The following is a 57,671-nucleotide window of genomic DNA, read 5'->3' as shown; positions in this document are numbered from 1 at the left end:
CGGAAATCCGCGAACTCGTCGAAAGCGTGCGCATCCCGCGTGGCGCCGGCGGTGCCGTGGACCACTAAACAAGGCTCCGGACCGGCCTTCGGGTCGGTCCCTCTCCATATCGGGCGCGGGGGGAGTGACCTTCCGCGCCCTTTTTCAAACGCTTTTCGGGGATTGAGCGATGCATGACACCGCCAAAATCATGGAGTTTCTGCAAACCACGCATCCTTATGACGTGTTGCCGAAAGCCGATCTTGAAGACCTGACGGACGGATTTTCCCGCAAAACCTATCACGAAGGCGAGGTCATCTATGCCAACGGAGACTTGCTTGAGGGACTCTATCTCATCAAGTCGGGCTCGGTTGAAATCACCGATGCGAACGGGGCGCAAATGTCCCTGTTGCAAAAATCCAACCATTTCGGTGAGCGCGGATTGCTGCGTGACGGGCTTGCCGCAACCACCGCCAGAGCCGTCTCCGACTGCACGATTCTGCTACTCGACCCTGAAACTTTCAAAAACAAAGTGAGCACGAACCCCGAGTTCGCCCGTTATTTCAACCGCGGTCGGGCACGTCCCAAAGCGGCCTCCGGTCTGATGACCCAGCATGTCTCCGATCTCATGGCGACAGCGCCTGTTGCCTGTACGGCCTCCACCACGATCGCCGACTGTGCGCGGCTCATGCGGGAGGCAAAGGTCTCCTCTGTAGCTGTCACCGAGGACCAGCGGCTCGTGGCCCTCGTCACCGTGCGCGACATGACGAACAAGGTGCTTGCCGAAGGCCGTGATACCACCCTACCCGTCTCCACCATCATGGCGCGCGATCCGATCACTCTGGCTCCGGGTGCACTTGGCAGCGATGTGATCCACGTCATGCTGGAAAACCACACCGGGCATCTTCCCGTTGTCGAGGGGGGCAAGCTGGTCGGGATGGTCACACAGACTGACATCACCCGCTTTTTCGGCTCCTCGCAAACCCAGATGGTGTTTGACCTGAGCAATGCCCAAAGCATTGCCGAAATGGCCGCTGTGACCGCCCGCTTGCCCGATTTTCTGATGCAGCTTGTCGGCAGCCATCTGGCCCATGATGTCGTCACGCGCAAGATCACGGATATTGCCGACATCGTCACGCGACGGTTGCTCAAAATGGCCGAGGACGACATGGGCCCCGCACCCGTGCCCTACCTCTGGGCCGCCTGTGGCAGTCAAGGACGCCGTGAACAGACCGGCGTTTCCGATCAGGACAACTGTCTGATCATCGACAACGCCGCCACAGAGGCGGACATCGCGTATTTCCGCAAGCTCGCGCGTTTTGTCTGCGACGGGCTGGACGCCTGCGGCTATGTCTATTGCCCCGGTGACATGATGGCCATGACGGAGCGCTGGTGCCAACCCCTGTCCGTCTGGGAAGGGTATTTCAACAAATGGATCACAGCCCCTGACAACGAGGCGCAAATGCTGGCCTCTGTGATGTATGACCTGCGCCCGATTGCGGGGGATGAAACCCTGTTTCTTCCGCTCCAGAAAACCGCGCTGGAAGCGGCCGCACGGAATTCGATTTTTGTCGCCCATATGATTTCAAACTCTCTCAAACACACGCCGCCTCTGGGACTGCTCCGAGGGTTTGCGACCATCAAATCGGGCGAGTATCGCAACCATCTCGACATGAAACACAACGGAGTCGTGCCCGTCGTCGATCTGGGCCGTGTCTATGCGCTTCAGGGCAAGCTCACCGTGGTCAATACCCGCGCACGGATCGAAGCCGCGATTGAAGGCGGTCTGGTGTCGGACACGGGCGGCAAGGATTTGCTCGCCGCCTATGACATGATCGCCACGACACGGCTTGAACATCAGGCCGAACAGGTTCGCGCCGGTCAAAAGCCCGACAATTTCCTGAGCCCCTCGGCCCTGCCGGCCTTTGAACGCTCCCATCTGCGCGATGCCTTTGTTATCGTGCGCACCATGCAATCCGCGCTCGGCTCCTCCGCCGTGCGGACATAACAAAAAAGGGTTAACCCCATGCTTCTGGAATTTATCGCCACGATCTCCGCCGGTGTCGGTGCAGCCGGTCTCATCCTCGGAATGCAGAAACTTCTGCGGCTGCCCCTTCCCAACTGGCTGATGCCCGCCAGCGCGGGGATTGCCATGCTCGCCTTCACCATCTGGTCGGAATACTCGTGGGCCTCTCGCGCCGAAGCCGGTCTCGGTGAGGGCAAACTGGTGGCCATGACCGTCGACAAGAAACAGATCTGGCGCCCTTGGACCTTTGTCTTTCCTGTGACCACGCAGTTCATCGCCCTCGACAAGGACAGTGCCAAGGTCGATGGTGCAATGGTTCAAGTCGACATGTATCTTGTCGCGCGCCGTTCCGAGAGTGCCATTGTGCCGGTGGCCTTCGATTGCCTCCTGTCGCGCCGCGCCGACGCATTCGACCTGCCCGAGGGGGATCTGACGCAAGCGAGCTGGTTCGATATGGACAAGGACGACCCCGTCCTGCGCATGGCCTGCGATCAGTTGAGGTAGGGCGCTATCAAGGGAGGAGACATCATGGCAGAGAAACCGCGCATTCTTCTGGTCGAGGACGAAGACAATATCGCGATTGCCATCGAAGTTCTGCTGGGACGTGCGGGATATGATCTCGTGCGGGTCAGTCGTGGTGATCAGGCCTTGCCCAATATCCGCGCGCAACAGCCCGATCTGGTTGTGCTGGACGTCACGCTGCCGGGGTGCTCCGGCTACGAGGTCTGCCAACGCCTGCGCAGCGATCCGGCCCTTTCGCATATCCCTGTTCTGATGATGTCCGCCCGTGTCTCCCAAGCCGAACAGCGCAAGGGGCTTGCGATGGGGGCGGATGCTTTCCTGACCAAGCCCTTTGCCATGGACGATCTCAAGGGGCTCGTCGCCCGACTGATTGCGGGAGGCCCTCATGAAAATTGAGAACTGGTCCCTACGCCTGCGGGTCTTTCTGTTTTTCGCCTTTCTCGCCGCCGCCGCCATTGCAGCCGTCATAGCTGGACTTGCTCTCGGGTTTTCACGGCTGGACGTGCCGGAGGCCGCAGACGGGTTCATCTTTGCAGGAGTAATTTCGGGCTTTGTGATCCTTGGCGTCGTGGCGTGGATCTGGCTGATGTTCGACGAGAATGTTGCCAAACCGATCCAGCGACTGGCCGGTGGCTTACTCGCTAGCACACATGCCAATGTCGAAGATGCCATAGACGACAAAACCGCGCGCTATCTGGGCGACCTGGCCCCTGCGGCACGCGCGATCACGGAAAACCTCGCGGCGACACGCAACAAACTCGCCGAGACCGTGGCGCAGGAAACCACGCGACTCATTGAGGAAAAGGAAAAACTCACCGCGCTGTCGGCAGAGATGCCCTACGGGATGGTTCTGGTCTCCGGCCTGCACAAGATTGCCTTTTACAACGGGGCCGCCGCCGAGCTTCTGGCCTCCGATCAGGCGCCCGGTCTGGATCATTCGATCTTCGACTTCCTGCGCCCCCGCCCGATCCAGTCCGCCTACGCGCGGCTCTGTGCGGGCGAAGGTGGCGATGGTCATGTTCTGCCGCTCACGGTGGCAACGCGCCACGGAGGGCATGTGCTCTCGGCCCGTATGCGGTTGATGCATGCCCCCGACGAAGGCGATGTCGCGCCGCCCTATGTGCTGACACTGGACGATGTGACCTCCGATCTGACCATCCATGCCGAGCGCGAAAAACTCCTCTCACGGCTCTTTGCAACGCTGCGCCCCTCGATTGCCTCGCTGCAAACCACTCTGGCCGCTCGCGATGCCGATGACGACCTGCGCGCCGACCCGCGTCTGGACGCCGCTTTGGTGGGCGAGATGGCAAAGCTGACAAAGGTGATCGCCGCGCTTGATACCGAATATGAGACGGGCAAGGCCGAATGGTGGCCCATGGCACAGGTCCGCAGTTCCGAGCTCTGCGATGCCCTGACCGCTCAGTTGCAACAGGACGACATCAAACTCGTCGCCGAGGCCACAGATGCCATGGCGCTTACCTTGGACGCGGTGCAGATCATCTCGCTTCTGTCCCATCTCGCCCGCCACATCTCCCGCACGGGCGGACGCGCCCTGTCATTTCTGGTCAGCCGCGATGATGCGGGTGGCGCGATGCTTGCTCTCGGATGGTCCGGCGACCCGCTTTCCGTCGATGAACTGGAGAGCTGGCTCTCCGAGACTCTTGACGTGGGCCTCGTTGATATGAGCGGTCGCGACATTCTGGAAGCCCACGGCACGGAAGTCTGGCCGGAGTTCGGCCCCGCCTCACGCGCGGTTCTGAAACTTCCGATCCGGCAGGCACGGCGTCTGCGCCGCACGCCGGGCGACGGACGACGGGCCGTGACCTATGATTTCGACCTGCTGTCCCGAACCCCTGCAAAAGAGTTGATGGACACGCCGCTTGCCGACCTGTCCTATGTGGTGTTCGACACCGAAACCACGGGGCTTTTGCCCTCGCAAGGGGACGAGGTTTGCCAGATCGCCGCGCTGCGCGTGGTCAACGGCAAGGTCATCGAGAACGAAGCCATCGACCAGCTCGTCAATCCGGAGCGCAACATTCCGGCCTCATCCACAGAGGTGCATCACATCACCAACGCGATGGTGAAGGACGCGCCGACGATTGATCTGGCCGGACGGCAATTACACAGCTTTGCCCGCGGAGCCGTTCTGGTCGCGCATAACGCGCCATTCGATCTGGAGTTCTTTCGCAAACACGAAGCGCGGATCGGCGTGAAATTCACCAACCCCGTGCTCGACACCGTGCTTTTGTCCGCCATCGTCTTTGGCCAGTCCGAAGAACATACGCTGGATGCCATTGCAGACCGGCTGGGCGTCAAAATCCCGCCAGAGGCGCGCCACACCGCGATGGGCGACACGATGGCCACGGCGGAAGTGTTTATCAAACTTCTGCGCATGGCCGAGAAGAAAGGGATCACAACCTTTGGCGATGCACTCACCGAAATGCGCAAGCACAAGCGCCTATTGCAGGACGCAAACGCCTCTCATGCCGTGGACCTAGCGTAAGGCGCGGATCGCTCCGATGGGGCCGCGATGATCGTAAAAGGGCACCTGCTCCGGCGGCATACCCTTGTGCAGCGCGGCTTCCACCTCGGCCAGCACAACGCGGGTGACAAAGGGCAGATCAAAGGCCCGCGCCCCTTGCAAGGTCACCCATTGCAAAAAGGAGAGCTCGTCCTCGGCCTGCGAGAAATCATCCGGATCATTGGTGACATGCTCAGCATTCACCAAGAAGAACCGCGCATCAAACCGGCGCGGACGTCCCGGCGGTGTGATGGCGCGAAAGATGAAATGCGCCTCGCTCATCTGTCTCAGGATCAGGCCGGTCTCTTCTTGCAACTCCCGCACCGCCGTATGGACCAGCGCGGTGGCCAGATCGGGAGACGCATCTTCGACCAGACGCCGCCATGTGTTGGGCTCAAGAGTATCTGGCAAGGGCAGGTTGAAATCTGCCGGATCGACTGCACCCCCGGGGAACACAAATTTTCCGGGCATGAACACCGCAGACTGCCCGCGCTGCCCCATCAGAACACGCGGCCCGTCAGGACCGTCGCGCAAAAGGATCACCGTTGCGGCATCGCGAATGGGAATATCGTATTTCATAACCGCAGCCTAAAACGCATTTAAGGCTCGCGGAAGGCCTCTCGTGACTTGTAAAGCGGTTTCAGGAGATATTGCAGAAAGGTCTTCGATCCTGTGTGCAGCTCCACCTGTGCGCGCATACCGGGACGGATTTCGATCTTTTTCTGGCGATCCGTGAGGCTCGACAAATCAACCGAGGCCGTTACCCGATAATAGGGCTGCGCGTCCGGATCCCTCTCGTCCTTGAACGTATCCGCAGAAACCACCTGCACCTTGCCCTTGAGCGTGCCGTAGATGGTGTAATCATAAGCCGACAGTTTGATGGTCGCGTCCTGCCCCGGCTCGACATGGGCGATGTCTTCGGGGCGCACCTGTGCCTCGATGAAGAGTTCCTCGTCCACCGGAATGATCTGCACCAGTTCCTCACCCGGACGGATCACACCGCCAATGGTGGTCACGGTCAGGTTATTGACGATCCCGCGCATGGGGGCGGTGATGACCGTCCGGTTCAACTGGTCATTGGCCAGTGTCAGCGCCTGTTTTACCGAGGCAATTTCCTTGAGCGTATCGGAATAGTCCTCCGCCCGCTGCAACTCCGCCTGCGTGACGATCTCGTTATATTTGAGCTGCGCATCGGAATGGGTTTTGCGTGCGCGGGTCACTTCGATCAACGCCACGACGTTCTTTTTGAGCATGTCCTCCATCAAGGAGCGCTCGGTTTCTGCCTGTTTGAGAACCGCCAGAGCGCCATCCTTACGCGCCAGATAGTCCGCCACACGCGCCTTGAGCAACGCCTGCTCGGAGGCCAGGACATCCTGCGCACGAGCGGCCAGAGCCTCCGGCACCTCGAAACTCTCTTCCCCTGCCATTTCCGCCTCAAGGCGAAGCTGACGGACCTGCAAAGCATCGAGTTTTTCCTGAAGGTCATCGGCAGAGGTGCGGAATTCCGTGCCCTGCAACCGCGCAAGCACCTGCCCCTGTTCGACCTCTTCGCCCTCTTGGACCAGAAGCTCGGAAAGAATACCGCCTTCAAGGTTCTGAACGATCTGCGGGCGCGAGCTTGAAATCATCTGACCGTCGGCACGCACGATCTCGTCCACCCGCGCAATCGCCGCCCAGAGGATGAAAACCAAAAGGACCAGCCCGCCGATGCGAATGACCCAACCGGGCCGATCCATATCGCGATCCAGCATGTCATCCAGCGTGACCATCAGGCGCGCCCATCCGTTTTTTGCGGCTTCGCCAAATGCGCCATCACCTGATCACGCGGCCCGTCCACAACCATGCGGCCATCTTTGAACACCATCGTGCGGTCCGTCAGACCGACAATGGGCATCCGGTGCGTCGCGATGATGGCCGTGCGGCCTTTGAGCCAGACATTCAATCGCGCCACCAGCGCGGTTTCAAGCGCCTGATCCAGCGCAGCGGTCGGTTCGTCCAGAAGGCAGACCGAAGGATCTTGCAACCACATCCGCGCCCAGCCGATAGATTGCCGCTGCCCGACCGAGAGGCCTTCACCACCATCGCGAATTTCGAGATCAAGGCCACGGTGATGGCCTCGCACGAAAGCACCAAGACCCGCGAAATCCAGAGCGGCCAGAAGCCGGTCGTCATCACGTTCCATGCCGCCGAGGTTGAGGTTCTCCCGCAAGGTTCCGGCAAAGAGCCGCACATCCTGTCCCAGATAGCCAACGGCCCGCCGAATGTCGCGCGGGTCGATCTGGCTCATCTCCGCCCCGTCAAGCAAGAGCCGCCCTTGCGTCGGCGCATAGAGACCGGCGAGCAGTTTCAGAAATGTGCTTTTGCCTGATCCATTCGCGCCCAGAACCGCAATTTTCTGTCCGGGTTTGATGTCGAGCGCCGGCAGATCCAGCGTCGGAGCGCCCTCAGAATCGTAGCGGAACTGCATCTCGCGCAGGGCATAAGCCCCCGCAATCTCGGGACGGCGCAGGAAGTTCCGGTCCTCACCTGCATCCTGAGGGGCGGTGGCAATGGCATCCAACCCGTCCAACGCGGTTTTGACATTGCTCCAGCGTGCCATCGTGCCCGAAAGCTGCGTCAAAGGCGCAAGTGTGCGCGAGGTCAGAATACCCGTGGCGATGATCGTCCCCACGGTGAATTCACCCGCAAACACCAGATAGGTGCCCGCCACAACGGCCAGCACATAGGTGAGTTGCTGCACGCCTTGCGACCAAAAGGTCAACAGACCCGCGAGCTTCCGTTGTTCTGACGATTTCGCGGCAGACAACAGGTTCAACTCGTCCCAGATGCGCCGCACACGGGTCTCCCCGCGCTGGGTTTTGATCGTGTCCAGCTCGAACACAGCCTCATGCAGCAAGCGCGATGCCTTGGCCGAGGCCCCTTGGGTTTCCCGCGTCAGGCGCATCATACGCTTTTGCATAAAGTAGCCCGGCACCACCATGATGATGGCCCCCAGCAGCAAAATCCAGACAACCGGCCCCGCAATGGAGGCCACAAGCATGAAGAACAGGAAGATAAAGGGAATATCCGCCACGGAGCCGATGGTGGAGGCGGTGAAAAACTCGCGCACCGACCCGAATTCCCGCATCGCGGAAAACAGTCCCGTCGGCGTGGTTGGACGCGCATCCGAGCGCATTCCCAAAAGCCGCCCCATCAACATCGACTGCACCCGCAACTCGATCTGACGCCCTGCACCATCCATCAACCGCGAACGCGCGAGTTTCAGCACCGCCTCGAATCCGATCGCCAGAGAAGCCCCCAGCGCCAGCACCCAAAGCGTGGCTTGCGACTGGTGCGGGATCACGCGGTCATAGACCTGAAGCGAAAACATCGCGACCGCCACGGCCAGCATATTGGCCAGAAGCGACCCGAGCGCGATTTCTCCGATTTGCCGTTTGAACGCCCCGAACTGCCCCCAGAACCAGTGGTTGCGCGACATATCCGGCAGGTAACTGGCCGCAATCGAATCCAGCGTTTTGCCCGCCCGAATGGCCACTCCGGCAAAGAACGGCGCAAATTCCGCCAAGGGCACTTCAACCCGTTGATCCGGCACGTTCTGGTCGAACAGGGTCAGCATCTGCCCCTTTTGCTTGAGCACCAGAACCACATGGCCCGAAGACATATACGCCAGCGCCGGCCAGAGGCGGGGCGTCAATTCGCGGGGTTGTGCCACTTCGGCCTTGAGACCCGTCAATTCCAGAGCCCGCAGCATGGCCTCCGGCGCGATGTCGTCGTCGGGTTGAGCGGCGAAAATTTCGAGAATGTCGGACAGGATGGCGCGATGGCCGAACTGGCTCGCAAATTGGGCGACAAGCTCGGCACGATGCAAAGAGCGGGGAGAGAAGACAGGCTGCGGCGGTGTCGCGGGCAGGATGTCTGCGGCGGGCACAACCTCCGCGGGGGCCACCTCAACCGTCGCAGGCCCGGCGGGCGCAAAATCGGCCAGAGAGGCCTGCGCCACCTCTTCATACGTTGGCGCTTGCTGCTCTTGCGCTGGCAAGTCCTGAACGCTCGGCATCTGCGGTTCTTCGACCTGAGCGGTCGCGAGAGGCGCGGGGTCGGCCTGTGCCTTCTGCGCCTCAAGTTGCGTCTGTAACTTTTCTTCGCGCCGCGCTTTCGCCGCCGCTTTGACTTCTTCCGCATTGCGCTTGGGTCTGCGCGCCGTGTCTGCCACCTCGCGGGCACGCTCCCGACGCTGGGCCTTGGCCTCTTCCTGCGCCTTGCGTTCTGCCTCGCGGGCTTTCGCGCTGGCCTCTTCGCGGGCACGGGTCTCTGCCGCAGCAGCGGAAGCCTTGGCACGCAAAGCCTCCTTGGCCGCGCGTTTTTTCTCTTCAAGCGGATCAAGAGGTTCAGCAACAGGGGCTTTAGCAACAGGTTTCGCCTGTTTGGCCACCGGCTTGGACGCCTTTTTGCGCAGGGTTTGCGCTTTCCCGAGGTGCACAGTCAAAGGCGCTTTCGGGGGCTTGCGCTCGTTCGAGACGTCTGTCGGCACAACAGGTTTGGCCGAACTGAGTTTAAAGGCGAGTTTCGGTGCTTTGCTCAAATCGATGCCCCATCGGCAAGTGCCCCGGAAACCCGCGCGATCTCCAACTCGGTCAGGGCAATTTCATATTTAAGATCAATATGTTTCAATTCTTCACGGATCATCTGTTCGTAGACACTCAAAACATCCATGACGGACTTCTGGCCTGCTTCGAACTGATCCTGGAAAATCCGGTAATTGGCGCGGGTCTGCTGCACCAGATCGGCGGAATCGTGTTCCTGCCGTTTGAGCGCAGACAGGCGGTTGTCAAGCTGCGCCCGTTTGCGTGCAGCCGCTTCCCGCGCTTTGGCTACACCGGCCTGTGCCGCCGCCTCGCGGGCGCGACTGGCCTCCATTTCAGCGGCTGTGCCTAGCCCCAGACCGCCGCCTTTGTAATCCACCGACGAGTTATCGCCTTGGCCCAAGAACCCTGTCACACCCAGCGTCGGCAACATCGAAGCGCGCTCAAGGCTGCCTTCGGCCTGCGCACGCTTGGCCTCCGCCTCGGCGCGGACAACATCAAGCTGGGTCAGGCTCTCCGGCGGCAGGCTCAAACCCGTCGCCTGTGTCAATTCGGGCAGGTTCGCCCCACCCGTCAGCGTGGCAAGCTCTGCGGCTGCACTTTGCTGTGCTTCGCGATGGGTGCGCGCCTCGTGTTCCATTTCGGAGATGATCGAGCGCACAACCCGCTGATCCGACAGGGACGACGCGCCGCCGCTCACCCGTTCGCTGACAACGCGGTTGAATTCCCGCATACGCCCGAGACCACGCTCGGCCATGCTGGCCTTTTCCCGCGCTTCGGCGGTGGTAATGTAGAGCTTCAGCCCGTCGAACACACGGTCATTCATGTCCTGAGAGAGTGCCACAGCGGAGACTTCGACATCCGCCGCCGCAAAGGCCCGCTCGGCCTTGCGCTTGCCGTTGTCGTAAAGCGTCACCTCGACCAGAAGACCGGCGACCAGTTCGCCAAGAGAGTCGAGGGAGATATAGGGGCCAACCGTCGGCAGCCAGTTCTTCGACCGCGCAACCGCACGCATTTTGGATGCGCGCAGTTCGGCTTCGGCCACGCCGGAAGAGGTGGACAGAACCGCTTGGGCCACCTGATCATAGGCAGACCCCGAGGCCAGAACCGAGCGGCGGTTCAACAGGTCGGTGATTATGGGGGAGGCATCACCGCTATTGGCCACTGTCAGGCTGGGGGCCTCGCTGTCTTTCACCTCGGACAGGGTGCCGGACTCGCCTTTCAGAAACGCGACAGGTTTGACATCAGACAACCCTTGCGCGCCGACACAGCCACTCAGGCACATCGCCGCACTCATCGCGATGCAAAGTGGTGTCCGAAATCGCATAGCTTCCCCTTGGCCCAATGTTGCGAAAGGCGGGGTTTTCACCCCGCCGCTCTCATTGTTTTCGCCCTTACGGCAACACCTGCACGTCGATATCCTGATCGACGAGCACCTGATCATCGCCAAGCGTGTAGATGTCGTAGCTTTGACCATCAACCGCAGTGCTTTCACCCGTGGCCTCGGCGCCTTCGAGCACCACCTTGTCATCTTCGCCACCGTGGATCGTAAGACTTCCGTCTTCACCGACCAGACGATCAAGGTCATCTGCCGAGAGGGTCACCTGACCACCGTTCACGAATTGCAGGTCAATCGCACCGAGGTCGAACTGGTCCAGACCGGCATTGTCGAGGTCCACTTCGAAATAGGCCCCTTCCGGACGTTCGTTCGTGGTGTCGAGCACCAGAAGCGTATCCGATTGGTTGCCCGCTTCATCCTCGGAGGCAATCACGATCTGGTCGCCGTTGGACACATCGGTATCGAACTCAAGCTCCATACGCGCCCCAGACTGCTTCTCGTCCGCCTCAAATGCCACTTCCGTCACGGTTCCATCTTCGTCGAGCGCATAAACAGACACATCATCATCTGTCGCGCTAATGGTAACATCACTAATCCCGTCAAGAGAACGCCCGTAACCAGTCACGAGCGGCTCGCTGATCTCGGTATCCACCGTGATCGATGTGGTTTCGGAACGGGTGTTGCCCGCAGCATCCGTGGCTTCGATCAGGACATCGGCTTCATAGGTGCCTTCGCTGATCTCACCCGGCTCATAGGTGACCGTCCATGTGCCATCATCGGCCACAGTTGCCTCACGACGCACCCCGTCCAAAGTGACATAGACCGTCGATCCGGCCTCAACCGTGCCGGTCAAGCTTGCGCCTTCGTTCACTTCCTCAAGGTTCAGGAACAGGTCGCCACCGGCATCTGCCGTCAAATCCAGCTCATTAACATAGGTGTCATAGGTGATCGTTTCCGTGAGCGACGAGGTGTTCCCCGCCGGATCCGTTGCGGAAATGGTCACATCAGCCGTGCCTTCGCCGGAAGGCAAGGCCGTGGCCGGAATGGTCGCGCTCCAGTTGCCCGCGCCATCGACCGCCGCCGTGTAGCTCTGGTTCTGATACGTCACAGTGACAGTGGACCCGACCTCAACGGTGCCGGAGAGAGCCACGCCCGCTTGCGCTTCGGCAGCGTTTACCACACCGTCAGCCCCGCCCTGAACACCGGTCTCTGCGAAATTCGACACAAAGGTGTCGATCTCGACAGCGGACTGGACAGTGGTCGAGTTCCCCGCCGCATCGGTCAGGGTCGCGGTGACGGTGCTGTCATATTCGCCAGCTGTGATCTCGGAGGCCGCGAAGAACGCCGAATAGGTGCCCGAAGAGGTCGAAGTCACTGTGTGAGATACACCAGCCAGCGTCACGGTGACAGTTTCCCCTGCGGTCGCCGTGCCGGTGATCCAGACCCCGTCGGAAGCCTCGGCGGCGTTGATCACGTTGTCGCCTTCGATCGGCGTGGTCAGCGTGATATTGCCCGCAACCGTATCGACATGCACGGTGCTGGTGGTGGTGTCCGTGTTGCCCGCCGCATCGGTGGAAACTGCGGTCAGCGTGGTGTCATATTCCCCGCCGCTCAGCGTGCCCGCCGGATAGCTTGCCGTCCAGTTGCCGGAGGCATCCGCAACGGTGGTGACCGACACACCGGCCAAAGTCACCACAACCGTCGCGCCCGCCTCGGCGGTACCGGTGAAGTTCATGGCCTGCTGACTTTCGGACAGGTTGATGGTCTCGTCACCGCCCGAATGACCTGCATCAATGGCCACGCCGGTTTCTGTGTCGATCTCGAAAGCGCCTGTCGCGGAGGTGGTGTTCCCTGCCAGGTCGGTCGAAACCGCGCTGACGTCCGTGGTATAAGTGCCCTCAGGCAGGGTGCCGTTTTCATAGAGCACGGACCAAGTGCCATCCTCGCCCACGGTGGTCGTGCGCTCCACGCCTTCGACCGTCACGGTCACAGATGCGCCCGCTTCGCCCGTGCCGGTGAGGGTCACGCCCGCGTTCATTTCGGAGAGGTTCACCGTGCCGTCGCCACCCGCCGAGTCGCTGTCAACCGAGACCGAAGCCTCAAGGTCGATGGCGATATCATGGGTATAGGTCGCAGCATTGCCATAGGCATCGGTAACCGTCGCGGTGACCGTGCTGTCATATGTGCCATCGGGCAGAGCGTCGCCGTCAAAGGTCACGCTCCATGTGCCGTCTTCGGCCACGGTGGTTTCCACCACCTGACCTTCCAGTTCGACCACAACCGTCGCGCCAGCTTCGGACTGGCCGGACACGATCACATCATCACTGGCCTCGACAATATTGATAACATCGTCGCCCTCGACAGTGTCAAAGCTCAGGTCCTCGGCCTCGGTGTCCACAACCAGAGTGTCCGTCACCGTGGTGGAATTGCCTGCCTCGTCAATGGCGGTCACAGTCACATCGGTGGTGTATTCGCCGGTATCGATGGTCTCGCTATCGAACTCGGTCGTCCATGTGCCGTCTTCACCGACCACAACGGTTTGCGAACCGCTGCCAACTTCGACGGTTACCGAAGATCCAGCCTCGCCTTCGCCGGAGATCGTAAAGCTGCCGCTGTCGTAAATCTCGCCGTTCACATAGTCTTCGGTGCTTTCGACACCGGAGTTGATGCTGACCGTGGGCGGGGTCGTGTCTTTGGTTCCGCCATCGCTATCATCATCATCGTCGCCACCGCTCAGGATCACGCCGGCACCAGCCACAGCAGCCGCCGCAGCACCTGCGGCCCCGAGACCGGACAAAGCCGCACCTGCGACCAAAGGCGCGACAACCGGCTCGACACGTTCCAGATCAAGGAAGGCAAGCTGGTCGTATTCGCTCCACTTACCGGTCAGGTCGATGTCCTGATAGGTCGCGACGAGTTGCCCCTCGTCCTCGGCCATGAAATCGACCTTGGTCATCAGACCGCGTTCGGAAAGCAACAGGTCATGCTCGCCTTCGAAGAAACCGTCCAGAACAATGGCCTTGCCACCGATCAACTCGATGACGAGATCTCCCCCCTCGCGCGTATAGCCCGAGATTGCAGCGCTCGACATGTTGAGGGAGATGTCCTCGACTGCCTCGACTGCTATGGTTTCACTGTTGCCGGAAAGGGAGAGTGTGCCTGTGGTTACTGTGCCCGCGCCATCACGGACGGAATATTGAATGCCCAACATTATACCAATTCACTTCTGCTCGATAGGTAGCTGCATTCACACAATGCGATGCCGCTTTTGCTTTTCACGAGCGAATTTACACAAAAGTGATTCGCAGACTAGGGGAGAAATTCACGGTTGGTCACATTTTTGACGTTTTTGCCACAAAATCAACGGCAGGTTGTGGCCCGAACCCCGAAATCTGGTCCTATGACCCAAATATTGACGCATAAGTGCACAGCGCGCAGACCTACATTGCGGTGGGAATGCGGCGCAGGCGCAGGGCGTTGGACACCACGAAAACAGACGACAGCGCCATCGCACCCGCCCCAAGCATCGGCGAGAGCTGCACCCCGAAGGACGGGTAGAGCACCCCTGCCGCCACGGGGATAAGCGCGGCGTTATAGGCGAAGGCCCAGAAGAGGTTCTGGCGGATATTGCCCATCGTCTTGCGGCTCACATCCACAGCAGTCACCACCGCGCAGGGATCGCCGCGCATCAGCACCACATCCGCGGCCTCGATGGCCACATCCGTCCCCGTCCCCACCGCAATTCCCACATCCGCCGAGGCCAATGCGGGCGCGTCGTTGATGCCGTCACCGACAAACCCCACTGCACCATGCGCCTCTCTGAGCGCTGCGACAGCTTTGGCTTTGCCCTTCGGCAGCACCTCGGCCTCCACATGGTCAATCCCGAGATGACGCGCCACCGCTTCGGCGGCGCGGCGCGTATCGCCGGAGACCATCGCCACTTTGATGCCACGCGCATGAAGCGCCGCAATGGCTTGGCGCGATGTCGAGCGGACCGGATCGGAAATCCCCAACACCATCGCTGCCACCCCGTCACGCGCGACCAGAACCGGCGTGCGCCCCTGATCGGCCAGAGCCGCGAGCGGGGCCTCGAAGGCTGCGGTGTCAATTTTTTCGCGGGTCATCAGGCGCATATTGCCGACCAGAAGCGCGCTCTCCCCGACCTGCGCCTTGATCCCGTGCCCCGCAATCGCGCGCGCTTTCGCCACCTCGGGCAGGACCAGCCCCCGCGCTGCGGCGGCACGCTCAATAGCGCGAGCAATCGGATGTTCGGATTTGGCTTCGACAGCGGCCACTTCGGCCAGAAGTGCGGCCTCATCACCCGCAATCGTCACCAGATCGGTGACATCGGGGCGGCCTTCGGTCAGCGTGCCGGTCTTGTCAAAGGCGATCACCTTGACCTCTTGCAACCCTTGCAGCGCATCACCCTTGCGAAACAACACACCAAGCTCTGCGGCGCGGCCTGTGCCCACCATGATCGACGTCGGCGTTGCCAGCCCCATCGCGCAGGGGCAGGCAATAATCAGCACCGCCACCCCCGCGACCAACGCATGTGCCAGCGCAGGCTCCGGCCCGAACATCAACCAGATCACCACAGTGAGCGCCGCCAAGGCCATCACCGCAGGCACAAAATACATAGTCACCTTGTCCACCAGAGACTGGATCGGCAGTTTCGCCCCCTGTGCCTCTTCGACCATGCGGATGATCTGGGCCAGCATCGTATCCGCGCCGACTTTTTCGGCCAGATAGGTCATGGCTCCCTCGCCATTCACCGTGCCCGCGATCACCGGCTGGCCTGCGGTCTTGGCCACAGGGATCGGCTCACCGGAAATCATTGCCTCATCCACATGGCTCTCGCCCGTCAACACCTTGCCATCCACGGCGATTTTCTCACCGGGGCGCAGGTGAAGCACATCGCCCACCTTGATCTCTTCGATCGGCACTTCGACCACCGCACCATCCCGCTCGACCCGCGCGGTTTTGGCTCGCATTCCAGCCAAGGTGCGGATCGCCTCGCCCGTGCGCCCCTTGGCTCGCGCCTCCAGCCATCGACCCAGAAGGATCAAGGACACGATGACGGCGGCGGCCTCGAAATAGACGTTCTGCGCGCCCATCGGGATAGATTGCGGCCAGAAGGTCACCACCGAGGAATAGAGAAACGCCGCGCCCGCCCCCAAGGCGACCAGAGCGTTCATATCCGGCGCGCCTTTCATAAGTGACGGGAGGCCTTTGGCAAAGAACACACGCCCCGGTCCGGCCAGAACGACCGCCGTCAGGGCGAATTGCACCATACGCCAGAGCCATTCCGGCACGGCCATCATCCACCAGTGATGCAGCGCAGGAACCAGATGCCCGCCCATCTCGATCACGAACACCGGCAGGGTCAGCGCCACGGCCCAGATCAGCCGCTTGCGCAAGGCGCGGGCCTCGTCGGCCTTCCGGTTGACCGGTGCGGCCTCACGGTCGATGCGCGGCCTGGCCTTGTATCCTGCGCGCGCAATGGCTTTGGTCAGGCTGTCCGCGTCCTGAACCCCGCTCAAAACCTGCACGGTCGCAGTTTCCGAGGCCAGATTGACCGAAGCCGCGCTCACGCCTTCTTCCGCTTTCAAAGCCCGTTCGACACGACCCACACAGGAGGCGCAGGTCATGCCCTCAATATCGAAAACCAGTTCCTCGACACGCGCCGGATAACCCGCCTTGTCCAGCACCGCGACCAGATCGGGCAGCGTGACGGCATCACCGAACACCACCTCCGCCGTTTCCGTGGCAAGATTCACATTGGCCTCGGAAACACCCTCCACCCCTTTCAACGCACGTTCGACACGCCCCACACAGGAGGCGCAGGTCATACCTTCGACGGATAAACGGGTGCTGTGCATTTTGTCACTCTAGCCTATGAGTATAATTCGGTTACTTATGTAGAGCACAGACCAAGCAGAGGCGAGGAGCGCCCAGTAAATTTCCGAAGAGGTGACAAGATGTCCGTTTTTTCCGTTCCCGATATGAGCTGCGACCATTGCAAGGCCGCAATCACCGAAGCACTTGAGGCGGTGGATGACACTGTGGAGATCGACGTCGACATGGACGCGCGCGAGATCGACGTGTTCTCCGACGCGGGTGACGAGGCTATTCTGGCTGCGCTCAAGGCGGCGGGCTATCCGGCTGAATTGAAGTCCTGAGCGGGCTTTGCGACATACATGCGGCCATACGGTTGTCCGCCGTGCATCAGAAAACAGGAGATCGTCGTGAAAGCAGGGATTTGGAACGAGGAGACCTTGCGGCTCTGGTCTTTGGACACACAAGACACCGCGCCGCAGGACGTCTCCTGTCAGGCGGGGGTGGAAGCCGCCCTTAAAGCACATGCCCCCATGATCCTCGCGGGCATCCCCGCCACGGCGCGAGGGCTTCCCTGCAAACCTCTGCCCGACGTATTGCAAGGCAGCCCCGCACATATCCCGCCGCTGTCACAGGACAGTCCTCTGACCGTGACGAATGGTGAAGAAGTGGCCATCGCGGGGTTCATCGCGCTACATCCCAAGTTTGACGGCATCCTCTGTTTACCGGCGGACACCAGCACGCTTTGGGTGCATGTGAGCGCCGAAGAAGTGGTCTCCATGCGGCGTGTCCTGACAGGGGCCTTGGTGTCTGCGCTCTTTACCGAAGGGCTGTCACTGAAGGAGGTCGAGCCGTTCAGGGACGCGCTTTCCGACACCATGTCCCGCCCCGAAATGGCCGCCTTGAGACTCGGCTGCTTGCAGGCCGAAACCGTGCAACATCTTCTCGACACACCGGAAGCCGCCTCCCGCGCCACCGCCGCTTTGATCGGCGCGGAGCTTGCGGCGACGCGGGCTTATTGGTTGGGGCAGCCCGTGGCGCTGATCGGATCGCCCCGCCTCCGCGCACCCTATCGCGTTGCGTTGGAAAGCCAGTTCGTGCCTCTCACAGAGGCCGACGAAACAGCGATGTATCACGCCGGATTTGCCCAAGCCAAAGATCGGATCACCGCATGAAACGCCTTTTCGGCAAGCTCGAAGACGGGCGCAACGTCGAGGCGGTCACGCTGCGCGCGGGCGATCTCTCCGCGACGATCCTGACCTATGGCGCCATTCTCAATGATCTGCGCCTGCGCGGTGTGCCTTACGGGCTGACCTTGGGCAGCCCCGAGATAAGGGCCTATGACCACGGGCCGATGAATTACTTCGGCGCATTGGTCGGCCCCGTCGCCAACCGTATTGCCAAGGCCCGAACCGTGCTTGATGGCGAGACCCTGCATTTCGAACCGAACGAAGGCCCCACCCTGCTGCACAGCGGGGAACAGGGGCTGCATACAGAGCTTTGGCACATCGCTGCGCTGAGCGAGACCTCGGTCACACTCACGCTGGACCTGCCTGACGGCAAGGGCGGCTTTCCCGGCAACCGGAGCGTGACCGCGCAGTATAGCGTGACGGCTCTCAAGGATGCGCCTGCAACACTCGACCTTGTGATCACCGCCACCACAGATGCGCCAACGCTGATGAATATCGCCAACCATTCCTATTGGAACCTCGACGGCACACCCACCACGGACGGGCATTGGCTACAGGTTCATGCAGAGCACTACCTGCCGGTTGACGCGCACATGATTCCGACCGAAATCACGCCCGTCGCGGGAACCGGATTTGATCTGCGCGCGGGACGTGTGCTGCGCCCCACGGATGCGCAGCGCTATGACCATAACTTCTGCCTGTCGCAAGAAGACCGAAAGATGAAACCCGCCGCCGTTTTGCGCGGCACAAGCGGGATCGAGATGCGGATGGAGACGACCGCCCCGGGGCTACAGGTCTTTGACGCGGCCCCCATTGGCAGCGGCGACATGCCGGGTCATCGCGGTGTGCCCGAGGTGGGATTTTGTGGTGTGGCTCTGGAGGCGCAACACTGGCCGGATGCACCGAACCATGCCGCATTCCCCTCTATCCGATTGGGCGCAGAGGACACCTACCGGCAGGAAACGCGCTGGCAATTTTTGAAACCGTAGTGCACTCCAAGCCTCAGCCTTCGAGACCCGATTCATACCATTTGCGAATGGCTGTGCGGCTCTCGTCATCGAGATACATATAGCTGCCCGCAGGCGGCATGGCATGGGTCACACCGGCCTGAAGCCAGATCTCTTTGGCCAATGTGGCCACCTCTTGCGTGGTTTCGAGCCGGATCCCCTTGGGCGGAGAGGCCATCCCCTCCCAATAGGGTTCTTTGGCGTGGCACATGGAACAGTTGGTCACAACGATGTCATGCACATCCTCAAAGCCTTCTGCGGCGGCGAATTTCTGAGCCATCGGGCCAAGTGCGGCCTCTTCTTCGCTGTCGTCCTGCATGTAAATGCCCGCAGTCGAAAGCCACATCACCGCCAGAAACAAGGCCACCGTCGCGCCCCATGTCCACCAGAGCAGCCCCTTGCGTGCATGCATGGTGTTGAAGAAATGCCGGATCGTGACGCCCATCAGGAAGATCAGAGCAGCAATGATCCAGTTGTATTTCGACGCAAACGCCAGCGGATAGTGGTTCGACAGCATCATGAACAACACCGGCAGCGTCAGGTAGTTGTTGTGGGTCGAGCGCTGCTTGGCGATCTTGCCGTATTTCGGATCGGGTGTGCGTCCGGCCTTCAGATCGGCGACCACGATCTTCTGGTTCGGAATGATGATAAAGAACACATTCGCGCTCATCACCGTGGCCGTAAACGCGCCCAGATGCAGAAACGCCGCGCGACCGGAGAACACTTGGGTATAGCCCCACGCCATCGCCACGAGGATGATATAGAGCAGGATCATAAGCCGCGTATTGTCGTCTCCGAACTTGGACTTACACAGCAGATCATAGAGAATCCAGCCGATAGACAGCGACACGATCGACACAATCACCGCCACAGCGGGCGACATTTCCAGCACATTCGGGTCGATCAGGTAAAGCTCCGCCCCGAGGTAATACACCACGGCCATAAGCGCAAAACCCGACAGCCACGTTGCATAGCTTTCCCATTTGAACCAGATCAGGTCTTCAGGCATGCGCGACGGGGCGACGAGATATTTCTGGATGTTATAGAAGCCGCCACCGTGGACCTGCCACTCCTCGCCATCGGCCCCTGTATCAAGTTTGCGATCCCGATGCAGGCCAAGATCAAGCGCGATGAAATAGAAAGACGAGCCGATCCATGAGATCGCCGTAATAACATGGAGCCAACGCAGGGCGAACTCGGCCCATTCCCAGAAAATCGGTAGCAAACTCATTTTAGCTCCCCCGGTAAGTCGAATAGCTGAAAGGTGATAGCAAAAGCGGCACATGATAGTGGCTGTCGGCGTCACTGATCCCGAAGCGGAGCGGGATCAGGTCCAGAAACAGGGGCGCATCCCCCGCCTGTCCGGTCCTGCGCAGGTAGTCCCCCGCGTGAAAGACCAGTTCATAAGTGCCGGTTTCAAACTGCTCCGCCGGAAGGATCGGCGCATCGGTCCGGCCGTCTTCATTCGTCACCGCACGCGCGATTTTCTCGCGGCTGTCGCCTGTCACGCGATAAAGCACAATCTCGACACCCGCGGCGGGAAGCCCCTTGGCCGTGTCGAGAACATGGGTGGTCAAAAAACCGGAAGTCATGGAATAGCTGCCCAAATTGTTAGCGTTTCCCCTCAAGACTGTCGGAAAGCGTGGGCAGCGGCAACAATCATTCTCGTCAGATTGGATACAAAAGAGTATTCGATGTTCTGCTAGCCTAGCATTTAGTCAAAAAACACGAAGGCCAAAGGAAATGCCAAAAAATCCGCCGCGTTATGTTCGAAACATGTCTGGTTATGGTGCCAACGCCCCCGATCCCCAGTGGCCGGGCGGTGCGAAGGTCGCTGTGCAATTCGTGCTCAACTACGAGGAAGGCGGAGAAAACTGCATTCTCCACGGCGACGCGGCCTCAGAGGCGTTTCTGTCCGACATCGCCGGTGCCGCCATCTGGCAGGGCCAGCGTCACTGGAACATGGAATCGATCTATGAATACGGAGCGCGGGCCGGTTTCTGGCGGCTTCACCGCCTCTTCACCGGCGCGGATATTCCCGTGACAATCTATGGCGTCGCAACCGCCCTCTCGCGCAGCCCCGAACAGGTGGCCGCGATGCAGGATGCCGGCTGGGAGATCGCGTCGCACGGGTTCAAATGGGTCGAACACAAAGACATGCCCGAAGACGAGGAACGCGCCGCCATTCAGGACGCCATCCGTCTCCATGAGGAAGTCACAGGCGAACGGCCCTATGGCTGGTATACGGGGCGGTGCTCGGAAAACACCGTGCGTCTGATCGCTGAAGAAGGCGGGTTCGACTATATTTCCGACACCTATGATGACGACCTGCCCTATTGGCTCGAAGTCGGCGAACGCGACCAGCTCATCATCCCCTATACGCTCGAAGCCAATGACATGCGCTTTGCCACATCTCCGGGCTACATCACGGGCGAGCAGTTCTTCACCTACCTCAAAGACGCTTTCGATGTGCTTTACGCCGAAGGGACCGAGAGCACGCCGAAGATGATGAACATCGGGCTGCACTGTCGTCTGATCGGGCGTCCGGGCAAACTCGCGGGCCTCAAGAAATTCATCGACTATATCAAAACCTTCGACGACGTCTGGACGCCGCGCCGGATCGACATTGCGAAACACTGGGCCAAGACCCATCCCCATAGCCGCAAGGAAAAGCCCTCCCAGCTTTCGAAAGAAGAGTATGTCGCGCGGTTTGGGGGCATCTTCGAACATAGCCCGTGGATTGCGGAGCGTGCTTGGGGGCTGGAACTCGGGCCGGCGCATGACAGCTGGATCGGGACGCACTCGGCGCTGTGCCGCGCCTTCCGCTCGGCCTCCGAGGCGGAGAAAACCGGCGTGCTCACCGCGCACCCCGATCTCGCCGGAAAACTCGCGCAAGCCAAACGTCTGACAGCGGAAAGCACATCGGAGCAAGCCTCCGCAGGGCTTGATGCGCTGACCGACGACGAGCGGGCGACTTTCGAGAAATTGAACACCGAATATACCGAAAAATTCGGCTTTCCCTTTATCATCGCCGTAAAAGACAATACAAAAGCGTCAATCCTCGCGGCTTTCCACGCCCGACTGGAACATTCCAGAGACGAAGAATTCAAAACGGCCTGTCGTCAGGTCGAACGAATCGCGTGGCACCGTTTGAAGGACATGAACTTCTAAATCGAGATTTCAATGAGCTACGAATACTCCTATTGCGCGCCGACAGGCGGCTTGCCCGATCAAAACAATCACGCCCGAGAACGCGCCGTGTTCACCAACTCTTATGCGGTGATCCCGCACGGGGTGATGTCGGACATCGTTGTGAGCTACCTGCCCGGTTGGGACAAGACCCGCGCATGGACACTTGCCCGCCCGCTGTCAGGTTTTGCCGAAACCTTTGCGCAACTGATTGTCGAAGTCTCTCCCGGCGGCGGCTCTTCCGATCCCGAACCGGACCCGATGGCCGAATGCGTCCTGTTCATCCTTGCCGGTCATGTCCGCGTGACCATCGGAGCGCGGGCCTATGAGCTGGACCCCGGCGGCTATGTCTTTGTTGCCCCCGGTGACAAATACACGGTGCAAAACGACAATGACACGCCCGCGACATTTGTGTGGATTCGCAAACGCTACGAACCGGCGCCGGGCATCGACATGCCCGAAAGTTTCGTCACCGCCGACATGGAAAAACCGCCGATTGAGATGCCCAACACGTCGGGCTACTGGTCCACATCGCGTTTCGTCGACCCTCATGACCTGCGCTATGATTTCCACGTCAATATCGTGACCTTCCTGCCGGGCGGCACCATTCCCTTTGCCGAAACCCATGTGATGGAACACGGGCTTTATGTGCTGCAGGGCCGTGGCGTTTACCTGCTCAATCAGGACTGGGTCGAGGTCTCCGAAGGCGATTTCCTCTGGCTGCGCGCCTTCTGCCCGCAAGCCTGTTACGCCGCAGGTCGCCAGCCCTTCCGCTATCTGCTCTACAAAGACGTAAACCGTCACGCCAAACTGGAACTGGGATGAGCCGCACCATCACCACAGAACCTCTGACGCCGGACGCCTTTGCCCCATATGGCGATGTGCTCGACGCCAGAGGCGCACCGGACAAGATCATCAATCAGGGCAAATGTGGCCGCTATCACGACCGCGCCTTGGTGGATGTCAGCCCCGAGACCGGCGGGCGCGTCGGCCTGTCGATCTTCAAGGCGCAGCTGCGGGACTTTCCCTACACGCTGGATCTCATCGAACGCCATCCCGAAGGCTCGCAGGCCTTTGTGCCCATGTCCGCGGATCCGTTCCTTGTGATCGTCTCGGACGGACCCGACGCCACGCCCCGCGCCTTTGTCACCAACGGGGCTCAGGCGATCAATTTTCACAAGGGCACATGGCACGGGGTTTTGACCCCGATTGCGGGCAATGGCCTTTTTGCAGTGATGGACCGGATCGGCGACACGGCCAATCTCGAAGAGCACTGGTTCGACACGCCGTGGACCGTGACAAAAGACTGAAACACACAGAGATCACGGCATTGAGCGCAATCTGCAAATTTCGCTCAATTTCCCTCTTGACCCTCTGCGCCGGGCAGTCTACCTACGCGGCACTTCGGCGGAGTAGCTCAGTTGGTTAGAGCAGCGGAATCATAATCCGCGTGTCGGGGGTTCAAGTCCCTCCTCCGCTACCATATCCCCCCACATCGCAAAACAGACCAGATTCGCTCTTGAGCGCGCACCCGTATTTCTTGCACCCCTTTCATTGATACGGTCCAAAAGCCGCACTCTCCTGAACACGTAAACGGGCCTGAACACGCATACGGGTTTCCGTTTCGCGCCAGAGCAGGTAAGATCTCTATATGTCGACACCCGCGCCTCTCTCTTGTGACCTTGACCGGATGATCGCCTGTCCGGCCTGTGATGCCTTGCTTGCAGATATATCCGTGGAGACGGGCGAAACCGCGTCCTGCCCCCGCTGCCATACGGTGATCGAGGCCCCGCGCCCGCTGGCCATGACACGGATCATCATGCTGGCGCTGGCCGCTCTGATCCTGATGATTGCAGCGGTATTTTTCCCCTTTCTAGAACTCGGCGCGGCAGGCATGGTGCGGCGGAGTTCTTTGCTGGATACGGTGATGGCCTTTGCCACCGGATTAACCGCACCGCTGACCATCGCCATGGCGGCGCTGATCGTGATTCTGCCGGTCAGCCGGTTTCTGGCGCTTCTTTATGTGTTGGGGCCTATGGCCTTTGGCTGGCATCCGGCGCGCCATGCGGCAAAGGTCTTTCGTCTGGCCGAAGCCCTGCGTCCATGGGCTATGGCGGAGGTCTTCATCGTGGGGGTGGCCGTTGCGCTGGTCAAAGTGGCCGGTCTGGCCCATGTCTCGCTCGGCCCAGCCTTCTGGGCCTTCGTCGCCTTGGTCGTTGTGACCGTATTGAAAGACAATTTCATGAGTAGAGTGACCGTTTGGAAAACACTGGAAGCCCGCCGCACATCCTGACCGCGCGAGACGCGGGTCTGATCGGCTGCACCCAATGTGGCAAGGTGCATCTGCCCACCACAGCCACCTGCTCGCGCTGCGGAGCCACGCTACAGATGCGCGACAAGGCCAGTCTGCAAAAGGTCTGGGCATGGCTGATCGCCGGAATCATCGTCTATATCCCCGCCAATCTCTATCCGATGCTCGCCACGGCCAGCCTTGGACATACCACAGAGAACACCATTGTCGGCGGGGTGATCGAGTTGATGCATCACGGGTCTTACGGTGTGGCCGGAATTGTCTTTGTCGCCTCCATCGTGATACCGGTCGCCAAATTCATCGCCATCGCCTTTCTCGCCCTCACCGTCACCCGCCGCGTGCGCATGTCGGCGCACCATCGTCATACCCTGTTTGAAGTGGTGGAATTCATTGGACGCTGGTCGATGATTGATGTCTTTGTTGTCGCGATCCTGTCCTCTCTGGTAAGACTGGATTTCGCCGCCACAATCACTCCGGGGATTGCGGCCATAAGTTTTGCGCTTTCCGTGGCGTTTACCATGATAGCGGCGCTGGGTTTCGATGAACGCCTGATCTGGGATGCGAGTGAAGATGAGCCAAGAGAATAACCCCACCCCTCCGGTCCAGCCCGCAGACATGGTGATCGCACCGGCAAAGCGGAGCTTCTGGCGCAACCTGTCCTATGTCTGGCTTGTGCCTCTGGCCGCGCTTGTGGTCACCCTGTTCATCGCGTGGCAAAGCTGGGCGGAACGCGGGCAACGCATCGAAATCCTCTTCGAGAACGCGGCCGGTGTGACGGCGGATGAAACCACCCTGCGCTACCGCGACGTGAATATCGGCGTGGTGGAAGATATCACCTTCGCGCCGGATCTCTCTTCGGTCGTGGTCACCGCGCGGATTGATCGCACTGTCGCGGCCTCGCTCCCCGCAGATGCAAAGTTCTGGATCGTCCGCCCTGAAGTCTCCGCAAGCCGGATCAGCGGGCTGTCGACCGTGCTGTCAGGGGCCTATATTCAAGCGGCCTTCACCCCCTCGACAGAGAACCGCGCCACGACATTTACCGGGCTGGAGGACACCCCTCTCATTCTGCCGGGGATGGAAGGCACCAAAGTCACGCTGCGCACGGAAGCGGGCACACAGCTTGTCCCCGGCGCACCGATTTTCCACCAAGGCATCGAGGTCGGAAAAATCGAGACCCCGCGTTTGCAGGACAGTGGCGAGGGCGTCATGGTTGATGCCTTCATCAACGCGCCCTACGACCAACGCCTGACCAGCGCGACGCGCTTCTGGCAGGTCTCCGGCTTTTCGGTGAACTTCGGTCCCGGCGGGCTGAACCTCTCGGTCGGCTCCATCGCCAGCCTCGTGCGCGGCGGCATTGCCTTTGACACGGTGTTTTCCGGCGGCGAACCGGTCCGCACCGGACAGATTTTCGACCTTTACGATGGCGAGGACACCGCGCGGGCCAGCGTCTTCCGCGAGAGCATCGAGAATGCGGTCGATCTGACCGTGGAATTCGACGAATCCGTGAGCGGTCTGAGCGCGGGATCCTCGGTGGTTTATAAGGGCGTCAAGATCGGCTCGGTCTCCTTCCTCGGAGCTTTCATCGAAGAGAAAGACGGAGAGCAGGAGGTTGTCTTGCGCGCCGTGATCTCTATCGATCCGCAAAGGCTCGGCCTCGCCGCCGATGCCCCCGCCGCAGAGGTGATCGCCTTTTTCTCCAACGCCGTGCAAAACGGGTTGCGGGCGCGACTGGGCACGCAGAGCATGTTCAGCCGGTCGCTCATCGTCGAACTGGTCGAATTGCCCGACGCCGCCCCCGCAACGCTTGGCATTTTCGCGGAAACCGCACCGCTTCTGCCCTCCGTCCCCTCGGACCTGCCCGATGTGGGCGCGACGGCGCAAGGGTTGCTGCAACGGGTCAATGACCTGCCCGTCGAGGAGCTTCTGGACCAGACCATCGCCACGCTGGCCGCTGTTGAGAGCCTCGCGGGGGATGAAAACCTGCGTGCGGCACCGGATGCCTTTGTCGGGCTCATCGACGACGCACGCGGTCTCATCGGCAGTCCGGAGACCCAAGCCCTGCCCGCAGAGTTGAATACAGCCGTCTCGGAACTGCGCGCCGTGTCCGAGCAGTTGCGGCAGGCTGATGCGGTGAACCGGCTTGTAGCCGCCCTTGATGCCGCCGAAATCGCAGCCACCTCGGTGACAGATGTCGCGGCCAATATCGATGAGGCCACGCAGACCCTGCCCGCTCTGATCGAGGACTTGCAGGCCCTGACCGCAAAAGCCAATGCGCTTGAAGTCGAACAGTTCCTCGCGGCGGCGCAGGCCTTTCTCGAAGGTGCAGACCGGCTGATCGACACGCCGGACACCCGCGCCCTGCCCGCCAGCCTGACCGGCGCGCTGGACGAAGCACGCTCCGCGCTCTCCGAATTGCGCGAAGGCGGGTTGATCGAGAACACCAACGCCACGCTCGCTTCAGCACGCGATGCCTCTGCGGCGGTGGAACAGGCGACAGCAAACCTGCCGGAACTCTCCGCCCGTATCGAAGCACTGGTGGCCGAGGCTGAAAAAACGCTGTCCGAATATGGTGCGCAATCGAGCTTCAACCGCGAAACGCTTTCCTCGCTGCGCGAAGTCCGTGCCGCCGCCGAAGCGCTCAGCAAACTGGCCCGCGCCATAGAGCGCAACCCCAATTCCCTCTTGTTTGGACGGTGATCAATATGGTTCGTTTTCTCCCCCTCGCTCTTCTGGCCCTCACCGCATGCGGCAGCACGGAACCGCGCTACCTGATTGACAGCGCACCTGCCGAGACCTCCGCGCAAGTCCGGATGCAAGTGGCGACACTGGAAGTCCGCGATGTGTCCCTTCCGGCCTATGCCGAAGACTCGCAAATCCTGATCGAAGGCGCAGACGGAGCGTTGACTCCCTTGGACAATGCGCTCTGGGCCGACGAGCCAACCCGCGCCGTGACCATGCGCATTGCCGAAGCCATCGGACGCGGCGGCTCCGCGACAGTGGCGGTCGAGCCTTGGCCTCTTGAAACTCCGGCGCAGGCTGAGATACATGTGCTGGTGTCGGAGATGGTTGCGCGTGCCTCCGGTCAGTTCGACCTGAAAGGCCAGTTCGCAATTTCGTCATATGACCATGTTATCCGTGAACGCATAAAGCGTTTCGAAATCTCGGTGCCCCTGAGCGAAGCCACCCCTCGCGGGATCGCTCAAACTTCGGGACTGGCGCTGCAAAAACTGGCAGAGCAGATCACCCGAGAACTGGCGCGGTGAGTCGCGGCTGATTCATTCTCTGTCAAGCGCCAACTACATATTGACAGAACGCCCCCAAAAACATCTATATGATGTTGCTTCGGTTCTATCGGCGCGAGTCGATAACCCATAGGGCAGACCGGAAAAATCCGGCACTTCCCTTGCAACTGCAAGCGGTTAACACGGCTCACAACGCCACGGGGAACACCTCGGAAAGGCCGGACAAGCCATATCCGCGCAGTCAGGTGACCGGCCGCAGCGGACAAAAACACGAACGGAGGGTTCGGAGGTGCGGGAGATGCCGTTTCCCTCCGCGACACGACAAGAGGACGAAAGAGCAATGACCACGCAGAACACCACCGACACCATCATCGTCTATTCCAAACCGGCCTGCGTGCAATGCACTGCGACCACCCGCGCGCTTGACGCGAAGGGCCTCTCCTATGACGTTATCGACCTGACACAGGACGACGATGCGATGAGCCGTGTGACCGGCCTTGGCTACCGTCAGGCCCCTGTTGTCGTGGCAGGAGACGATCACTGGTCCGGTTTCCGTCCCGACATGATCGCGCGTCTGGTCTGATGCCCGCCCCGGTGCCCGGGGGGCTCTCACCAGATTGCATCCCGGATATCGTCTATTACTCGTCCTCATCGGAGAACACCGTGCGTTTTATCGACAGGCTGGGCCTGCCGGCAAAGCGCATTCCTATTTCTCCGAAGGATGAAAATCCGGTGATCGACCGACCTTTTGTCCTGATCTGCCCGACATATGCCGATGGCGAAGGGCGTGGGGCGGTTCCCAAACAGGTTATCCGCCTGTTGAACGATCCCGCCAACCGCGCCTTGATCAAAGGCGTTATTGGCACCGGAAACAGAAATTTTGGCACTTTGTTTGCCTCTTCGGGCGATGTGATCGCCCGCAAATGCAATGTCCCGCTGCTCTACAAATTCGAGTTGGCGGGATTCGACGATGACATTGCCCGGGTCCGCTCGGGATTGGAAAAAATGGGCCGGAAATTAGGGCTCGCAGAAACGGGGAATGCGCCATGCTCGACGATGGGTTGAACAGCACAACAGACTACCACGCGCTCAACGCCATGCTGAATCTCTATGACGAGAAGGGGCATATTCGTTTTGAGGCTGACCGCATGGCCGCGCGTCAGTATTTCTTGCAGCATGTGAACCAGAACACCGTGTTCTTTCACTCGCTCGACGAGAAACTCGGCTATCTGGTCGAAGAAGGCTATTACGAAGCCGCCGTTCTCGACCAGTATTCCAAGAACTTCATGCGCAAGATCTGGGACGAGGCCTATGCGAAGAAATTCCGCTTCCCGACCTTTCTGGGCGCGTTCAAATATTACACGTCCTACACGCTGAAGACCCGCGACGGTCAGCGCTACCTCGAACGCTATGAGGACCGTGTGGTAATGACCGCGCTGGCTCTGGCGCGCGGGGATGAAGACCTTGCCATGTCCTTTATGGAAGAAATCCTGTCGGGCCGATTCCAGCCCGCCACGCCGACCTTCCTCAACGCAGGCAAGAAATCCCGTGGCGAGTTGATCTCCTGCTTCCTGCTGCGTCTCGAAGACAACATGGAAAGCATCGGTCGCGGCATCAACTCTGCGCTGCAACTGTCCAAACGTGGCGGCGGCGTTGCGCTTCTGCTGACCAACATCCGCGAACATGGTGCGCCGATCAAAGGGATCGAGAACCAGTCCTCCGGCGTCATTCCAGTGATGAAACTTCTGGAAGACAGCTTCTCCTACGCCAACCAGCTTGGCGCACGCCAAGGGGCCGGCGCGGTCTATCTGCACGCCCACCACCCCGACATCATGCGTTTCCTCGACACCAAACGCGAAAACGCCGACGAAAAAATCCGCATCAAGACGCTCTCTCTGGGCGTGGTGATCCCTGACATCACCTTTGAACTCGCCAAGAAAAACGCCGATATGTATCTCTTCTCCCCGCATGATGTGGAAAAGGTTTACGGCGTGCCCTTCTCGGAAATCTCGGTCACCGAGAAATACGAGGAGATGGTGGACGACAAACGCATCCGCAAAACAAAGATCAATGCCCGCGAGTTCTTCCAGACCATTGCGGAAATCCAGTTCGAGTCCGGCTATCCCTATGTGATGTTCGAAGACACGGTGAACCGGATGAACCCGATTGCGGGCCGAATCAACATGTCGAACCTCTGCTCCGAGATTTTGCAGGTCAACGAAGCCTCCGAGTTCAACGACGATCTGAGCTATTCCCATCTGGGCACGGATATTTCCTGCAACCTCGGTTCGCTCAACATCGCGAAAACCATGGACGGCAAGAACCTCGGCCAGACCGTCGGCACCGCCGTGCGCGCCCTGACCGCTGTGTCGGAAATGTCCGCGATTGATAGTGTGCCTTCGATCCGTCGCGGCAATGACGAAAGCCATGCCATCGGTCTGGGCCAGATGAACCTCCACGGGTTCCTTGCCCGCGAACGCATCCATTACGGAAGCCCCGAAGGGATCGAGTTCACCTCCGTCTATTTTGCCGCCGTCGCCTATCACGCGATCCGCGAGAGCAACGCTCTGGCGCGCGAATATGGCGAGACCTTCAAAGGGTTCGAAGACTCCGATTACGCCAACGGCAGCTTCTTCGACAAATACACCGACCGCGACTGGCTCCCAGAAAACGAGGCTGTCAAATCGCTGTTTGACGGGATGGAGCTGCCGACCCGCGAGGACTGGGCCAAGCTCAAAGACGCGGTGATGAAAGACGGGCTGTATAACCGCAACCTGCAAGCGGTGCCGCCGACCGGTTCGATCTCCTACATCAACAACTCCACCTCTTCGATCCATCCGATCGTCTCGAAAGTCGAGATCCGCAAAGAGGGCAAGATCGGGCGCGTCTACTATCCGGCGGCCTATATGGACAACGACAATCTCGAATACTATCGCGATGCTTACGAGATCGGACCGGAGAAGCTGATCGACACCTATGCGGCGGCCACCGAGCACGTCGATCAGGGTCTGTCGCTCACCTTGTTCTTCCCCGCAGAAGCCACCACGCGCGACATCAACAAAGCCCAGATTTACGCGTGGAAAAAAGGCATCAAAACCATCTATTATATCCGCCTGCGTCAGGCTGCCCTTGAGGGCACCGAGGTGCAAGGCTGCGTGTCCTGCACGTTGTAAGGGCAGAAAAGAGTATGAAAGACATGACCGCAATTCGTATCCCGCGCGCGATCAACTGGAACCGCTTGGAAGATGATAAGGACCTTGAGGTCTGGAACCGTCTGACGGTGAACTTCTGGCTGCCGGAAAAAGTGCCGCTGTCCAATGACATCCAGAGCTGGGCCACGCTCAAGGATCACGAGAAACAGCTCACGATCCGCGTGTTTACTGGCCTGACGCTTCTAGACACGATCCAGAACACCGTTGGCGCGCCCTCCCTGATGCCCGACGCGGTGACGCCGCATGAAGAGGCGGTGTTGACCAACATCGCCTTTATGGAAGCGGTCCACGCGCGGTCCTATTCCTCCATCTTCTCGACCCTGTGTTCGACGAAAGAGGTGGACGAGGCTTTCCGCTGGTCCGAGGAAAACCCGCATTTGCAAGCCAAGGCCAAGGCCATTCTGGAGACCTACGCCCCCGGAAACGATCCGCTCAAGCGCAAGATCGCCTCGGTGTTTCTGGAAAGCTTCCTGTTCTATTCCGGCTTCTACCTGCCGATGTATTGGTCCTCGCGTGCGAAGCTGACCAACACAGCCGACCTTATCCGCCTCATCATTCGGGACGAAGCGGTGCATGGCTATTACATCGGCTACAAATTCCAGCGCGGCATGGAAAAGCTGCCCGAGAGCGAACAACAGGCGCTCAAGGACTATGCGTACAACCTCTTGCTGGAACTCTACGAGATCGAAAACCAGTATACCGAAGAGCTTTATGATGAAGTCGGCCTAACCGAGGATGTCAAAACCTTCCTGCATTACAACGCCAACAAAGCCCTGCAAAATCTGGGTTTTGAGGCTCTTTTCCCGCCGGAAGTATCCAATGTGAATGCCGCCATTCTGGCCGCGCTCAGCCCCGACAGCGAGAACCACGACTTCTTCTCCGGTTCGGGCTCAAGCTATGTGATCGGCAAGGCGGTCGCGACCGAGGACGAAGACTGGGACTTCTGATCCCGTCTCGTCTCCGCTCGCGGAACCGTTTCAGAACAATGTGTGAGGGCTGGGTTTATTGACCCAGCCCTTCGCGGTCCAGCCAGCTCATAGAGGGCATGATCCCCTCCACGCTGCGCAATTCCAGAATCAGATGCGGATCGGCCTCGATCTGTGACAGGGCGCGGAACACCTCGTGCCAGCGGATCGTGCCCTCCCCGATGGCCCAATGCCGGTCGGCAAACCCGTCGGCATCCTGCAAATGCACATGGCCCAGCATCTCTCCGGCAGAGCGGATAAACACATCCGCAGGGCGTGCTCCAGTGGAACCGTGCGCATAATGCGCGTGGCCTGTGTCGACAGACAGGCGGATCGCATCACTGTCAAAACTCCGCGCGAGGATTTTGCGGTCCTCGGGGTCGATGTCCTCGATATTTTCCAACATCAAGGTCAGGCCCATGTTTTCGGCGCGTTTGACCACATCCGACAGGCAGTCATGCACCAGATCAATCACCCGCCCGCGTGCGCCCATATACAGGTCAAGATTGTGCCAATCCCAAGTCGTATAGGGCGAATGGATGACCATGAACCGTGCGCCAAGAGCCTCGGCCACATCCAGCCCCTGCATCATGCGTTTGGTGACAATCGCCCGCATGTCAGGGTCAGGGTTGGACAGGGACAGGGACAGTCCCCAAAACGGCCCGTGAATCCCCATGCGACCTTTGTAGCCGTCCAGCGCGTTGCGAGCAGTCTCGACCAGCCCGTGCCAATCCCCCTTGGCCAGCATGTCTGGCGAGACAAAACTCTGAATTTCCAGATCGCGGTCTTTCTCGATCAGCCAGTCACGAAACTTCGGCAAGTCTTCTACACACAGGGCAGCACCAATCACGGGCAGGGTCATATCATCGCTCCATCTCTTTTGCCGGAGCGGTAAGATGCCAGCGTCACAGGCTTATGACGGGCGCGCAAAAGAAATGCGACAGGGCCACAGACCCCGCCGCATTTCGCATTCCTGTCCGTGTCTTAGCGGATCGCCAAACCCGCCTCGTCAAAGAGATGTGTGCGGCCCTCCCCGAATTTCAGGCCGACCTTTTCACCCGGCTGGTGCGGTGCATCGCCGAGGTCGCGAATGGTCATCTGTCCGGCACCATTTTCGGCATCGACGATAATATAGGTGTCGGCGCCCAGATACTCGACCACATCAACCACCCCATCGACATCCCCCTGACCGGCGGCTGTGATGGAAATATGTTCGGGCCGAATACCCAGATCCTTGCCCTTGTCGCCCAGCCCTACGGCTTTGGCGGGAATGACATTCATTTTCGGACTGCCGATGAACTGCGCCACGAAGAGGTTTCCGGGCCGTTCATAAAGCTCCTTGGGCGAACCGACCTGCGCGATCTTGCCGGCTTCCAGCACCACAATCCGGTCGGCCAATGTCATGGCCTCCACCTGATCGTGTGTCACATAGATCATTGTCGATTTCAAAGAGCGGTGCAGTTTCGCCAGCTCATAGCGCATCTCGACCCGAAGCGCCGCGTCGAGGTTCGACAAGGGCTCGTCAAAGAGAAACGCCGTAGGATCGCGCACGATAGACCGACCGATGGCAACACGCTGGCGCTGGCCACCCGAGAGGTCTTTGGGGCGACGGTCCATGTAGTCTTCGAGCTTGAGCACTCGCGCGGCCTCGTCGACCTTTTCCTTGATCACCTCTTTGGGCTCGCCTGCTGCCTTCAAGGCAAAGCCGACATTGTCGCGCACCGACATATGCGGATAGAGCGCGTAGCTCTGGAACACCATTGCAAGACCACGTTTCGAGGGCGGCTCTGCAGTGGCATCGCGGTCCCCCACAAAAATCTTGCCGCGAGAGGTCTCTTCCAACCCTGCAATCATCCGCAGCAAGGTGGATTTCCCGCAGCCCGAAGGTCCGACGAAAATGATGAACTCCCCTTCGTCAATCTTGAGGTCGACCCCCTTGATCACCTGGACTTCGCCGAACCATTTCTCGACGGCCTGTAGTTCAATGCTAGACATAGTTTACTCCTTCCCTGCCCGTTGCGCAGCGCGGCCCTGACCGCACCACGTCAGCCAGACGGCGGCCGTCCAGCCAAAAGATGCACCGCCACATGGCGTGCCATCCATCGGATCGTAATATTCCCAAAATCCGTTCTTCTCGATGAGCCTTGCGGTCTCGTCGCGCAGTCGCGCTTCGGCCTCTGTGCGGCCCATATCCTTGAGCCCCATAGCGATAAGCGAGTTGACCACCGGCCATGTCGGTCCGCGCCAATAGCGGCGGGGTTCGAACCTCTCGCTGTCGGGGTCCGCCGACGGGATGCCATAAGAGACCTTGTCCCAGATACGGGCGAAATGCGCGTCCTGCGCCGGACGGGACACGCCCGCAAAATAGGCCAGAAACGCGCCGGACCCCAAGACATTCGCAAACCGGCCCGTGCGCAGGTCATAGGCATCGAACCAACCCTTTTCCGCGTTCCACATCTTGTCGAGACCGGCACGCAGTCTGGCCTCTTGCGCCTGCAAGCCTGCGGTCTCTTCTCCAAGCAACTCGCCCAGAGCGATAAGGTCGGAAAATGCCCGCAAAAGCACAAAGCTGATCCCCGGATCGGCCATCAGGAACGGTCCGTTTTCAACCATCTCCCGATCATCCCAGTTCACAGAGCGGCCAAAGGCAAGGATCGCGAGATAGCGGTCATAGTCCCATTTTTGCGGACGTTCCGTTTCCTTCACATGCGTGGTATCGCGCCGCAGATAGGGGTCATCCTCGTTGACCGGAACGCCTTCCATTCCGAGATCCCAATCGGGACAGTTGTCCCGTCCGGATTCCCACGGATGGATGATGGCCACAGGCCCGTCCTTGCACCGCTCCCTGATCCACCAGTCATGCCATGCAACCAGTTTGGGGTAGAGCGTCTTGATATGGGGCAGGCTCGCCTCGGGGTCCATCTCATACATCTTGCGAATGAGCGTCGCGGCCACAGGCGGCTGCGAGATGCCAGAGGTCGGCGGCTCATGCGTCGCGCCCCAGACCTTCGGTCCCGGAAAGTAATCCGGATCCACCTTGTGAAAGATGATATGGGGCACCATGCCTGTGTCCCATTGCGAGGCAAAGAGCAGATGCACCTCCTGCCATGCGCGCTCCATATCAAAACTCGCATAGCCCCAAGCGGAGAACATGCTGTCCCAGTTCCACTGGTAGGGATAAAGCCGCGCTGTCGGGATCGTGTAGCCGCCACGGTCATTCCCCAAGAGGACATCACGCGCGGCTTGATCGAGCGGGTTTCCAGAAGTGTTATGAACTGTCATCTCAATGCTCACCCTTTGACGGAGCCTGCGGTCAGCCCCTTGGTCATGAATTTCTCCAATCCCAGAAACAACGCCATGATCGGAACAGTCGCAATCACAGAACCGGCCATGAGGTGTTGTCTCGGAATTTCGGACGAGTTGAGGCTGGCAATCCCCCGCGTCAGGGTGAATTTCGACGGATCATCCAACAGCATGAAAGCCAGCAGGAATTCGTTCCACGCGATCATGAAGACATAGAGCGACACAGAGGCCAGCGCCGGAAGGCTCAGCGGCAAGGTGATTTTCCAGATCACCTGAAGCCGTGACAGCCCGTCCATCAGCCCCGCTTCTTCCACCTCGGCGGGTAGTCCGCGAAAGTAGCCCTGCAACATATACAAAGCCACAGGGATCGTCGTCACCGGATAGATCATCACGATCCCCGTGATGGAATTGCGCAGCCCCATCATGGAAAAGGCAATGTAGATCGGCAGCGCCAGCACGATCATCGGCACCATGTAAATCAACAGGATCGATCGCGAGAACGCCGCCTGACCACGAAACCGCAACCGCGCCACGGCATAGGCTCCGGGGATGGCAAAGAGGAGCGTGATGAACACGGTCAGCACCGAGATGTAGAAAGAGGTCCACATATAGCTGCCGAAATTGAACTCCGTGATCAGCTCGACATAGGAGCGGAACAGCCCCCAGCCCTGCGAAAGATCAATCGAGAAATCCAGAGGGTTCTGCATCAACTGGGCCTGGTTCTTCAGGCTGGTCATGACCATCACATAGAAGGGGATGACGACAATTGCGGTAAAGAAGATATAGCCGAACCCTTTGAGTGTGCGGATCACCGCATCTTCGAACTCGTGACGGGTCAGCGCGCCCATGCCGAGTTCTTCCACAAACACCTTGAGCGGCCATCCTATGCCCACGCCAAGAAACAGAGCCGCCGCCACACGCGCGACAAGCGACGCGTTTTGGGTCAGAACCGGCCCGATCCCGAGGCTCAGGGCAACGAAATAGACCACGGACAGCACGGCAGAGGCCGTCCGCACCGTCCCACCCCAGACCAGCGCAAGCCCTGTAGGAATGCCGAAAACCACCGACCAGATGAGCGAGGGTTTGAAAGCCTCGCCTGTGGCAAAACTCATGGCCACGGCCACCGTAACTGCGAGAACAAACGTCCAGAGCACGCCCAGAGCGGGCCCTGTAAGATATCCGAAACGGAGGTGTTTCATAGCCCCTCCTCCTTCGACATGAATTTGAAGAAGAACACGGAGAACAACAGCAGACAGGCGAAAATAACCACCGCCACCGCAGCCCCCGCACCGATGTTCGACACGGCAAAAGCCTGTTCATAGACATTCACCGTCAACACCCGCGTGCCCGCGTTGCCGCCGGTCAAAAGGAAGATGTCGTCGAACTTGTTAAAGGTCCAGATGAAGCGCAAGAGGAACAACACCGACAGGATGCCCAGAAGCTGCGGCAGGCTGAGATACCAGAACTGCTGGAAGGGCGAGGCCCCGTCCATATCGGCGGCTTCATACATATCCGTCGGGATCGACTGCATCCGCGCAAGGATGAACAGGAAAGACAGCGGGAAGTATCGCCAGATTTCAAACAGCGTCACCATGATCAGCGCCAAGGGCCGCTCACCAAAGAAATTGATCGCCCCGTCCGTCACACCCATCTGTATCAAAAGCGCATTGGCCGAGCCGGAGAACGGATCAAAGAGCAAAATCCACGCGAAAGCCACCGCGATCACCGGCGCGACATAGGGGAACAGGTAAAGCCCGCGCAAAATCCCCTGCCCCTTGAACGAATGGTTGAGCAACATCGAGGCGAAAAGCCCCATGATCATCGCACCCAAAGTGCCGAAGATCGTGTAAAACAAGGTCACGCCAAGGACGGACCAGAACTCGCCCCCGTCAAACACGGAGACAAAGTTCTTGAAGGTAAATTCCCCGTTCGTCAGCACGAAAGAGACTTTGCCATCAATCTGCACAGGGTCGTCGTCCACATCGCGCCCGGCCTCGAAATAGGCCTGTTCCGTGACCACAGGAATGTTCAGCGTCTCGCGGTAGCCGCCCTCCCAATCGCCCAGATCGCAGGACAGCCGCCCCTGAGCAATCTCGCACCGCGGGTCCAGATCCCCCGCCAGCGTCAGACCGTCGGGCCATATGTCTTCCAGCTGCACGCCCGTGATCTCGGAAGACGGAGAGGAGTTGCGCAAACGGTATCTGAGAATAGCCTCATCCCCCGCTTCCGCCGGTCGGCCGCGCAAATCCTCCCGCACAACCATTTCCGGTGCCCGCAGGTCCGACAGGGAGACAGGCTTCACCGAGATCCAGAAGATCGCCAGAAGCGGCAGGATTACGACAAGTGAAACGGCGATAATAGTAGGGGTTAACAAGCCCCAAGCGAGTCGCGCCTCGCTGCGGGCCAGAGGCCCCGCTCCGCGCGGAGGTCCGATGTCCGACATGGAAAGCTCCCTGTCCGATGTAAGAATATACGAAGGGCGCGGATCATTCCGCGCCCTGAAGGTCCGAACGGTTTATTCGATGGCGCTCAGTTCGGCGTTCATTTCCGCCACAGCCGTCGCGGCATCAATGTCACCGTCGATATACTCGCGCACCACGCGGTTGATGACCTGAGAGTTGACCATCTTGGAGGCAAGCGCCAGTTGGCCTTCTTTCACGCCCCAACGCTGGGCCACATCAAGACCGGCGACAATCTCGTTGATCATCTCCTGCGCATAGAGATCGCCAAGCGGGGCCTTACGGTCCACACCGACGGGCAATTCAGCCCAGGCTTTTCCGAAGGCTTCCGGATCTTCCGCAGTGCCACGACGTGTCGGGAACATGCCTTCCGGTGCAATAGAGAGGGTTTGCAGATAGCCTTCATCCATCGAGAACGCGACGAAATCTTCGGCCTCATCAATCGAGGCATCGGTGGTGATGCCGAAGTAGTTGATGTTGGCATAGGCTGCGCCATCAGGATTCGACGGACCGGAGAAAGTGGTCACGATACCGGTTTTCGACGCCAGTTCGCCCGAGGTCGGATCGTCATTGATGGTGGGCGGAGCGCTGTCGCGCAGACCGGCCAGTTCGTCAAGGATGAAGGGCGACCAGATGATCATAGCCGCATTGCCGGAGAAATAGAGCGTCCGCGACTGGTCCCAGTAGAGATCACCCGGAGGCGACGCATTGGCAATGGCCTTATAGAAATCAAGAACTTCCGTGGTCTTTTTCTCATCCAGCGGAGCAAATCCGTTCTCGTCCACGGGGCTCACGCCATTGGCAAGGAACACATGCTCGAGCACCTGCGACATGAAGGCTTCGTCCACTTTCGTGGCGGCGACAAAGCCATACATCTCAGGCGGATTGTGCAGTTTTTCGAGAGCGGCCTCAACAGCGGCAAAGGAGGTCGGCGCTTCGAGACCGGCAGCATCGAAAAGGTCTTTGCGGTAGACAATCATCTGGGTCCAGCCGTTGGCCGGAACAGAAGCATAGCCGTCATCCATCGCCGCCATGCTCAGCGCACCCGATGCGAATGTCTCAGGACCGAGAACTTCGATCACGTCTGTCGCGGCATCCGTATCAAGAATCCCCGCCTCGGCCCAAGGCAGCGCATATTGCAACGGATGGTAGATCACATCCGGCAGATCACCAGCGGCATATGCTGCCGTGGCCCGCGTGCCCAGATCGGACTCCGTGACCGGAATCACCTCGACCGCAACGCCAGTTTTCTCCTCAAAGGCTTTGGCCATTTCTTCCTGTTTCGCCAAGCGATCCGGCTGTTCCTCGGTGGTCCAGAACCGCAGCGTCTCGGCGCTGGCGGCAAAGCTGGTCAAAGCCAGCGCTGTCGCCGCGCTTGTCAAAAGGATATGTTTTTTCAATGTCATCTCTCTCTCCCTGAGTTGATGAAGTTAATCAAAAGACATGTGATCGGCCAAAAGCCGGACCATATGTTGCGCCAATGCGTCTGGCGTCTTGTCGGGTGCCCCGACGGAGCCTCCCGGACAGAATTCCGCCGCGATCAGCTCTTGCTGAAGTGGCGCGTCCATGTTGCGCACGCGGGCGATAAACATCTCGCCCAGTGCGGCCCCCGCTTTGCGGTTGTCGACCGAAAAGGTCGCAAGTCGTGGCCACATGGCCCGCGCTTCCGGTGAGCCGTCATAACCCACCACCGACAGGTCCGAACCGATTTTCAGACCCATGGCATTCGCAAAATCATAAACCCCGCGCGCCAGCATATCGGTCGCGCACAAGATGGCTGTCGGCGGGTGTTTCATGCTCAGAAGCTGACGCACCGCCTTGGCCGCCTCTTCCGGACACAAAAGCTCCTCGATCATCAAAGCGGGATCGACGTCCAGCCCCGCGCTCTGCAATCCGGCGCGATAACCGTCACGTCGCAGATGGGAATAGGCATAGTGGCTGGCCGAACCGATATAGGCGATCCGTTCGTGGCCGAGACCGGCAAGCATTGCAACGGCCTCAGCCATGGAGCTTTCGCTGCACGCATCAAAATAGGATGTATTTTGATGGTTTTTGGCGCGGCCATAGCAAATATAAGGTGTATTTTCACGCTCCAGAAATGCAATACGCGGATCGTTCCAAAGCACGCGCGGCAGGATAAAACCATCGGCTTTGCGGTTGTGCACAAGGTCGCGCATGATCCCGAGCGTATCGCCTTCGCTTTCGGAGGTGGCAATAGTGAGCGTCCAGCCCTCTTTCGAAGCGGCCTGTGTCAGCCCTGCCAGAAACTCCGCAAGGAAAGGTCTGTGAGCGTCATGGGCGGACAGTTCAATCACCAGCCCCAAAGAACAGCTCCGGCCCGTTTTGATCGCCTGCGCCTGACTGAGCGGGCGATAGCCCATAGCCTGCGCAGCCCGAATGACGCGGACGCGGGTGGTTTCGGAGATGTCCGGATAGCCGTTCAGGGCACGAGACACAGTTCCCTTTGTCAGGTTGAGCGCCTGAGAAAGATCCGTGATCGTGACCCGCGCATTGTCGCGGGAGCGTCGGTCCGGTTTGACGTCTGTCTTCACCTGATTCGCCTCCTCTTCTTCACAAGAAACTCCGAAACCGGTTTCGGCAACGGGTTTTTGAGAATTTATACCATTCAAAGCTGCGACAAATTCGCCGCAATGCGGCATGGAAGCTCTTGAATGATCGGCAAAAACTCAGGCGATGCGGAAAACTTCAGCGGCTTCTTCCTTGGAAATACCGGATTTGTCATGGCGCGAGGTCACACGCCCGCGTTCCATGAAAACAAGGCTGTCCGCGAGGTCGTAGGCAAATTCGAAATACTGTTCGACCAGCACAATCGCCATGTCTCCGCGCTCCCGCAAAAGCGAGATCACGCGCCCGATTTGCTGGATGATATTGGGCTGGATCCCCTCGGTCGGCTCATCGAGCAACAGGAGTTTCGGCTTGATGATCAAGGCCCGCGCAATCGCCAGTTGTTGTTGCTGGCCACCGGACAAATCCCCGCCGCGGCGATGCATGAATTCCTTGAGGATCGGAAACAGTTCGAAAATCTCGTCGGGGATGAATTGCTCGGACTTCGGCAAACAGGCAAACCCGCTTTCAAGATTTTCCTTCACCGTCAGAAGCGGAAAAATCATTCGCCCCTGCGGCACAACGGCCAGTCCTTTTTGAGCAAGCTCATGGGCTGGTGCGCGTCCGACATCCTCGCCATCAAGCACCATCGTTCCGCCCGAACGCGGATGGGTGCCGGAAATTGCCTTGAGCAGAGAGGTCTTGCCGACCCCGTTGGTGCCCATGACACAGGTCACCTGCCCCGCCTGCGCGGTCAAATCGACATCATAGAGGATTTGGGAGCCACCATAGTGCAGCGTGAGGTTTTTCACATCGAGCATGGTCATTTTTCCTTACCGCCCCAAATAGACGTCAATGACGTCCTGATTTTGCGTCACATGATCCAGAGACCCTTCGGCGAGCACCGACCCCTCGTGCAGCACAGTCACCTTGCACTCAAGTCGCCGGACAAATTCCATGTCATGCTCCACCACCACCACAGCACGGGTTTTCGCGGCTTCTTTAAGAATGTCGGTGGTGTGTTCGCGCTCTCCCAGCGTCATGCCTGCAGCGGGTTCATCGACAAGGAGCAGCTTGGGGTCTTGGGCCAGAAGCATCCCGATTTCCAGCCATTGCTTTTGCCCGTGCGACAGTTCGCCGGATTTGCGCGACAGCTGATCGGACAGACCGATCTCACCGGCGAGCGCCTCGACCTTGGCGAAATCAGCCGGCTTGGGGCGAAAGAACAGTACCTTCAGAGGGTTGCGGTCATTCTTCACCGCCATCAGAAGGTTTTCAAACACGGTCTGGTCCTCGAACACCGTCGGGCGCTGGAATTTCCGGCCAATGCCCGCGCGCGCAATCCGTGCTTCGTTCATACCGACCAGATTGCGGGACAGATCGCCCCAGAGCACCTTGCCCTCATCGGGTTTCGTCTTGCCCGTCACAATATCCATAAAGGTGGTTTTGCCCGCGCCGTTCGGGCCGATGATCGCCCGCATTTCCGCAGGGCCAATAGAGAAGGACAGGTTGTTGATCGCCTTGAACCCGTCGAAAGATACGGAAATGCCGGAGACTTCGAGAAGCTGGCTCATTGTTCTGCCTCCTCTTCACGCAGGCTGCCCTTGTCCGGCCCCAAGGGCGCACCTTGGCGGTTGGGAGAGAGGCGTCCCGAGACAAGATCGAAAAACCCTCCGATGCCTTTCGGCGCGAACAGAGTGACAAGGACAAAAGACAGGCCAAGCAACACCAGCCACCAATCCACCCATTTGATCGTATAAAACCCGAGATTGATGTCTGGCGCCTGACCTCCGGTGAAATAGGTCGACACGAGCGACACAAACACGGCGCCGATCACGGCACCATAGAGACGCCCGCGCCCGCCGATAGCCACCCAAACCGCGAGGTAGATCGAGGCAATCGGAGCAATCTCGGCAGGGTTGATGATGCCCGCCTGCGGATAATACAGCGCACCACCGATAGCCGCGAGAACGGCCGTCAGGGTGAAGACAAACAGTTTGAAGCCTTCAACCGAATAGCCGAGAAACCGCACCCGCGCCTCGTCATCACGTATGCCGCGAATGACCGATCCGAACTTGCCGGAGACCACGAAGGCCGCGATCAGATAGGTGAGCAGCAAGGCCAAGGCCGAGGCCCAGAAGAACCAGATCGAGATATTGTCTTGTGAAATCGCATCCGCGCCGGGAAGGTTTTGCAACCCCGACAAACCGTTGTTGCCGCGCAGCCCGCTGTCGTTCTGGAACAGGTAAAGCGAAAGCGCCAGCGTCATCGCCTGTGTCAGGATGGAGAGGTAAACTCCCGTCACCCGCGAGCGGAAGGCCAGCCAGCCGAACAGCAACGCCAGAATGCCGGGAACCAGCACGACAAGCGCAATCTGCGCCCAGAAACTATGGGCAAAGGACCAGACGAGAGGAAAATCGCTCGACCCGACCACGCCGAAAATCTGTGATCCGATGGCATCGGAAATCTCGGAAGGCGTGGGCGGAATAGGCGCGTTCACCATGCTTTCGACCACAATGATCTTCGTGCGCGCATACATGAGCCACATGCCGATCATATAGCCACCCAGCCCGAAAAAGGCGAAATGCCCAAGGCTCAGGATGCCCGTATAGCCCCAGACGAGGTCCATCGCGATGGCGACCAGCGCCAGACAGAGCGTCTTGCCCAAGGTCTTGACGAAAGAGGTCGAAAGCGCGCCGGAGCCATAGGCTTCCGACAGGAAAGTGACTACGAGGGTAAAGATCACAAGCACCGCAATGAACACCGGAAGGGAGGGGTTTTTCTTGAGAAAGTCCATGAGTTAATCCCCCGCCGCGCGGCCCTTGAGGGCGATGATGCCCTTGGGTCGGAACTGGATGAAAATGATGATGAAAACGATCATGTAGGTCTGCGCCGCAAGCGTGTTGGACGGGTTGAACCATTCGATTCCTTTTTGCAGGAAGCCAATCATGGTCGCGCCCAGAAGCGTGCCCCAGATATTGCCGACGCCGCCCACAACCACGGTCATGAAGCTCTGCACGATGTAATCCGACCCCAGTTCCGAGGTGACTTTCGCATAGAGCCCGATGGCAACCCCAGCGACCCCCGCGATGCCGGAACCAAGCCCGAAGGTCAGCATATTCACCTTGTCCGGATTGATCCCCATAGAGGCCGCCATGCGCGGGTTTTGCGTCACCGCACGGGTTTCAAGGCCAAGCCGCGTCTTCTTCATGATGAAGAGGAAGACCCCGAGGAACACAAGCGCGAGCACGAAAATCGCGATGCGAATATATGAGATCGAGACCACATCGTTGAAGGACAGCGCCCCGTCGAGCCAGCCCGGAGAGGTGAGCGGGCGGGCCTGTGTGCCGAAGATATTCTTGGCAAGTTGTTGCAGCGCAATGGAGACACCGAAGGTCGCCAGAAGCGTCTCCAAGGGACGGTTATAGAGCCAGCGGATAATCAGCCGCTCCATCGCCACACCGGCAGCAAAAGTGACAGCAAAGGCCAACGGGATCGCAAGGATGATCGAGACGGTGTAATCGGGGACGATCTGTTGCACCACATAGCCGGTGTATGCGCCCATCATGATAAACTCGCCGTGGGCCATATTGATAACCCCCATCACGCCGAAGGTGATGGCAAGACCGATCGCCGCGAGGAAATAGATCGAGGCCAGAGACAGGCCATCGAGGGTCAGATCGAAAAACTGGTTTACCCCGACAGCGCGGTTGATAGAGGACAGCACCACCTCTGCCGCATCCGTAACGACTTTGGACGGCTCGGCATAGACTTCGGCAAAGCGCACACCTGTGACCGCGTCCTCAATGGAGAATGAGGGATCGAATGGCGGCACCACGCCTTCACGCGCCAAAGCGGCATAGGCCCGATCCCGCGCCTCTTGCGTGTTCAGCGCAGCCACAGGCACGCCGCCGACCATCCCGTCTTTGATATGGGCTTCCAGCGCCGATTTGCGCGCATCCGGAGACGGCTGCGGTTCCAAAGCTCCGGCAGCAATCATGAGCGCATAGCCTTCCGAAGCGGATAGATCCCGCGAGCCAGCACGCAATTCGCGCTTCACATTGGCCGTGTCAGGCAGATCTTCGGCATAGACCGTCTTGGTGGTCAAAACAGGGTTGAGTGCGGCACGCGCCTCCAGTGACAGCGCACCTTTAAAGCCCTTAATCGCCGTCACACGGGCGGCCTCATCCGTGTCGTAAGAAATGGTCAAAAGCCGTTCCGTGACCTCTTTGAGCGCCTTGATCTCCGGATCACGCTCCTGCGCGATAGACTCCCGCAAAGGCGCAAGGTGGGACGCTTCACCGTCACGCTGGATCGCCAGAATGGCTGCGCGGCGTCGATCAGGGTCCGGATCATTCAGTTGAAACTGCACCAAGGCCGCGCCGATCATCGCGCGGATCCCCGAATTCGGCTTGAGTTGCTTCAAATCGGATTTCTCCACAGAGCCGACACTCTGCCCCGTCGTAAAATCGAACAATTCATAGGTTTTGCTGTCGCGTTTTTCCGCTTTGAAAAACAGCCGGTCACTCTGACGTTGCCACATGTCCTTGGACTGCCACGCCTGCAACACATCTTGCGCGGCGGGAAGCCCCGAACCGGCGAGCGCCTCAATCGCCGGAGCGATGGTTTTGCGCGAAGATTTGACGATGACCTCGGCGTGTTCTTGCAACACGTCCTGAACGGTCCGGTCCTGAGCCTGAGCCATCAAGGCGCAGGTGAGAAAGAGCAGGCAGGCTGCAACAAGGCGACGAAGCATAAAATCTCTTTCCGAAATGAAGTGCGGAAGGGCGACGCTGGCCGCCCCTCCTGACGTTTCAAAGCACTCAGTAGTTGGATTTCAACTGAACACAGGTTTCGGTTTCGGTGTTATACATGCCACAGCCGAGGTCTTTCCAATCGGACTTGAGCACGGCAGATTCGGGCAGGAAGTCTGTCCACGCATCACCCGGAACTTCTTCGGTCTGGGAAATGATATCGAACTGGCCATCATCCAGAATTTCCCCGATGAGAACCGGTTTGGAGAGGTGGTGGTTCACATTCATGACCGCCGTGCCACCTGTAAGGTTCGGGAATTCCTGACCATACATCTCGGAACGCACCGCATCGACATCGGTGGTGCCTGCGGCTTCAGCCGCGTTCACCCACATATTGAAGCCGATATAATGCGCTTCCATCGGGTCATTGGTCACGCGGGCCTCGTCACCGATAAACGCGTGCCATGCTTCGATGAACGCCGCATTTTCCTCGGTATCAGCGGACATGAAGTAGTTCCATGCCGCGAGATGGCCAACAAGGTTCGAGGTGTCGAGACCGGAAAGCTCTTCTTCACCCACAGAGAAGGCGACAACCGGAATATCATCCGCGGAAACACCGGCGGCGGCCAGTTCCTTATAGAAACCAATATTGGCATCCCCGTTGATGGTCGAGATCACGCCGACCTTCTTGCCATCCGCGCCCAGCGCCACGACATCCGCCACGATCTTGGACCAGTCGGAATGACCGAAGGGGGTGTAGTTGACGAAAATATCTTCTTCCGCGATGCCCTTCGACTTGAGATAGCTTTCAAGGATATTGTTCGTCGTGCGTGGGTAGACATAGTCCGTGCCGAGCAGCGCGAATTTCTCGACGCCCAGTTCATCAAGGAAGTAATCCGTGGCCGGAATCGCCTGCTGGTTCGGTGCGGCGCCGGTGTAGAACACGTTTTTCGAGCTTTCCTCGCCCTCGTATTGCACCGGATAAAAGAGCAAACCATTGAGTTCTTCGATCACCGGCAGGACGGATTTACGCGACACCGAGGTCCAGTTGCCAAAAATCACATCGACATTCTGCACCGTCAAAAGCTCGCGTGCCTTTTCGGCAAAGAGCGGCCAGTCGGAGGCCGGATCGACCACCACAGCTTCGAGATCACAGCCCAGAAGACCGCCTTTCTCGTTTTGCTGCTCCACCAGCATCAGCATCGCATCTTTCAACGTGGTCTCGGAAATCGCCATTGATCCCGACAGGGAGTGCAAGACCCCGACCTTGATCGGACAATCGGCGGCGAATGCACCGGAGGCAATCGCAGTGCTCGCAAACAGCGCAGAGGCCAGCGTGGCTTTGAGTTGAATTTTCACTTCCATATTCCCTTGTTGGAAGCCGCAGAACTGTCGCGCGCTTTCATAAGAAAGCATCCATTATTCTGATTTTTATGGATAAAACGCCAACAGTCCCCTTATGCAGCGTTAAAGATTTATATCTTTTGCATCCAGATCATCAGACCCCGACACATGTCCCCACGGCGCGTCGTGACCTGTCTTTGCCTTTCGGTCTCCGTAAAGAGCACTCAAGGGGTCGACCACATGCCGCACAGAAAGTCTGGAGTTGTGCGAAACATGCACACAAGACTCTAAAGGAAATCACAGGCAACAAATGAACAGGGCGCCTGTGCCGCCCATCCCTTAGGCATTTGACCGCACCAGCGACGCATTGCTGTGCGCAAAAGGAACGGTCCTTACAGGAGACGTCTGCCGCGAATCCATCTGTCACAGGTGGCAGAGAGGGAAAAGCGGGCGGTGTCTCAACACAATATTAGGAGCTTGCTGCCATGCTGCGACCTGTTGGCCCGCCTCTGACGGGGAAAGGCCATGCTGAATTTGCGTATCAAGATGACTACGGAGCGTGGGATGAAAGATCGGCTTGGAAATATTTTTGGCTCTGTCGCGGCTAAAATTCTCGGTATTTTATGTGCACTTGTCGGCACAACACTCGCGGCCATTCTGGTGTCCGGCTCACTGATTTCCACAATCAACGAAGAAGCCGAATCGCTCGTTTCTTCCTCACTCCCCCCTTTGGAAACGGCCTCTGATATTTCCAATGCAGTCTCGGATTTGAAAGATGCCGTCAACAATTTGCTGGTGACCAACTCCCATCTGGCAATTGAAGACGCGGTTCATGGCATCCAAAAGGCCAATGAGACCCTGCATGCACATATGCTGGAGGCCGATCAGAACCGCTATCCGGACCTGTCCAAAGAGATGGCAACACTTACCACCAATCTCGAAACGCTGGAGCAGGCGCGTCAACAAGAGCTGACGGCACAAAACCTGAATATGAAAGCGCTTGCTCAACTTAGTCAGGATGCGCGCATTCTCAGTGAAACACTGCAAAGCCAGATTGACGGGGCTTCGTTCTCCCTTTTGCTGGCGGGAAACACCGCGACCGCGAAATCGACCTACAATATAAACCAACTGCTCAAACGCGAGGTTGAGGCGCTCAAGCTCGCGTTGCTTCTGAAGGCCGAACTGAACCTCTCCGTCGGCCTTACACAGGCTCTGCTGGAGACCAGCGATCTCGGCCAACGCAAAGAGATCCACGACAACGCTCTGGAGGGAATGGCCCGCATCGACGCGATTCTCGAAGACATGCAAAGCAACAAAACCGCCTCCGAATACGTAGAACAGCTTCGCGCGGCCCTATCCTTCCACAAAGAATTTCTGAGCCTTACGCCAACGGAAATGAAAATCCGTGCCGATCGCCTGCACAACGCCCAGAACGAGCTTGATGCAGAAATTTCAAATGTGGTGGAAACAACTCTGGCCGTGCTCGACAAGGAAAGCCGAATTACGTTCTCCACCAACGAAGCCGTGCTGAATGAACTCCTGAACACGGATGTCCGCGAGATCACAGACCTCGCACGTCTGGACGCCACAATCAAAACGGTCCTGATCAAGGCCATGCAGGGCGCCGCCTCGAATAACAGTGGGTATATTCAAGCCCTCCAATTCGAAATCGACGAGATCGTTCCCAAAATCAGTGCAAAGGCCTCCATCCTCCCCGAAAAGGTCCAATCCATCCTGTCTTCGGTTCTCGCGCAGGTGCATCCGGAAACCGGCCTTCTGGCAACCCGCCTCACTGCCCTGAACGCACGCAGCGACGGCTTCGTCGCGACCTCTGCCGTCTCCGAAAACCTCCTCAGCATCTCGAAGATCGCCGTCACTATTTCAAACGACTCCATTGTCGATATCTCGCACGCGAGTCAGGTCTTGATGTCAGATGCGCAAGACGCGTCCACAACAATGAACGGAATTACCGCCTTTGCCATCGCCATCGTGCTGGGCGCTCCGGTTTTGACCTACATCTTCATCATGCGACCACTTAGTGCCGTGACCGCCAGCACCGAACGCCTCGCCATTGGAGATATGGCTGAAATCCGTCGTGTCGGCGGACGCTACGGCGAGATCGCTAGACTTTTCTCTGCCTTGACCGTGTTCCGGAACAATCTAGTCGAAAAAGAACGTATGGAGGCGGAAGCAGCCGAACGGGCACAGAACGAAGCCGAGGCCAAAGCAAAGGCTACAGAAGAAAAGCGTGCCCGCGAAATTGCAGAACAGCAAAGAAAAGAGGAACAAGAACGCCGCGAACGCGAGCAGGAAGCCCGTGCCGAAGCAGAGCGTCGCAAACTCGAAGAAACCGCCGAAGCCGAGCGCAAAGCACGGCATGAAGAACAAACCGCAGTCGTCAATGCGCTGGCAGAAGGGCTCCGTCGTCTTTCCAATGGAGATGTGCGCATGACAATCGAGCAAGAGTTCCCCGAAAGCTATGAACAACTGCGCCAAGACTATAATGCCGCCGTCTTGTCTCTGCGTTCCGTCGTCGAACAGCTATCCGGCACATCGCAAACGATCCACGCAAATTCCAATGAAATCTCGAATGCCGCGAATGATCTGTCCCAGCGCACAGAACGGGCAGCCTCCATGTTGGGCGAAACCGCTTCCGCGCTGACCCAGTTGACTGCGGCCGTGAAATCTGCGGCCGATGGGGCCGCTTCAGCCAATGAAACAGTGAGCGGCGCAAAAACCAATGCGCAAAACGCAAGCACGGTCGTGGAACAGGCGATCTCGGCCATGGACGCAATTTCGGACTCTTCTGACAAGATTTCCAAAATTATTTCTGTCATTGACGACATTGCATTCCAGACCAACCTGCTCGCACTCAACGCCGGTGTAGAAGCCGCTCGTGCCGGAGACGCCGGTCGTGGTTTTGCCGTGGTTGCCTCGGAAGTTCGCGCCCTTGCCCAGCGCTCCTCGGAAGCCGCACGGGAAATCAATGCCCTGATTTCGGTCTCAGGACAGGAAGTCGGACGCGGCGTCGCTCTCGTTGATCAGACCGGTGAGGCGCTCCGCTCCATCGTGCAGGATGTCTCCGTCATCTCGACGCATATGTCCGAAATCGCTACATCCGCAGAACAGCAATCTGCCGGCATTTCCGAAATCAACACAGCAGTCGCCAATCTCGATCAGACAACCCAGCAAAACGCCGCCATGTTTGAAGAGACCACAGCGGCAAGCTTCTCTCTGGCAAATGAGGCCTCCACCCTCAATGAGATTGTGAAGCAATTCGTCTTGAATGAGGCTCCCGTAGGCGAGGAAGTGCATGATGCCCCTGTGATGCTTGCCTCATGATCAGGAACTCTACGAAAAATCGGAGAAACTCTTGATTTGCCTCAAGGCAGCCCGCACCAATCTAGCGGCATCTAATTCAATATAATGTCGCCATTCAGCAAGGATTGATCGTGACCATATTCCAGAACACCCCGTTCGACCAGCTTGAGGTCGGGATGGAGGCAGAAGTCCGTCGCCTCTGTGTCGCAGACGATCTGTATGTCTTTGCCCATGCGTCCGGCAACCTTAACCCCATGCACCTTCCGAAAGAGGATGGGGACAGGGACGGAAAGCCGGAATCCGTTGCACCTTCCAGTTGGGTCGGGTCGCTCATTTCCGCCGTGCTCGGGAACAAGCTTCCCGGGCCGGGCACCCTCTATAAATCTCAACATTTGAGATTTCATGCGCGCGCTCATGCCGGCGATGAGCTGATCGCCCGCGTCAAACTCATTCGCAAAGGCAGCAACCGGAGTGCAACATTCGAAACGACTGTGTCCCTTGCCGACGGAACAGTCCTCATCGATGGTGAAACCGAGGTCATTGCGCCAGCCACGAAAGAAAGTTTTGACATTCATGATGTGCCCGGACTGACCGTCGAAAGCCATCGGCACTTCGACAAATTGCTAGAAATGTCCGAAGACCTCCCTGCAACACGCATGGCGGTTGTGGCGCCGGAAGAAGAAAACGCACTCCGTGGTGCCATGATGGCAGCCGAGCACAAACTGATCCAACCAATCCTCCTCGGGGATCAGGACAAAATCTATAGCACCGCCAAGGTGCTTGGGATCACGCTCGACAAAATTGAGTTAATCCATTGCGCCACGCATCACGAAGCCGCCCAACTGGCCGTCACCATGGTCCGCGATGCGCGCGCGAATGCGATCATGAAAGGCCACATGCACACAGATGATTTGTTGCGGCCGATCCTGAGTTCCCGCAACGGCCTGAAAACCGGTCGCCGTCTCAGTCATATATTCGTCATGGATGTACCCGGTCTGGATCATCTCCTGATGGTCTCCGACGCAGCGATCAACATCGCGCCGGACCTCCCGGCCAAGGTCGACATCGTCCAGAATGCAATCGACTTGGCCATAAGCCTCGGGATCGAGACCCCGAAAGTGGGCGTCCTTTCCGCGGTCGAAACGGTAAACCCGAAAATCCCGTCAACGCTCGACGCGGCCGCGCTCTCGAAAATGGCCGACCGCGACCAGATCAAAGGTGGCATTGTGGACGGACCGCTGGCAATGGACAACGCCATCAGCCTTTCGGCCGCACGCACGAAAGGCATCAAAGGCGGCGTGGCCGGACATGCGGATATCCTGATCGTCCCCAATCTGGAAAGCGGCAACATGCTGGCGAAAGAGCTTACATTCATCGCCCACGCCGAAGCCGCCGGTGTCGTCATTGGCGCCCGATGTCCGATCGTACTGAACTCCCGCTCGGATAGTGACAAGTCGCGACTGGCCTCATGTGCCGTCGCAGCACTTCACGCAAAACGCGCACGGGAGATCACCTGATGGGCCAAAGAATCCTTACAGTGAATGCCGGGTCGTCGTCGGTCAAATTCGCCCTCTACAAATCTGCCACCTCGCCGGAGTGCCTCGCCCGTGGTCAGGTTCAAGGCATCGGCTCTTCCCCCAGTTTCAAGTTCAAAAAGGGCGGATCCGGCGCGGCCAAACCTGTCGACGCTAAAGATCAGGATCAAGCACTGGATGTCATCTTGAGCAAGATCACTCCACTACTCGACGGGCAGGAGGTCGCAGGAGTCGGTCACCGGATCGTGCATGGTGGACCGCTGCGCGCAGCGCCTGCGGAACTCACAGAGGATGTTCTGGCCGATCTCGCCACGTTCAATCCGCTGGCCCCATTGCATCAGCCTCACAACCTGTCGGCGGTCGAAGCGGCCAAACGCGCCTTCCCCCATGCGCTCCAGATCGGGTGTTTTGACACGGCGTTTCACCGCAACCATCCGTGGGAAAACGACATCTACGCCATTCCGCGCAAATATTACAAACAAGGGGTGAAGCGCTATGGCTTCCACGGGCTGAGCTATGACTATGTCTCGCATCAGCTTGTCCGAGAACATCCGGAGTTGCACGGCAAACGCATTATTATGTGCCACCTCGGCAGCGGCGCCTCGATCTGCGCGGTCAACAACGGGGTCTCGATTTCATCCTCTATGGGGTTTTCGCCGCTGGATGGCATCCCCATGTCCACCCGTTCCGGCCACCTTGATCCCGGTATTCTTTTGTATCTCATGGAGACGGAGGGCATGACGACCAAGGAGTTGACCCACATGCTCTACTACGACTCCGGGCTGCTGGGGCTGTCCGGCATAAGCCATGACATGCAGGTGCTGGAAAACTCGGATGAACAAGGGGCCAAGGAAGCTGTCGAATATTTCGTTTACCGTGTGCGGCGGGAAATCGGGGCTATGGCCGCGACACTTTCGGGGATTGATGCGCTCGTGTTCTGCGGTGGTATTGGAGAAAACTCCCCGAACATCCGCCTTCAAATCATCGAACGGCTCGGCTTTCTGGGCATTACCCCCGATGCGGATGCTAATGCACAAAACGCAACGCGGATATCCAAAGGCCCAACACCGGTCTTTGTCCTGCCAACCGACGAAGAACAGGTGATCGCCAATGCAGTGGCCAAGGCGCTTACCCCCGCGCATTGACGGTCAGCTTTCGGCGGTCCGCAAAACCCGCGCGGGACGCACGCGCATGGCCCGCCATGAAAACAGAAGTGAAGTCAGAGAGGTCACAAGCACACCGCCCGAAACGATCCAGAGGGCGACACCGGCGGACAGGGTAAAATCGGCCTCCATCACGAAATGGATCACCGCCCACGCCGCCGTCGCGCCGGTCACAAGGGCCACCAGCCCCGCGCCCAAGCCGAGTATCAAGGCCCGCAACGCGAAACTGGCCAGAATGTGCGCGCGACTGGCTCCGAGGGTTTTCAACACGGCAGCTTCATACCGCCGCCGCTCTTCACCCGCCGCAGCGGTGCCAATCAACACCACAGCACCGGTCACCAAAGTTGCTGCCGCTCCCAATGTCGTAGCCGCGGCAATGCTCTGCAACACAGAGACCACTCGATCAATCGCATCACGCACCCGTATCGTCGTGATATTGGGATAGGATTGCGCCAGATCGCGGATCAACGGGGCCTCGGCCTCCGGCGTGGCATAAATCGTCGCAATCCATGTATGCGGCGCACCGGCAAGGGCCGCCGGATTCATGGTCAGGACAAAGCCCATCCCCGCCCCCGAGAAATCCACCGTGCGAAAAGAAGTGATTGTCCCCGTGATGTCGCGGCCAAGAATATTGATCGTCATCTCGTCACCGAGTTCGAGGCCCATTTCTTCGGCCTCCTCGGCAGCAAAACTGATCTGGGGCGAGGTCTCCTCCGGCCCCCACCATGTCCCTTCGGTGATCTCCGTATTCTCCGGCGGAGTTGCCGCATAGGTGATGCCACGATCCCCGCGCAGCACCCAATGCGGTCCGGCCACCTCCTGCGCATCACGCCCGTTGATCTTGGTGATCAAGCCGCGCAGCATCGGGGCAGCTTCGAACCGGCTCACACCGGAATCACCTTCAACGCGCGTCGTCAGACCTTCAATCTGGTCCGGCTGGATGTCGACGACAAAATAGGACGGTGCGCGTTCGGGCAGGTCTTGCGCGATGGCGTTGCGCATATTGGCGTCAATCTGGCCAATCGCGGAGAGCACCGTGAGCCCCAGCCCGAGCGAGAGGACCACAGACACGGCCTCCCCTCCGGGGCCGCCAATAGAACCAAGCGCCAGACGCAGCGGCAGCGATCTCCGCCACATGAGCGACAACCGCGACAGGTGCCGAGCCAAAGCCGTCAGCCCCCGCCCCGCCAAAACGAGCAGGCCGAAAGTCACCGCGAGCCCCAAGAAAGCCCACAGCACAAGGCGGGCATTTTCGGAAAACAGGACCGCTGCGCCGACAAGCGCCGCGATCAAAAGCGCCTGCGCCACGAGATAGGGCCAACGCGGCCAGCCACGCAGACCGAACAACGCGTCACGATAGAGCGCCGCAGGGCGAATGTGCTCGGCGCGGGCCAAAGGCCACAACACGAAAATCGCGCTGGCGAGAAAGCCATAGATGGCGGCTTCAACCAGCGGTGCGATATGGGGTGTCGCCTCGACCGGAACCGGAAGCATGGTGCGGATGAACGGAAATGCCAGCACCGGCACAAGCGCGCCGATCACAAGCCCTGCCACAATCGCGATTCCCGACAAGGTTCCGATTTGAAACAGATAGGCCAGAAAAATTGTGCGACGGTCCGCTCCGAGTGTTTTGAGCGTGGCGATCACGGAGATCTTCCGGTCAAGATAGGCACGCACGGCGGAGGACACGCCGACCCCGCCGACCGTCAGACCCGCCAAACCGACCAACACGAGGAAAGAACCGAGACGTTCGACAAAACGGCTCACACCGGGGGCACCATTGCGCGCATCGCGCCAGCGGAACCCGCCGGATGCGACCTCCTCTTTGGCTTGCGATTTGAGCGCCTCCAAGTCGGTGCTGTCCGGCAGATCCAGCCGATAGGCGCTTTCAAACAATGTGCCGGGGGCGAGAAGGTCAGTGTCCCGCAACGCCGACAAGGACACGAGACTGCGCGGGCCAAGGGTAAACCCCTCCCCTGCCCCGTCCGGTTCGCGGGTTAGTTCGGCCATAACGACAAAGGGCACATCCGCCAATGTGACGCGGTCTCCGATGCCGAGGCCCAAGCGCTCGAACAACATGCGGTCAAGCACGATCCCCGCGACCCCGTCCTGTCCGGCCAGAGCTTCTGACAAAGGCATGTCAGGCGACAGACCGACCGAGCCGAGCAAGGGATAGGCGCTATCAACGGCCTTCACCTGCGTCAGGGCACGCTCTGCCCCATAGCCGAGCATGGAGCGGAAATCCGCGATCTCGGAGAGGGCGAGAGACTGCGCCTCCATCCATGCGCGTTCGTCTTCGGAGGCAAAGCGGTAGGTGAATTCCATTTCCGCATCACCGCCCAGCAGTGTCGCCCCTTCGCTGGCGAGACCTTTGGAAATCCCGTCACGCACCGATGTCACCGCCGCAATCGCGGCAACGCCCAATAACAGGCTCAGGATCAGAACCCGAAATCCCCGCACACCGGCACGCAATTCACGGCGGGCAATGGTCCATGCAAGACCTGCGCTGCTCACGCGGACACCTCTGCCGGATCGATCTTGCCATCACGTAAACGCACGACACGATCACAGCGCGCAGCCAGTTCGGGGGAGTGGGTCACCATCACCAAGGTCGCTCCGTGGCGGTCCCGAAGCTGCATCAAAAGATCCATGATCGCCTCACCCGTGCTGCCATCGAGATTACCGGTCGGCTCGTCCGCCAGTAAAATTTCAGGACGCGGCGCCGATGCCCGTGCCAGCGCCACGCGTTGCTGTTCGCCCCCCGACATCTGCGCCGGATAGTGATCGCAACGATCTCCCAGGCCCACAGCCTCCAATTCCGCGCGTGCGCGGTCGAAAGCCTCCGCAACACCTGCCAATTCAAGCGGGATGGCGACATTTTCCAAGGCTGTCATTGTCGGGATAAGGTGGAAGGACTGGAACACAATCCCCATATGATCTCTACGAAAGCGGGCCAGACGATCTTCGTTCATTGCGCTCAGATCATGCCCGAGCACCGAAACCCGACCGGCGCTGGCCCGTTCCAGCCCGCCCAGAACCATAAGGAGCGACGATTTGCCAGAGCCGGACGGCCCCACAAGCCCGAGCGTTTCCCCGCGTTTGACCTCAAGTGAAATGCCGCGCAAAATATCGACCCGCCCCGCATTGCCATCAAGAGACAGCTTGATGTCTTGTGTTGCGATGATCGGTTCTGACATGGGAGTATCCTTTTGACCTCTGACACATATGGGGCATTGGCCCGCCTCGGCAACCGCTTCTCACGCATACTCGGTCATATTCTCTTGATCGCCCTGCCCGCCTTTGCATCGGCGGAGCCTGTGCGGATTGCGGCTTTGGGCGACAGTCTGACCCAAGGCTACGGGCTGGTCCAGCAGGAGGGCTTCACCGCACAGCTGCAAAACTGGCTGGATGCACATGATGTCGAGGCCACAATTGTGAATGCGGGCGTGTCAGGAGACACCACCGCAGGAGGGCTGAGCCGCGTTGCGTGGACGTTGACCCCCGACATTGATGCGATGATCGTCGCACTTGGTGGCAATGATCTGCTACGCGGATTGTCGCCGGACTTGTCCCGCGCCAATCTCGCCGGCATCCTTGATGTCGCGAAGGAGAAAAACATCCCCGTTTTGCTCATCGGGATGCAGGCTCCGGGCAATTTTGGCGCAGAATACAAGGCGCAGTTTGATGCGATCTATCCGGAACTGGCCCAGGACTATGGCACGCTTTATGTCGAAGGATTTCTCAAGCCCCTCACGGATATTGGCCCGTGGGAACAGGTCTTGAAAACCCATATGCAGCCGGACGGGATACATCCGAATGCCGCGGGCGTGGCGGTGATTGTCGATGCGATAGGGCCGAAGGTCGCGGAACTGGCCGAGCGCGCGCAGGAGTAGGCGCTCAGGGCTTTGGATGGTCGTCATACTCGCCGGTCAGGATGCGGTTGGCGTCCCCTTCCGGATCGTCATACTGCCGCGAGCGGATCGACCAGAAGAACCCCACGAGGCCCAGCCCGCCGAGAAAGATCGAAATCGGGATGAGATAGACCAATACGTTCATAATTTCCCTCTCAAACGCGCCCCGAAGGTGCGTATCTCAGCGTTTCGTAAATCGCGTCAGGCGCAGCGCATTGAGCGACACCGTAATCGAACTGGCCGACATGGCAAGAGCCGCCGCCAGTGGTGTGGCAAAGCCCGCCAAGGCAATCGGCACAGCGATCAGGTTGTAAAGCGTTGCAATGTTGAAGTTTTCCTTGATCCGCTTCGTCGCGGAAACGGCAACCTGCGTGGCCTCCCCCAAGGGAGCAAGGCTTTTGCCCAGCAGCACCATGTCGGAGACGACCCGCGTTGCTTCCAGCGCGGAGGCGGGCGAGATCGACACATGCGCCGCCGCCAAGGCCGCCGTGTCATTAAGCCCGTCACCAACCATCAAAACCTTGCGACCGGATCGGGTCAGTTCGGCCACGCGCAGGGCCTTGGCCTCCGGCAGACATTCCGCATCCCACGCATCAATCCCGATCCGTCGGGCAATATCCGCAACGGCAGCGGGGGCGTCACCGGAGAGCAACACCACGTCCTTGCCCTGACGCTTGAGCGCGGTCACGGCCTCGGACACGCCCTCGCGCAAATGGTCCACAAAGGCAAAAGCCACGGGGGCCTCATCGCCAATTTTCAGATAGGTTGCCGTCTGTGCGAGCGCCTGCGTTTCAAGCCATGCAGCACGTCCCAAGCGCACGGGCATGCCGTCAAGCCGCCCTTCAACGCCCTGTCCGGGCACTTCGCGAATATCGCTGACGGGAGCAGGTTCTACACCAGCGGCCCGCGCCGCCTCAAAGAGGGCTGCGGAAAGCGGATGGGCCGAACCCGCCGCCAAGGCCATCGCCACGCTACGCGCATGGGGCGGGATGTCGGCCAGATTGGAAAGCTCCGGCCTGCCCTCGGTCAGCGTGCCCGTCTTGTCAAACACAACCGTGTCCACTTCGGCCAGACGCTCCAGAGCCGTGGCGGATTTAATCAGCATCCCCGAACGGAACAGCCGCCCCGAAGCCGCCGTGGTCACGGCTGGCACGGCCAGCCCCAGAGCACAGGGGCAGGTGATGATCAGAACCGCCACCGCGATATTCAGCGAATGACGCACATCTCCCGTGGCGATCATCCAGCCGATAAAGGCCGCGAGCGACAAAAGGTGCACGGCAGGGGCATAGACTTGCGCCGCACGATCCGCCAAGGAGGTGTATTTGTTGCGCGAGGTTTCCGCCATAGCCACCAGATCGGCCATGCGGTGCAGGGAGCTGTCCTCGCCCGCGGCGG

General features: G+C 59.3%; 47 protein-coding genes, 1 tRNA gene and 1 riboswitch (2 of these 49 running past the window's edge). Of the genes, 24 read left to right on the top strand and 24 right to left on the bottom strand.

Annotated features, from left to right (window positions below):
* The 5 genes from KO492_RS17930 to KO492_RS17910 form a co-directional block, all read left to right on the top strand.
* On the top strand, positions 1-68 hold the 3' portion of the coding sequence (locus tag KO492_RS17930; protein ID WP_216046227.1) for a sodium:solute symporter family protein. 1,675 nt of this gene lie to the left of the window's left edge; the window shows 68 of its 1,743 coding nt (coding positions 1,676-1,743); the start codon falls outside the window, past its left edge; the stop codon is at positions 66-68.
* A gap of 101 nt (positions 69-169) precedes the next feature.
* The gene (locus tag KO492_RS17925) at positions 170-1,987 is read left to right on the top strand and encodes a DUF294 nucleotidyltransferase-like domain-containing protein (RefSeq protein ID WP_216046226.1); all 1,818 of its coding nucleotides are present in this window, start codon (positions 170-172) and stop codon (positions 1,985-1,987) included.
* Between the two features lie 18 nt (positions 1,988-2,005).
* A complete protein-coding gene (locus tag KO492_RS17920; protein ID WP_216046225.1) occupies positions 2,006-2,509 on the top strand; it encodes a hypothetical protein in 504 nt (167 codons plus the stop codon).
* Positions 2,510-2,533: 24 nt separating this feature from the next.
* The gene (locus tag KO492_RS17915) at positions 2,534-2,923 is read left to right on the top strand and encodes a response regulator transcription factor (protein WP_216046224.1); all 390 of its coding nucleotides are present in this window, start codon (positions 2,534-2,536) and stop codon (positions 2,921-2,923) included.
* Positions 2,913-5,030: a 3'-5' exonuclease gene (locus tag KO492_RS17910; RefSeq protein WP_216046223.1), complete on the top strand. Its 2,118-nt coding sequence runs from the start codon at positions 2,913-2,915 to the stop codon at positions 5,028-5,030. The genes KO492_RS17915 and KO492_RS17910 overlap by 11 nt, the downstream gene beginning before the upstream one ends.
* Here the strand turns inward: KO492_RS17910 and KO492_RS17905 are convergent.
* The 6 genes from KO492_RS17905 to KO492_RS17880 all read right to left on the bottom strand — a co-directional run bounded on the left by KO492_RS17905 (position 5,022) and on the right by KO492_RS17880 (position 16,849).
* On the bottom strand, positions 5,022-5,627 hold the full coding sequence (locus KO492_RS17905) for an NUDIX hydrolase (RefSeq protein WP_216046222.1): 606 nt from the start codon (positions 5,625-5,627) through the stop codon (positions 5,022-5,024). The two genes, KO492_RS17910 and KO492_RS17905, sit on opposite strands and share 9 nt — an antisense overlap.
* A 20-nt stretch (positions 5,628-5,647) precedes the next feature.
* Positions 5,648-6,817, bottom strand: a complete 1,170-nt coding sequence (locus KO492_RS17900) for an HlyD family type I secretion periplasmic adaptor subunit (protein WP_216046221.1) — start codon at positions 6,815-6,817, stop codon at positions 5,648-5,650.
* A complete protein-coding gene (locus KO492_RS17895) occupies positions 6,817-9,105 on the bottom strand; it encodes an ATP-binding cassette domain-containing protein (protein ID WP_216046329.1) in 2,289 nt (762 codons plus the stop codon). The genes KO492_RS17900 and KO492_RS17895 overlap by 1 nt, the downstream gene beginning before the upstream one ends.
* A 521-nt stretch (positions 9,106-9,626) precedes the next feature.
* On the bottom strand, positions 9,627-10,958 hold the full coding sequence (locus tag KO492_RS17890) for a TolC family protein (RefSeq protein ID WP_216046220.1): 1,332 nt from the start codon (positions 10,956-10,958) through the stop codon (positions 9,627-9,629).
* Positions 10,959-11,025: 67 nt separating this feature from the next.
* Complete coding sequence (locus tag KO492_RS17885; RefSeq protein ID WP_216046219.1) at positions 11,026-14,181, bottom strand: Ig-like domain-containing protein; 3,156 nt, start codon at positions 14,179-14,181, stop codon at positions 11,026-11,028.
* 229 nt (positions 14,182-14,410) lie between these two features.
* Positions 14,411-16,849 (bottom strand): heavy metal translocating P-type ATPase, encoded by a 2,439-nt coding sequence (locus KO492_RS17880; RefSeq protein WP_216046218.1) that lies wholly within the window; start codon positions 16,847-16,849, stop codon positions 14,411-14,413.
* A 99-nt stretch (positions 16,850-16,948) separates the two neighbouring features.
* On the opposite strand from KO492_RS17880, the gene KO492_RS17875 reads away from it, so the two are divergent.
* The 3 genes from KO492_RS17875 to KO492_RS17865 all read left to right on the top strand — a co-directional run bounded on the left by KO492_RS17875 (position 16,949) and on the right by KO492_RS17865 (position 18,984).
* Positions 16,949-17,149: a heavy-metal-associated domain-containing protein gene (locus KO492_RS17875; RefSeq protein WP_216046217.1), complete on the top strand. Its 201-nt coding sequence runs from the start codon at positions 16,949-16,951 to the stop codon at positions 17,147-17,149.
* 66 nt (positions 17,150-17,215) lie between these two features.
* On the top strand, positions 17,216-17,980 hold the full coding sequence (locus KO492_RS17870; protein WP_216046216.1) for a 2-dehydro-3-deoxygalactonokinase: 765 nt from the start codon (positions 17,216-17,218) through the stop codon (positions 17,978-17,980).
* A complete protein-coding gene (locus KO492_RS17865) occupies positions 17,977-18,984 on the top strand; it encodes an aldose epimerase family protein (RefSeq protein WP_216046215.1) in 1,008 nt (335 codons plus the stop codon). The genes KO492_RS17870 and KO492_RS17865 overlap by 4 nt, the downstream gene beginning before the upstream one ends.
* Before the next feature lie 13 nt (positions 18,985-18,997).
* Here the strand turns inward: KO492_RS17865 and KO492_RS17860 are convergent, their stop codons facing one another.
* On the bottom strand, positions 18,998-20,233 hold the full coding sequence (locus KO492_RS17860; RefSeq protein WP_216046214.1) for a urate hydroxylase PuuD: 1,236 nt from the start codon (positions 20,231-20,233) through the stop codon (positions 18,998-19,000).
* Between the two features lies 1 nt (position 20,234).
* Positions 20,235-20,594, bottom strand: coding sequence for a hydroxyisourate hydrolase (gene uraH, locus KO492_RS17855; protein WP_066602654.1), 360 nt, complete (start codon positions 20,592-20,594; stop codon positions 20,235-20,237).
* 151 nt (positions 20,595-20,745) lie between these two features.
* Here uraH and puuE point away from each other — a divergent pair, with 151 nt between their 5' ends.
* From puuE to nrdF, 12 genes are all read left to right on the top strand, one after another.
* Complete coding sequence (gene puuE, locus KO492_RS17850; protein WP_216046213.1) at positions 20,746-22,173, top strand: allantoinase PuuE; 1,428 nt, start codon at positions 20,746-20,748, stop codon at positions 22,171-22,173.
* Positions 22,174-22,185: 12 nt separating this feature from the next.
* Entirely contained in the window at positions 22,186-23,016 is an 831-nt protein-coding gene (locus KO492_RS17845; RefSeq protein WP_216046212.1) for a bifunctional allantoicase/(S)-ureidoglycine aminohydrolase, read from the top strand.
* On the top strand, positions 23,013-23,501 hold the full coding sequence (locus tag KO492_RS17840) for an ureidoglycolate lyase (protein WP_216046211.1): 489 nt from the start codon (positions 23,013-23,015) through the stop codon (positions 23,499-23,501). Before KO492_RS17845 ends, KO492_RS17840 begins: the two co-directional genes overlap by 4 nt.
* A 96-nt stretch (positions 23,502-23,597) precedes the next feature.
* A tRNA-Met gene (locus KO492_RS17835) sits at positions 23,598-23,674 on the top strand.
* Between the two features lie 168 nt (positions 23,675-23,842).
* Positions 23,843-24,484: a paraquat-inducible protein A gene (locus tag KO492_RS17830; protein ID WP_066602638.1), complete on the top strand. Its 642-nt coding sequence runs from the start codon at positions 23,843-23,845 to the stop codon at positions 24,482-24,484.
* Complete coding sequence (locus KO492_RS17825; protein WP_216046210.1) at positions 24,451-25,089, top strand: paraquat-inducible protein A; 639 nt, start codon at positions 24,451-24,453, stop codon at positions 25,087-25,089. Before KO492_RS17830 ends, KO492_RS17825 begins: the two co-directional genes overlap by 34 nt.
* On the top strand, positions 25,073-27,199 hold the full coding sequence (locus KO492_RS17820) for an MlaD family protein (protein WP_216046209.1): 2,127 nt from the start codon (positions 25,073-25,075) through the stop codon (positions 27,197-27,199). The genes KO492_RS17825 and KO492_RS17820 overlap by 17 nt, the downstream gene beginning before the upstream one ends.
* Before the next feature lie 5 nt (positions 27,200-27,204).
* Positions 27,205-27,765 (top strand): PqiC family protein, encoded by a 561-nt coding sequence (locus KO492_RS17815; protein ID WP_216046208.1) that lies wholly within the window; start codon positions 27,205-27,207, stop codon positions 27,763-27,765.
* A gap of 63 nt (positions 27,766-27,828) precedes the next feature.
* Positions 27,829-28,016, top strand: a riboswitch (cobalamin riboswitch).
* A 68-nt stretch (positions 28,017-28,084) separates the two neighbouring features.
* Positions 28,085-28,327, top strand: a complete 243-nt coding sequence (nrdH, locus tag KO492_RS17810) for a glutaredoxin-like protein NrdH (RefSeq protein WP_216046207.1) — start codon at positions 28,085-28,087, stop codon at positions 28,325-28,327.
* On the top strand, positions 28,327-28,809 hold the full coding sequence (gene nrdI, locus KO492_RS17805) for a class Ib ribonucleoside-diphosphate reductase assembly flavoprotein NrdI (protein ID WP_252735603.1): 483 nt from the start codon (positions 28,327-28,329) through the stop codon (positions 28,807-28,809). The genes nrdH and nrdI overlap by 1 nt, the downstream gene beginning before the upstream one ends.
* Positions 28,791-30,917, top strand: a complete 2,127-nt coding sequence (gene nrdE, locus KO492_RS17800; protein ID WP_216046206.1) for a class 1b ribonucleoside-diphosphate reductase subunit alpha — start codon at positions 28,791-28,793, stop codon at positions 30,915-30,917. The genes nrdI and nrdE overlap by 19 nt, the downstream gene beginning before the upstream one ends.
* A gap of 14 nt (positions 30,918-30,931) precedes the next feature.
* Entirely contained in the window at positions 30,932-31,903 is a 972-nt protein-coding gene (gene nrdF / locus KO492_RS17795) for a class 1b ribonucleoside-diphosphate reductase subunit beta (protein WP_216046205.1), read from the top strand.
* A 55-nt stretch (positions 31,904-31,958) separates the two neighbouring features.
* Here the strand turns inward: nrdF and KO492_RS17790 are convergent, their stop codons facing one another.
* From KO492_RS17790 to urtA, 12 genes are all read right to left on the bottom strand, one after another.
* Positions 31,959-32,783: a sugar phosphate isomerase/epimerase family protein gene (locus KO492_RS17790; protein ID WP_216046204.1), complete on the bottom strand. Its 825-nt coding sequence runs from the start codon at positions 32,781-32,783 to the stop codon at positions 31,959-31,961.
* A 122-nt stretch (positions 32,784-32,905) separates the two neighbouring features.
* On the bottom strand, positions 32,906-33,916 hold the full coding sequence (locus tag KO492_RS17785) for an ABC transporter ATP-binding protein (protein WP_216046203.1): 1,011 nt from the start codon (positions 33,914-33,916) through the stop codon (positions 32,906-32,908).
* Between the two features lie 3 nt (positions 33,917-33,919).
* Positions 33,920-35,203: an MGH1-like glycoside hydrolase domain-containing protein gene (locus KO492_RS17780; RefSeq protein ID WP_216046202.1), complete on the bottom strand. Its 1,284-nt coding sequence runs from the start codon at positions 35,201-35,203 to the stop codon at positions 33,920-33,922.
* A gap of 8 nt (positions 35,204-35,211) precedes the next feature.
* Positions 35,212-36,423 carry a carbohydrate ABC transporter permease gene (locus tag KO492_RS17775; protein ID WP_216046201.1) on the bottom strand — a complete coding sequence of 404 codons (1,212 nt, stop codon included), beginning with the start codon at positions 36,421-36,423 and terminating at the stop codon, positions 35,212-35,214.
* Entirely contained in the window at positions 36,420-37,667 is a 1,248-nt protein-coding gene (locus tag KO492_RS17770) for a carbohydrate ABC transporter permease (RefSeq protein ID WP_216046200.1), read from the bottom strand. Before KO492_RS17770 ends, KO492_RS17775 begins: the two co-directional genes overlap by 4 nt.
* A 72-nt stretch (positions 37,668-37,739) precedes the next feature.
* A complete protein-coding gene (locus KO492_RS17765; protein WP_216046199.1) occupies positions 37,740-39,089 on the bottom strand; it encodes an ABC transporter substrate-binding protein in 1,350 nt (449 codons plus the stop codon).
* Positions 39,090-39,113: 24 nt separating this feature from the next.
* On the bottom strand, positions 39,114-40,235 hold the full coding sequence (locus tag KO492_RS17760; RefSeq protein WP_216046198.1) for a LacI family DNA-binding transcriptional regulator: 1,122 nt from the start codon (positions 40,233-40,235) through the stop codon (positions 39,114-39,116).
* A 135-nt stretch (positions 40,236-40,370) separates the two neighbouring features.
* Positions 40,371-41,069: an urea ABC transporter ATP-binding subunit UrtE gene (gene urtE, locus KO492_RS17755; protein WP_216046197.1), complete on the bottom strand. Its 699-nt coding sequence runs from the start codon at positions 41,067-41,069 to the stop codon at positions 40,371-40,373.
* A gap of 12 nt (positions 41,070-41,081) precedes the next feature.
* Positions 41,082-41,822 (bottom strand): urea ABC transporter ATP-binding protein UrtD, encoded by a 741-nt coding sequence (urtD, locus tag KO492_RS17750; protein WP_216046196.1) that lies wholly within the window; start codon positions 41,820-41,822, stop codon positions 41,082-41,084.
* Positions 41,819-43,045, bottom strand: a complete 1,227-nt coding sequence (urtC, locus tag KO492_RS17745) for an urea ABC transporter permease subunit UrtC (RefSeq protein WP_216046195.1) — start codon at positions 43,043-43,045, stop codon at positions 41,819-41,821. The genes urtD and urtC overlap by 4 nt, the downstream gene beginning before the upstream one ends.
* Before the next feature lie 3 nt (positions 43,046-43,048).
* Positions 43,049-45,004, bottom strand: a complete 1,956-nt coding sequence (gene urtB / locus KO492_RS17740) for an urea ABC transporter permease subunit UrtB (RefSeq protein WP_216046194.1) — start codon at positions 45,002-45,004, stop codon at positions 43,049-43,051.
* A 67-nt stretch (positions 45,005-45,071) separates the two neighbouring features.
* Entirely contained in the window at positions 45,072-46,367 is a 1,296-nt protein-coding gene (gene urtA / locus KO492_RS17735; RefSeq protein WP_216046193.1) for an urea ABC transporter substrate-binding protein, read from the bottom strand.
* Positions 46,368-46,871: 504 nt separating this feature from the next.
* Between urtA and KO492_RS17730 the strand changes: the two genes are divergently transcribed.
* The 3 genes from KO492_RS17730 (at position 46,872) to KO492_RS17720 (ending at position 52,347) form a co-directional block, all read left to right on the top strand.
* Entirely contained in the window at positions 46,872-49,688 is a 2,817-nt protein-coding gene (locus KO492_RS17730) for a methyl-accepting chemotaxis protein (RefSeq protein ID WP_216046192.1), read from the top strand.
* 110 nt (positions 49,689-49,798) lie between these two features.
* A complete protein-coding gene (locus KO492_RS17725) occupies positions 49,799-51,184 on the top strand; it encodes a bifunctional enoyl-CoA hydratase/phosphate acetyltransferase (protein ID WP_303578282.1) in 1,386 nt (461 codons plus the stop codon).
* Positions 51,184-52,347, top strand: coding sequence for an acetate/propionate family kinase (locus tag KO492_RS17720; protein WP_216046191.1), 1,164 nt, complete (start codon positions 51,184-51,186; stop codon positions 52,345-52,347). The genes KO492_RS17725 and KO492_RS17720 overlap by 1 nt, the downstream gene beginning before the upstream one ends.
* A 3-nt stretch (positions 52,348-52,350) precedes the next feature.
* Here KO492_RS17720 and KO492_RS17715 read toward each other — a convergent pair whose 3' ends face one another.
* Complete coding sequence (locus tag KO492_RS17715) at positions 52,351-54,879, bottom strand: ABC transporter permease (protein ID WP_216046190.1); 2,529 nt, start codon at positions 54,877-54,879, stop codon at positions 52,351-52,353.
* Positions 54,876-55,562: an ABC transporter ATP-binding protein gene (locus KO492_RS17710; protein ID WP_216046189.1), complete on the bottom strand. Its 687-nt coding sequence runs from the start codon at positions 55,560-55,562 to the stop codon at positions 54,876-54,878. Before KO492_RS17710 ends, KO492_RS17715 begins: the two co-directional genes overlap by 4 nt.
* A 12-nt stretch (positions 55,563-55,574) precedes the next feature.
* Here KO492_RS17710 and KO492_RS17705 point away from each other — a divergent pair, with 12 nt between their 5' ends.
* A complete protein-coding gene (locus KO492_RS17705) occupies positions 55,575-56,258 on the top strand; it encodes an arylesterase (RefSeq protein ID WP_252735601.1) in 684 nt (227 codons plus the stop codon).
* A gap of 4 nt (positions 56,259-56,262) precedes the next feature.
* On the opposite strand, the gene ccoS is transcribed toward KO492_RS17705, so the two are convergent.
* Both ccoS and KO492_RS17695 read right to left on the bottom strand, forming a co-directional pair.
* Positions 56,263-56,421 carry a cbb3-type cytochrome oxidase assembly protein CcoS gene (gene ccoS, locus KO492_RS17700; protein WP_066602579.1) on the bottom strand — a complete coding sequence of 53 codons (159 nt, stop codon included), beginning with the start codon at positions 56,419-56,421 and terminating at the stop codon, positions 56,263-56,265.
* A 36-nt stretch (positions 56,422-56,457) separates the two neighbouring features.
* Positions 56,458-57,671, bottom strand: partial view of a heavy metal translocating P-type ATPase gene (locus tag KO492_RS17695; protein ID WP_216046188.1) — the 3' portion only. Its footprint extends 970 nt past the window's final position; 1,214 of the gene's 2,184 nt are visible here — the last part of the coding sequence; its start codon lies off the right edge, out of view; its stop codon occupies positions 56,458-56,460.

The organism is Celeribacter halophilus (assembly GCF_018860305.1).
Classification (GTDB): Bacteria; Pseudomonadota; Alphaproteobacteria; order Rhodobacterales; family Rhodobacteraceae; genus Celeribacter; species Celeribacter halophilus_A.
Note: the sequence above shows the minus strand (reverse complement) of the source record. Positions and strands in the feature narration are given on the sequence as shown.

Bases quoted from the DNA above. Each gene is read 5' to 3' on its own strand.
- KO492_RS17925 (WP_216046226.1), top strand. From the start codon at position 170: ATGCATGACACCGCCAAAATCATGGAGTTTCTGCAAACCACGCATCCT.
- KO492_RS17920 (WP_216046225.1), top strand. From the start codon at position 2,006: ATGCTTCTGGAATTTATCGCCACGATCTCCGCCGGTGTCGGTGCAGCC.
- KO492_RS17915 (WP_216046224.1), top strand. From the start codon at position 2,534: ATGGCAGAGAAACCGCGCATTCTTCTGGTCGAGGACGAAGACAATATC.
- KO492_RS17910 (WP_216046223.1), top strand. From the start codon at position 2,913: ATGAAAATTGAGAACTGGTCCCTACGCCTGCGGGTCTTTCTGTTTTTC.
- KO492_RS17905 (WP_216046222.1), bottom strand. From the start codon at position 5,627: ATGAAATACGATATTCCCATTCGCGATGCCGCAACGGTGATCCTTTTG.
- KO492_RS17900 (WP_216046221.1), bottom strand. From the start codon at position 6,817: ATGGTCACGCTGGATGACATGCTGGATCGCGATATGGATCGGCCCGGT.
- KO492_RS17895 (WP_216046329.1), bottom strand. From the start codon at position 9,105: ATGCCGAGCGTTCAGGACTTGCCAGCGCAAGAGCAGCAAGCGCCAACG.
- KO492_RS17890 (WP_216046220.1), bottom strand. From the start codon at position 10,958: ATGCGATTTCGGACACCACTTTGCATCGCGATGAGTGCGGCGATGTGC.
- KO492_RS17885 (WP_216046219.1), bottom strand. From the start codon at position 14,181: ATGTTGGGCATTCAATATTCCGTCCGTGATGGCGCGGGCACAGTAACC.
- KO492_RS17880 (WP_216046218.1), bottom strand. From the start codon at position 16,849: ATGCACAGCACCCGTTTATCCGTCGAAGGTATGACCTGCGCCTCCTGT.
- KO492_RS17875 (WP_216046217.1), top strand. From the start codon at position 16,949: ATGTCCGTTTTTTCCGTTCCCGATATGAGCTGCGACCATTGCAAGGCC.
- KO492_RS17865 (WP_216046215.1), top strand. From the start codon at position 17,977: ATGAAACGCCTTTTCGGCAAGCTCGAAGACGGGCGCAACGTCGAGGCG.
- KO492_RS17860 (WP_216046214.1), bottom strand. From the start codon at position 20,233: ATGAGTTTGCTACCGATTTTCTGGGAATGGGCCGAGTTCGCCCTGCGT.
- uraH (WP_066602654.1), bottom strand. From the start codon at position 20,594: ATGACTTCCGGTTTTTTGACCACCCATGTTCTCGACACGGCCAAGGGG.
- puuE (WP_216046213.1), top strand. From the start codon at position 20,746: ATGCCAAAAAATCCGCCGCGTTATGTTCGAAACATGTCTGGTTATGGT.
- KO492_RS17845 (WP_216046212.1), top strand. From the start codon at position 22,186: ATGAGCTACGAATACTCCTATTGCGCGCCGACAGGCGGCTTGCCCGAT.
- KO492_RS17840 (WP_216046211.1), top strand. From the start codon at position 23,013: ATGAGCCGCACCATCACCACAGAACCTCTGACGCCGGACGCCTTTGCC.
- KO492_RS17830 (WP_066602638.1), top strand. From the start codon at position 23,843: ATGTCGACACCCGCGCCTCTCTCTTGTGACCTTGACCGGATGATCGCC.
- KO492_RS17820 (WP_216046209.1), top strand. From the start codon at position 25,073: ATGAGCCAAGAGAATAACCCCACCCCTCCGGTCCAGCCCGCAGACATG.
- KO492_RS17815 (WP_216046208.1), top strand. From the start codon at position 27,205: ATGGTTCGTTTTCTCCCCCTCGCTCTTCTGGCCCTCACCGCATGCGGC.
- nrdH (WP_216046207.1), top strand. From the start codon at position 28,085: ATGACCACGCAGAACACCACCGACACCATCATCGTCTATTCCAAACCG.
- nrdI (WP_252735603.1), top strand. From the start codon at position 28,327: ATGCCCGCCCCGGTGCCCGGGGGGCTCTCACCAGATTGCATCCCGGAT.
- nrdE (WP_216046206.1), top strand. From the start codon at position 28,791: ATGCTCGACGATGGGTTGAACAGCACAACAGACTACCACGCGCTCAAC.
- nrdF (WP_216046205.1), top strand. From the start codon at position 30,932: ATGAAAGACATGACCGCAATTCGTATCCCGCGCGCGATCAACTGGAAC.
- KO492_RS17790 (WP_216046204.1), bottom strand. From the start codon at position 32,783: ATGACCCTGCCCGTGATTGGTGCTGCCCTGTGTGTAGAAGACTTGCCG.
- KO492_RS17785 (WP_216046203.1), bottom strand. From the start codon at position 33,916: ATGTCTAGCATTGAACTACAGGCCGTCGAGAAATGGTTCGGCGAAGTC.
- KO492_RS17780 (WP_216046202.1), bottom strand. From the start codon at position 35,203: ATGACAGTTCATAACACTTCTGGAAACCCGCTCGATCAAGCCGCGCGT.
- KO492_RS17775 (WP_216046201.1), bottom strand. From the start codon at position 36,423: ATGAAACACCTCCGTTTCGGATATCTTACAGGGCCCGCTCTGGGCGTG.
- KO492_RS17770 (WP_216046200.1), bottom strand. From the start codon at position 37,667: ATGTCGGACATCGGACCTCCGCGCGGAGCGGGGCCTCTGGCCCGCAGC.
- KO492_RS17765 (WP_216046199.1), bottom strand. From the start codon at position 39,089: ATGACATTGAAAAAACATATCCTTTTGACAAGCGCGGCGACAGCGCTG.
- urtE (WP_216046197.1), bottom strand. From the start codon at position 41,069: ATGCTCGATGTGAAAAACCTCACGCTGCACTATGGTGGCTCCCAAATC.
- urtD (WP_216046196.1), bottom strand. From the start codon at position 41,822: ATGAGCCAGCTTCTCGAAGTCTCCGGCATTTCCGTATCTTTCGACGGG.
- urtC (WP_216046195.1), bottom strand. From the start codon at position 43,045: ATGGACTTTCTCAAGAAAAACCCCTCCCTTCCGGTGTTCATTGCGGTG.
- urtB (WP_216046194.1), bottom strand. From the start codon at position 45,004: ATGCTTCGTCGCCTTGTTGCAGCCTGCCTGCTCTTTCTCACCTGCGCC.
- urtA (WP_216046193.1), bottom strand. From the start codon at position 46,367: ATGGAAGTGAAAATTCAACTCAAAGCCACGCTGGCCTCTGCGCTGTTT.
- KO492_RS17730 (WP_216046192.1), top strand. From the start codon at position 46,872: ATGCTGAATTTGCGTATCAAGATGACTACGGAGCGTGGGATGAAAGAT.
- KO492_RS17720 (WP_216046191.1), top strand. From the start codon at position 51,184: ATGGGCCAAAGAATCCTTACAGTGAATGCCGGGTCGTCGTCGGTCAAA.
- KO492_RS17710 (WP_216046189.1), bottom strand. From the start codon at position 55,562: ATGTCAGAACCGATCATCGCAACACAAGACATCAAGCTGTCTCTTGAT.
- ccoS (WP_066602579.1), bottom strand. From the start codon at position 56,421: ATGAACGTATTGGTCTATCTCATCCCGATTTCGATCTTTCTCGGCGGG.